Raw genomic sequence first — 57,111 nt, forward strand, 5'->3', positions numbered from 1 at the left:
ACTGTCGAGAATCTCGCCGCTGCCGCATTCGACAAGCTGAGCCATGTGTTCGATGCGCATTACGGTCGCGACCTGCGTCTGGTGCGTCTGCGTCTGTACGAGACGCCGAACTGCTGGTCGGAAGTGACCGCCTGAGCTACGGCTTGCGCGAATCGGCCGTTATCCTCTGGGATGAGGCCCGAGATGTCACAGAACCGATACTTCACCCGCAATCGCGACGGCTGCGGGTGAAAGCATGACCGAAAGTCGAAACCCGCCAGATACTGGATCTGGCGGGTTTTTTATTTTTCGGAGAAGCGATGGTGAGAGCAAACACTATGGTAAGTATTCCCGGCGCCTGCAATTTCGTTGCCGGAGACTCGGAGACGGATGTCCGTCTGTGTTCGGTTCGCCGCCTCGATTCGGGATTCGATACGTCGTCGTTCTCTCGGGCGGCGAACCGGTTGAGCGTGACGGCTCCGCCTGCCTCGGCATTGAACGCGGTATGTCCCGGATATGACGGGTTTCGCAACGACCTCACTGGCGTGCGTCCGTACGGCGATCCGCCGCCACCGTATGCGCTACCGGGCCAAGTGCCCGAGGTGCTGCCACCCGGCCCGCCGCCCGCCTACTCGGCAGAGGATGCCTGGCAAAGCCACTTTGTCAGGCCGTCTGCGCCACCGCTGGACGACGATCGGTCCACCATCTCCCGCTATCTCGACGCAGGTCATCCCCGCTCCGATGTGTGACATCGCGCTATGATGCGGCTGGTTACACGTAACTCGCATCTATAACGTCAATCGCCAACACCCGATATCGCGAAGGGGGACTCTCATGATCAAGACATTGCTGCGCGGCCTGCTGACCGCATTCCTGTTCACTGTTTTTGCTGTACCGGCTACGTCGGCCTTTGCGGAAGACAAGGTCGTGTATCACATCAACGACGCCGAGCATCAGGCGCTCGCAGGCTTGCGCAACATCCGCAACCAGCTGGACACGGTGCCGGACACCAAGATCGTGGTCGTCGCGCATTCGCAGGGTGTCGATTTTCTGATGGAGAGTTACAAGGATGCGGCGACCGTCGGGCCGCTGATCTCGGCGCTGCATGCACGCGGCGTCAAGTTCGAGGTGTGCGAAATCACGCTCAAGCAGCGCAATCTGAAGAAGGATCAGTTCGTGCTGGACGCGGACTTCACGCCGTCCGGCGTGGTCGAACTAACGCGCTTGCAGCAAAAGGGCTATTCCTACATCAAGCCGTAAGCACGATAGCGCGACAGCGGTCTCACCCCGAAGCCCCGGTTTAAGCCGGGGCTTTTTGTTTGGCGCACAATAGGCGTACGTCCGTTCCCGGAGGTGTGCCATGACCCGTGCCGTCCCGACGTCTTTCGCCCTGCGCCGCGTGTTTGCCGGTGCCGTCATCGTGCTTGCAGGCGTTGCGTGCGCCCCGGTCCCCTACGCGGTCGCCGCCGCACAGGCGCCGGCGCAGGCCCTCACCGACCAGGCCGTGCATCAGTACGAGGCGGGCCAGCAAACGCAGGCGCTCGACGCGTTTCGCCGTGCCGCCGAGCAGGGCAATCGCCTCGCGCAGTTCGACTACGCGATGATGCTGCTCAACGGCGAAGGGGTGACGGCCGATCCCAACGGCGCTGTGCAATGGCTGGAACGTGCCGCCAACGCGGGCATGACGCAGGCGCAATACGTCTACGGCAAGATGTTCGACGACGGCTACGTTGTGAATAAATCGATTCCTCAGGCCAACCTCTGGTACGAGAAAGCAGCGAAGCAGGGCCATGTGCAGGCGCAGGCGGCCATTGCCAACGAGTACTTCATCGGGCGGGGCGTGCCCAAGGACTACAAGACCGCCTTCACCTGGTACGAGAAGGCGGCGCGCGGCGGCGACCTGCCGTCGCAATACATCGTGGCGAGCTATTACGAGCGCGGCTACGGCGTTGTGACGCCCGATCCCGAGCGCGCACGCCTGTGGTACGAGAAGGCCGCTGCACAGGGCGACGTCGCCGCGCAGGGCAAGCTCGAGGCCATGAACCGTGAACGCGCGCAACGCCCATCATCCGTTCTGCCCACTCAGCCTGCGCCAGCCGTGCGATAGCGCAGCGGACTCTTGAAATCCTGATCACGCATCTCCCGGATGCGAAGAATCCCATCATGAATCGCTGATCCCGGGTCGGTATTCTCAGCCTCAACGAATTCATTGTTGAGGAGCGCGAACGACGAACACCGCCGACGTCGACTGACAGTCCGGTATCGCTTGCCCGCGAAGAGATGATGGAATCAGACCTCCGAACCGACGAGATCGACGACATCCCCCAAGGGGCGGTGCTGCGTCTGCTGACTGGCCCGATGCGCGGCTGCGAATTCGCGCTGCCGCCCGGGGTGACGCTCTTCGTCATTGGCCCCAGCGATCCCGCTTTCGATCGCGGCTGGCAGACGGAAATGCCGCCCAACGCCATCTATGTGCCGATGGATGGCGAAGGTGGCGACAACTTCGAAGTGCTGGTCGACGACGCCGGGCGCGATGGACTGTTCGTGCGCGTACTCAGTGAAGGTGCCGGTGCGGAAGTCGCTATCGACGCCTCGCAGATCGCCCGCATCGGCGATGTTCGCGTGGGCGTGAAGCGCATCGATGCGGCGTGGTCCGACGAGGTGCAGCGCAGCTTGTGCGCCCACACGCGGCCCGACGACGAGGTAAGCCCGTCGCGTACGCGCCGCCGCTGGCAGCGAGCGTTCTGGTCGTGCGTTGTCGTCGTGCTGCTCGTCGCAAGCGCGTTCTTCTACTGGCGCTCGGAGCCGCAACGTCAGGCGCAGAGCATATCGGAATATCTCGAATCGCTCGGCGGTCGCGCCATCGTGCTGCCCGGCAACGATGGCCATCTCTACGTGCTTACGGAAGACGGCGCCGCGCGTAACGCATTGGCGCGCGCGCTCGGCGCAGAGGTCATGAAGCGGGAAAAGCTGGTGCTCGTCGCACTCGACGAAGAGAACGCGCGCATCACGCAGTGGATCGATACATCGCGCACCGAGGTGCTGTATTTCAAGCTCTCGCTCGACGACCCGGCCGTGCCGGAGCTATGGATCAATCGCAAGCAGAAGGGGTTGTCCGACGTGGAGATGGCGCAGTTCCGCCAGGCCCTGCTGGAGCGGATTCCCTATGCCCATCGCGTGAACATCACGCTGCATGACGAAACCGAAGCCAACGGCGAAGCCGAGGACGCGCTCAAACGTCAGATGGTCCCGTTCCTGCGCACCGATACGCCGGAAGGCGTGACGTTCCACATCAGCACGGAACTCGATGATGTCCAGCTGCGCCGTCTCTACGGCTTTATGCAGACCTTCGAGAAGCGATGGGGCAAGCGTCTGGTGCACTTCAACGTCGACCTTCGCGACGACTGGACGGCAAAGCAATCGTATGCGTACGGTCCGGCCGCTTATGTGAAGGACGGACCACATCAGTGGCGATTTATTAACCGGCAGTAATGCCGCACAGGAGCTTGGAAAAACCATGACTGGAAGCATTCCGGGAATCAGGAGCGAAGATCTGACTTACCTTGAGCAGACGTCGAAGGAATTCAACGGACCGACGTCGGCCTTGAAGAAGCGCATGGACGAGGCGATCGACAAGATCAAGAGCAAGCCGACCGAATCGGAGGGTATGGCCGAGTTTCAGGCGGCGATGGCCGCCTACACGACGATGCGCGCCGCACAGTCAGGCACCGTCAAGACACTGAAGGACACGGTGCAAGGGGTCATCTCCAAGTACTGAGGCACGCGTCATCGCGTGTCATCGAACGCTCATGCGTTCACCGCTATATCGAACGAGGCTGCCATGCTACTTGATCCTTCGCTCTTATCGGTCCGCTCGCTGGACTCCCACGCATCGGTGTCTGCGACCGATCCCGCTGCAGGCCAGACACTGGAGTCGCGTTTCATGAACGCGGTGGCCAATCTGTCCGCCGATTTCGAAGCGGACCGCGCAGGCATCACGGCAGCTGTGTCGCGCTTCGATCCCAGCAATTCGGAGAGCGCGATGGACTTGCAAAATCGGCTGGCCGTCTACGGCATCGATGTCGGCATGGCGAGTTCGCTCGCGCGTAAATCGGTAGCGGCCGTTGAGGCGCTGCTTCGGTAATGCGTCGCTACGTCTTTCTCCTCGTCGCCGTGCTGGCACTCACGGGATGCCGCAAAGCCGAGACGCTGCTCAGCGCGCTCGACCAGCAGCAGGCCAATGAAGTGGCTGCCGTCCTTCTGCGTCACGACATCGCGACGCAGAAGACCGACGGGGGAAAGGCGGGTTATTCGATTTCTGTCGACGCTGCCGATTTTCCACAAGCGGTGGACTGGCTCAAGACGTACGACTTGCCGTCGCGTCCCCGTATGGAAATCGCCCAGATGTTCCCGCCCGATTCGCTCGTGGCGTCGCCCCGCGCCGAGCGGGCGCGTCTGTACTCCGCGATCGAGCAGCGGCTGGAGCAGTCCGTCCGATTGATGAGCGGCGTACTCGCGGCGCGCGTGCACGTGAGTTATGACGTGGACGCGCAAGCGGGTAACGCACCGATGTCCAGTCCACATATTTCTGCTGTCGTCGTATATCGGAACGACTTCGATGCGACGGCGCTGATCAACGACATCCGACGATTTCTCAAGAACAGCTTCGACGATGTGCGCTACGAGAACATCTCCGTCGTGCTCTCGCGGCAGCCGGTCTCGCTCAGTGCGGGTCCGTCGTTGCCCGTCGAGAAGCGAACGAACGAAGGCCGCCCGCTCTGGCCGCTTCTGGTGGTCGGCGTGCTGGCTTGCGCGGGGCTCGCTGCGGCGCTGAGAGCGCGCACAAGGTGGCCGCGACGCCGTGACGTCGCGCAAGTGCCGGAGGGCCGATGATGGCCTTGTACCCGACACCCGACCTGCACGAGTCGCCGAGTCCGATTGCCGTGAGCTGGCGCACGATGATGTTCGACCCGGTGTCGTACATCCATCCGGCGCGCTTTACTTATCCGGTGCAGTTCTCGTTGCCGCGTCAGCGAGCCGTGATCAACGAAATGCTCATGGCCGGATTTCGGCTCGACAGGCACTGGCCGTTCGATCAGATCGGCATCGTCGAGCGGCCTTGGGTACTCAACTGGCGACTGTTGCCGCAGGTGGCCTATCTGATGGGATGTCAGGTGCACAAGGCGAGTCTGTGTCGTCGCGCTGCGCTGCTCGGATTGCCCCGGTGGGCCTATGCATACGCCCGGTTGCCGGTGCTCGATGCGATGCCGTCCGCCGTGGCGGCGCCGCCGTCGCACAGCGAATTGCTCGGGGAAGGGTTTGTGCGGCTCATGGCGTTGAGTGCATCGCTTCGTGAACCGCTTCGTCAGCGTTTGCCATTGCTGTTTCCCCCCCTCGACTCTTGCGCCGCCGACATGCCCGACGCGCGTGACGTGCGACTTTTCGTGACGGCTCTGCAATATGCCAAGAAGCATCCCTATTCCCCCCCAGACACGCGTCATTGACGGTGTCGTCGTGAGCCGCGAGGAGTTGGTCCGCGGGACGCTGACCGAACGCGTCGACGACGACATTCGTCGGTGGGCGAAGCGGCGTGTCGCAGAGACGCAGCACACGATGGCGGGGCAACGAGCGCGTGCGACGCACGCCGGGTATCGCGACGGTATGGCCATGGCGCTCGAAGACGTGGTGGCACATCTGATGCGCACCGAGCAGATGTGCCTGCGCTGGCGCGGCGAAATGATCGAACAGGTGCGCGGCTTGCTGACGTGCGCGTCGCGCCATCCGGAGGCACTGCTCGCCGCGCTCGACGACGCGCTTCGCACTTTCGCCGACGTGCCGTCCGACGTACCCGTGACGATTGCGTTGCCGGTGCGGCTCAAGCCTCGTCGCGACGACATTCGTGCGCGGGTGGAAGCCGTGTGCCCTGCACCGCTCAATCTCGAATTCAGGGCGACGGACGAGCGCATCTCCGTGCACCGGGGAAGCACTGTGATCGAGTACGACCCGCACGACTACGTCGCACGGGCTGAGGCGGCGCTGGACATCGATCCGAACGCATCGAAAGCGGACTTGCACGCGATGCTGGCACCCGCGCTCAGGTCGCTCGGTGAGCACGTCGCCGCGCTGGCGACGGACTTGACTCAGACAGGAGGCGACGATGAACACTGTTGAAGGCGTCTCGACGATCTCACCGATGTCCGCAGACGTTGGCAACGAGCCGATACCGATGTCGCTCGCCGAGCGCGTACGCGGCATGCAAATGGCGTCGCAGGGGCAGCCGCCCGTGTCGGACATCGATGCGCCGTCGTCCGACGTCGGTACGCACGAGGACGACAAGGATGCGGACCCGCCCAACGAATGGCGAGCGTTGTTCATACGTCAGCTATGGCTGGCGTCGTTCGAAAGAAGCCAGGAGCAAGCCGAGGAAATTGGCGACATGTGACGCGCCGGCGGCACATGCCACGGAATAGTGAAACGGAAGAACCGTCGAGCTTCGACGGGAAGTGAGGTGGTCGATGAGAAGCATGAAGATCATGGAAGAAGCGCAAGCGCTGTGCGAAAACCAATCGTGCGCGCTGGCATGCGGCGGCGTGTGGTTCGTGTGTTCGCCGCCGTCCACCCGAAGCCTGTTGCTGGAGCTGCAACCGACCGGCAACGTGGGGCCGACGCGACTGGAGCTGAGCCCCGGGTATTGCGGATTGCTGATGCACGGCAAAGGCACGCTGCTGGTCAGAGGCGGCACGCTGCACTACCAACGGCTGCACTGCAACGTGCTGGTCAAGCTGCTGGCGTTCATGGACGAGGCGCACGCGATGGGCAACGACTCGGACGACCACTACCGGCGCTGCGCCGTGCCTGCGCTGCATCGGGTGCCGGTTGAGACACCGTGGGCCGACCGTCGGCAGTGCGAGTTGTGGTTCCTGAGTCAGATGGCTGCGCCGGGCGAGGGCTTTCGCACGATGCTCGACGTGCTGCGCCGTTGCGAATCGTACGACCTGATCCGCTTTCTGCTGACGCGCGCACCCGCCGGCGGCACGTTGCGTCACATGTGCACCAAGTACGGCGTGTCGTACTCGCACTTTCGGCGACTGTGCCGTGGCGCACTGGGGGAATCCGCGAAGATCGCGTTGCGCGATTGGCGCATGGCGCGCTCGATGCTTGAAGTCGCCCAGGGGAACGACAGCTTCACGGAGATCGCGCTGCGCAACGGCTATGCGTCGTCGTCGCATTTCTCCACGGAGATCAAGGAACTGATCGGGATGTCGCCGACCAGTGCCGCAGGCGCGTTGCGAACGTTGGCCCGATGAAGAAGACGCACTACGTCGTCTGCGCGATGCTCGCCGCAGGCGCTTCGAACGTTGCCGTCGCCTCGTGGGCGACGGCGTTGTCCTCGGCAGGCGCGCTCGACGGTGCTTCGCCAGCGTCGGCACCCCCGGCCGTGATCGAGCCGCAAGCACAGACGCAACCGCAGACGCCGGAACCCGTGCGTGAGCGTGCGCCCAATCCGGAGCAGGCGGCGCAGGAGTTGCAAGCCGTCGCTGCCGTACCGACGCCGGTGGCACAGGTAGCGCAAGGGGCTGGCGCATCGGGTGGCTACGTGGCACGCAATGACAATCTGCGTGTGTTCTTCGCGGCGCTATCGCCGTATCTCGGCCGTCCGGTCATTGTCAGCAATCTGGCCGCGAAGAAGCAGGTTTCCGGCGATTTCGACTTGAACAACGCCCGTGCGCTGCTGGAATCGATGGCGAACCGGCTGGGCCTCATCTGGTATCACGACGGGCAATCGATCTTCATCTACGACGCGTCCGAGATCCGCAATGCAACCGTCTCCATGACGCACACGACGCTGTCCGATCTCGTGTCGTATCTGCGCAGTGCGGGGCTTTACGACCGACGTTACCCGATACGCGGCGAGGCGAGTCGCAAGGTGTTCTACGTTTCCGGTCCGCCGGTCTTTGTCGATCTCGTGCTCGCAGCGTCGCGCTCGATCGATCGCACGACGGTCAACGACGTTCCGGCCGCCGGACCCGACCGGATCGGGGTGGTGCGCATGGAAAACGGCTTCGTGTCCGATCGCACCTATCAAATGCGCGACGAGAAGATCGTCATCCCCGGGATGGAGTCCGTGATCAAGGAGCTGGTGGAGACCGCCCGGGGAGGCGCGGGTAGCCTGGGCGGCCTGCTACCGCCGTCGACGCAGTTACCCCTCTCACCTCAGGACACACGGGGTGTTCCCGCACCGCTATTGCCGCCGGGCCCTAAAGCCGACACAACTTCCCCGCCCGCAGCGCTCAGTGCCGCATCGCCGCTCTTGCCCCCCGCGCGCCCCGGTGGCGTTGGCGAGGGCGGGCGCGGCCAGCTTATCGTGCAGGCGTATCCGGCGGGAAATAGCCTGTTGGTGCGCGGCACGGCCGAACAGGTCGAGCGCATCGAGCGCCTTGTCTCGCGCCTTGATGCGCCACGTCGTCATATCGAGTTGTCGCTATGGATCATCGATGTGCGCAAGGAAGCGCTCGATTCGCTGGGCGTGGACTGGTCGGGCGGTGTCGCCATCGGGTCTCACGTGGGCGTGTTGCTCAACGCGACGGCGCCGGTCAGTACGCTCGACGGCGTGCGCTTTCTGGCGAAGATTCAGGCGATCGCCACGCGTGGACAGGCGACCGTGGTGTCGCGTCCCGTGATCCTGACGCAGGAGAACATCCCTGCGATGTTCGACGGTAGCCAGACGTTCTACGTGCCGCTCGAAGGCGAGCGCACTACGGATCTGCGCAGTGTGACCTACGGAACGATGATCAGCGTCTGGCCGCGCTTTGCCGGGCGCGACGAAATCGAAATGACGCTCAACATCGAAGACGGCACGAGTGCGCCCGGCAAGGAGAGCGATGCCGATAGCAAATACACCGTGCTGCCGACGGTATCCCGCACACGCATCAGCACCATTGCGCGTGTGCCCCAGGGCAAGAGTCTGCTCATCGGCGGCTATACGCGAGACGGCGGCGACACCGTCGAGAAGAAAATCCCGCTGCTCGGCGATATTCCGTGGATCGGCCGTGCGTTTCGCTATACGAGCAAGGCCCAGAACAACGAGGTGCGCGTTTTCCTGATTCAACCCCGTGAGATCGACGGCCCGCTTCAGCACGACGCCAGCGATATCGCGGGCGACACCGTGGCGACGTTGCCTTATCCCATCGACGGGGTGTCGAAGGACATTCGCGCAACGACCGGGCTCGATCCGGCGCGTGCAGACCAAGCTGCCGACGCACGCGAAGCGCCGGGCGCATCCCCTTCCCAACCCCCGACCGACACGAGCGCGGAACAGAACACGCGCACCGAGTCCGTCATTCCTAACACGGGAGCCGACCGTGGCCAGTCTTAATGCTATTCAGCCGTCATCGTCGTCAATCTCGCAGACTTCCGCCACGTCGCAGGGACGGCAACGGGCAGCGCGCTCGCACGACGATGACGACGGCCCCCAGCGGATTCTCTCGGGGGGGCCGGTCGCCGACATCCGAAGGACACTGGAGTCCGCCGACGAAATGTCGTCCGTCATGGCGCAGTTCCGGCTGCGCACGATGCGCAAGGAAGAGAATCGCGGCATGGCGCAGAGTTACGACTACATTCTCGAAGAGGACGCGCCGAACAAGATCCTGGCGATTCTCGGCGCGTCGTGGGTCACGGCCGAAGGGTTGAACCGACTGCTGAAAGACGCCTTCGACGACGTCACCGACCGATGGCTCGCCCTTCAGGCGCTCGACACGCAGCGTGAATCGCTCGACAGCGCCCAACAGCAAGCCCTGACCGAAGCGATCCAGCTTGCGCAGGACGCGCCCCGCAAGGAGATCCGCGAGCGCAAGGCAGGCATTCATTGCGCGATCAAAGCACGCCTGAGCGCGAAGCAGATGCCGCTTGAGTTCGGCCCGCGTATGTTGCGCGCGGCATATCGTGAGTTTCTGATCAACGACGCCGAGACGCCCGACATCGATATCTACCAGTCGTGGATCTCCCGATTCGGCTATACGCGACGCGAGCAGGTGCTCAATTTCATCGAAGAGGCGTTTGTCGACGACATGCGCTCGCTCGACCCGAGTAGCACAGAGGCGGAGGCGCTTTCACCGACGCAACGCCTGAGCGTCCTGAAGCGCCTGCGCACGTGCGAGCGCACGTTCGTGCAACGGGTCAGCACCAGTCCGTTTGCCAAACCCTTCAATTCCAACGAAGAAGACTGGCTGCATTTCGTGCTCGCGATTCTGACCGACCCTCGCGCGCTCGACGAGTGCATGAGCGCAGTCGCAGGACCCGCCGCATTGCTGCAGGACAACGGCGCGCACGGTCGACTGATCGGACTGCTGTACCGGGCTTGCAGCGAGTTGCCGGGCGAGCCGTTGCAGACGCAGCAGGCGCGCGACGTGCTGCTCGACGGCTTGCGCGATCTCGCCGACGCGGCATACCGCCGCGAGCGCAGCGATCGTGCGTCCGACCCCGTGTCGCGACATCGCCGGAGCGCGTAATGCCCGCAGCGTTACTGAGCGAACTGCGGGGTCGTCCCGAGGTCGTCATTCTGATTCTGATGTCGTGCGTGATCGCCATGCTGGTGATCCCGTTGCCGACCTATCTGGTCGACTTTCTCATCGGCGTGAACATTGCGATTTCCGTGCTGCTTTTCCTCGGCGCGTTTCACATCGAGCGGATTCTGAACTTCTCGTCGTTCCCTTCGATGCTGCTCATCACGACGCTGTTTCGGCTGGCGTTGTCGATCAGCACCACGCGCCTGATTCTCATCGATGCCGACGCGGGAAAAATCATCGATTCGTTCGGCCAGTTCGTCATCGGCGACAGCCTGGCGGTCGGGTTCGTGGTGTTTGCCATCGTCACCATCGTGCAGTTCATCGTGATCGCCAAGGGTTCCGAGCGCGTGGCCGAAGTCGCTGCCCGCTTTTCGCTCGACGGCATGCCGGGCAAACAGATGAGTATCGATGCCGACGTGAAGGCGGGCACCCTCGATAACGACGGCGCCCGCGAGCGTCGCAGTGTGCTGGAGCGCGAGAGTCAGTTGTACGGATCGTTCGATGGCGCGATGAAATTCGTCAAGGGCGATGCGATTGCGGGCATCGTCATCATCTTCGTCAATCTCATCGGCGGCATCATTGTTGGCATGACGCAGCGCGGCATGGAGTTGGGTGGCGCACTGGAGACCTACACCACGCTGACCATCGGCGACGGTCTCGTCGCGCAGATTCCGGCGCTGCTCATCTCGGTGTCGGCGGGCTTTGTCGTCACGCGTGTGAACGGCGAAGCCGACAATATGGGGCGTACGATCGTCAGCCAGTTGATGGGCAACCGCTTCGTGCTGGGTGCGACGGCGCTCCTCACGCTGATCATCGGCACGCTGCCGGGCTTTCCGTTTCCGACCTTTTCTCTGCTGGCTTGTCTGCTTGCGCTGGCTTGCTACTTCGCAAAGCCGGACACCGCTGCGGCGGGGCATTCGGGCAACGCGACGAAGGCGGGCAAGGGTGACAAGAGCGACAAGAGCGCCAAGCCGGGCGATGGTGCCGCAGGCAAGGCGGGCAAGCCCGGAAAGGCACATCCCAATGCGAAAGCGGACAGCTCGCTCATGTCGATCGACAACCTCGACAGCGTCGCGCCGTCGACAGCGCCGCTGGCCATCGTGATTCCGTCTGCGGAACTGCCGTCGTTCGAAGCGGCAGGCTTCACGGAGCGGGTCCGCAGTCAGTTCTTCACCGACTTCGGCGTGCACCTTCCGGAGATCCTCTTGCAGGGCTCGTCGTCGCTCGGCGAAGCGCGCGCCGCTGTCTATATCAACGAAGTGCGTGCCGACGAGTTTGTCATTTTCTACGATCGCGTGCGCGTGGACGCCTACACAGGCGAAATCGCGGCCCTGCAATACGACCCGGTCTTCTCCGGTCCCGAGCGCGGCCGTTGCGCGTGGGTGACGCCTGCGCAGGGCGAGGCGCTCGCTGCGATGCGACACCTCACGCATCCGCCAGCTGACGAGTTGTATCAAGGGATGGCGGTTCTGCTCACGCGACACGTGAACGAGTTCTTCGGCATTCAGGAGACGAAGAAGATGCTCGATCTGGTCGAGCAGCATTACCCGGATCTGGTCAAGGAGGTGCTGCGGCACGTGGCATTACAGCGGGTCTCCGAGATTCTGCAACGTCTTGTCATGGAGCGGATCTCCGTGCGCAACATGAAGCTCGTGATGGAAGTCCTCGCCATGTGGGCCCCACGTGAGAAGGATGTGCTGAATCTTGTCGAGCACGTGCGCGGCGCGCTGGGCCGCTACATCTGCAACAAGTTTCTGCGCAGCGGTGAGTTGCGCGTCGTGATGCTTTCCGCGGAGATCGAGGAGAGTGTGCGCCGTTCGATCCGGCAGACAGCCGGTGGCGCGTTCGTCAATATGGACCCGAAGGACGCCGAGGCGCTGCTCGACCGCGTAGCACTCGCGCTCGACGCGTCCGGGCGGCCCCACAAGGACCTGGTGCTGCTGGCGTCGGTCGACGTACGACGCTTCGTGAAGAAGCTGGCGGAAACGCGCTTTCGCGATCTGGAAGTGTTGTCTTTCGGCGAGCTGGTCGACGGTGTGTCCGTCAACGTGATCAGCACGATCTGAGAGTGTCGATGCCCACCATGAAGCAAACGCCGATTCAAACAAAGACCCGGGGCAACCCGTCGTTCATCCGACCTCTCTCGCTGATCTCACGCATCGCCGGACACACGGCCGAGGCGCACATCCCGGGGGTGACCATCGGCGAGATTTGCGATATCCGCCGCACGTGGCGAGACGCGCACGTCGTGGGGCAGGCGCAGGTGATCGCGGTGCACGACGAACGCGCCATTCTCAGCCTGTTCGCCGCCACACAAGGGTTGTCTTGCGATTCGGCATTGCTACCCACGGGACGTCAGGCATCGTGCCGCCCGCATGAGGCATGGCGCGGGGCCGTGCTCGACGCTGGCGGCGGTATCGTGGACCGCATCGACGGGCAGCCGCTGGCGCCGGTGCGTGGGGGGGCGACGGAGCGCGCGCTGCTGGCACCGGCGTTGCCCTATCTCGAACGCGTGGGCGTCGATAGCGCCCTGCATACGGGCCTGCGCGCCATCGATGCGCTGATGCCCTGTGGCGTAGGGCAGCGTGTCGGCATCTTTGCGCCCGCAGGGTGCGGCAAGACGTCGTTCATGAACGCGCTGCTGGCCGGCGTGGAGGTCGACACGACGGTGATTGCGCTGATCGGCGAGCGGGGGCGCGAGGTGGTGGAGATCGTAGAAGCGCTGAGAGCGTCGCCGGGCGCGCAGCGCTGCGTTGTGATCTTCGCAACGTCGGATGCCCCTGCCGTCACGCGCCGCAACGCTGCGCTGCTGGCGACCACGGCCGCTGAACACTTTCGCGATCAGGGGCAGCGCGTGGCGCTGTTCGTCGACTCGCTGACCCGCTACGTGCGCGCGTGCCGCGATCTGGCGCTGGCGACCGGCGAGCTGCCCATGCGCGCGGGCGTGCCCGCATCCGTCTACACGAGCCTGCCTCAGCTGCTGGAGCGCGCTGGGGCCTCCACACGCGGCAGCATCAGCGCCTTCTACACAGTGTTGCTGGAAGACGACGAGATGCCGGACCCCATGGCCGAAGAGATTCGCTCGATCCTCGACGGACACATCCATCTGAGCGCCCAACTGGCGCACCGGAACCACTATCCGGCCATCGACGTGCTACGGAGCGTGAGCCGAGTCGCGACGCGCGTCGCGCCGCCTGACCAGATGCGCACGGCGGGCGAGGTACGCGCATGGCTCGCGCGTCTCGAATCGTTGCAGACGCTGGTGGACCTCGGCGAATACCGGCCCGGCGTGAATGCGCAGGACGACCGCGCGATGGAGGCGAAGCCGTACATCGAAGCTTTCCTGAAGCAAGGGGCGCACGAATGGTCGTCCGCCGAGGAGACGCTGAGGAGGTTGCATGAAATCGTGGGGTGACGCACGACGACTCTATCGCGGTGCGTCGCAGATCAAGGAGATTCAGGAGCGTGCGCTGCGCAGCATCTCGTTCAGGGACGCCGATCTTGTCAGACAGTCCGACGAGATCGTGGCGCAACGCGACGCGATTCTCGCGTTGATCGCTTCGTCGAAGCCGTCGCAGCTGGAATCGGATATCAATGGACTGCGCGGCGGCATGCGCGTCACGGGGCTGTTGCGTCAGCAGGTGCGCGATCTCGATGTGAAGCTCGCGACACTGGCCGAATCGCGCGAGCAGTTGGAGACCGACCGCGAACTGACCGAGAACGAGCGGCGTCGATGGTGGCGCAAGGAGACGAAGTACACACGTCTGGCGAAGACATTGCGTAGCGACGCTCGCAAACGTCAGGCGTATGTGGAATGTAGCGAACTTGAGGAACATCAGTCATGGCGCAGGTAAGCGTGGCAGGCACGGCCGAGGTATCGGCAAGTCCGGACGAGACCGGGCGACAGCAGGCGAGCGACAAAACGATGGCGCAGCGTGTGGACGAAGCGCTGCGCAGGCGCGCGTCCGAGCATCGGAGTGCGGATGACATGCCGGGCGCTGCGCCGCTTTGGGTCTTGGCGATGCCGATGGATCGCCCGCCACCGTTGCGGCTCGACGCGGTGTCAGGGGGCTCGACATCATCGGGCGACGGCGCGTTGTCAGTTCGGCAAACGGGCGCAACATCTGTCGACAGCAGGGATGCAAACGACACGTCGACAAGTCACGACGGTGCGCGTAAGGCGCTTGTCGAGTTGCTCAGGACGAACCGACTGGTGAGTGACGGCCCGACACGATCAGTCACCGCCAAGCGCACGGACGCATCGCTTGTCACCGGTATCCCCCAAGTCGAAGCCGACAGTGCTTCGGTGCAACGTCGCAACGCACGGTCGCCGATGACCGACGGCGTTGGCGGTACTGGTGGTACTGGTGGTACTGGCGGTACTGGCGATGTCGGCGAATCGATCACTGCGGCCGTGGACGGTCGCGCCGTGACGGCGTTGGGTGCAGCATCAGAGGTCGGGCAGGATGCCGGGGCGGAAGCTGGACCACGTCACGACGCACGTGAGCGGTCGCATCGCGGGGAGGGCGGCGTCGGCGCGCCCGGCACTTCGACGCCACAAGTCACGCAGGGACATGCGCTCGCGCTACATCCGGGCGTGCGTCGATTCGCTGCGCAGGTGCCGCACAAACCCATGGCACCGCGTGCACCTGTACACCCGTCACCCAGCGATGTTGCACACAGGTCGATCACCGGTGGCGACGGCATGCGCTACGCATTCGGGAGTTGGGGCAAAGGGCACTTCGTCAACGTGCGGGTCGTGCAAGTGGACGGCAGACGAGGCTTTGTGCTTGGCGCATCGGACGCGATGGTGCAGCGGCGGTTGTCGGCCGCGCTGCCGGGGGCGGCGTCTTCGTCGGACGAAGGTGCGTCGCGCCGCGTCGGTGTGCGCGCCATCGAGGCCGTCGAAAAACTGGACAGCACAAACGATGAGGACGCCGGATGCTGAAACTGCGGCGCATCGACGAGGGACTGTTGCGGCTCACGCTGGCAGCGGATGCCTGGCAAGCGCGGGGCTGGTCGGCATCGCTTGAATATCTGCCACGCATGGGGTCCTGGATTCGCGTGCAGGACACAGCGCACACGTGGCAAGGGTGGGTGGAGCCCGGCATGTGGCTCGAAGGTGCCGCGCATGAGTTGGCCTCGCTCGCGTGTTGCGCCGATTCCGAGCAACTGGCGGCGAGGTTGTTCACGGTGACGGCAACCCCGTTGCATCTGCCGATGCCCGAATTACGTTACGACGTGCTCGATGTCGGCACGCCGATCGACGGTGCGGCGCTACCCGAAGCGATGCTGCTTAAGGTGCGGGCGGCGGAGTGCCCCGTATGGCTCACGCGAGTGCCCGAGGTACGGGCCACGATGCCGCTCGACGTGAGTGGTGTGCGCTTCTCGCTCGATGTGGAGATTGGCCGTAGCCCGGCCCGGCTGGCGACGCTGCGTAGCATCCGTCGCGGCGATGTTCTGATCGTTCGCGACGTGAAGCGTCGGTTGAGTTGTGCGGGAAGTGTGATCGGCGGTTATCAACAAGAGGAGGGGAGCGGGATGCTGGAAACCTATTTGCACGACGAGATCGAGGACATGATGCCTGAGCGTGCGCGAGAGGGCGACGACTTTGGCGACATGGCAGCGACCTCCGGCGGGGCGACGTCGCTGGCCCAATTGCCTGTCGAACTGGTGTTCGTGCTGCAACGCGAGCGCATGACGCTTGCCGAACTGGAGCAACTCGGCCGCACGCGTGTGCTTGCGTTGCAGCCGGGCGCGGAGCAGCACGTGGAGGTGCGCGCCAACGGCACGTTGCTCGCGCGTGGCGAACTCGTGCAACTCGATGGACGGCTGGGCGTCGAGATCTTCGAGTGGCTGATGGAGACGGATGACGCGCAACGGGAAGCAAAGGGACTGAGTCATGTGGAGTGATGTACCGGCGATTGCGGTACTGAGCTTCTTCACGCTGCTGCCGTTTCTGGTGGCGTCGGGTACCTGCTTCGTCAAGTTTTCCATCGTGTTCGTGATGGTGCGCAACGCGCTCGGGCTGCAACAGGTGCCGAGCAATATGACGTTAAACGGCGCGGCGTTGCTGATCTCGGTATTCGTCATGCTGCCGGTGACGACGGCGGTGCTCGACGCGTATCAGGCAAACCCCGTCAACTTCGCCGATCCGAATTCGGTGCGTCGCTTTCTCGACGACGGCCTCGCGCCCTATCGCGATTACCTGCTCAAGTACGCCGACCCGCAGTTGACGCAGTTCTTCGCGCGTCAGGAAGTGACCCGCGACGGCGCCAGTGTGCCCCTCGACGCGACTGCACCGTCCATCTTCGCGCTGCTCCCGGCGTATGCGCTCACCGAGATCAAGAGCGCGTTCACGATCGGCTTTTATCTGTATCTGCCGTTCGTGGTCGTCGATTTGGTGGTCTCCAGCGTGCTGCTCTCGCTGGGCATGATGATGATGAGTCCGGTGACGATCTCCGTGCCGATCAAGCTCATTCTCTTTGTGGCGATGGACGGATGGTCGCTGTTGTCGCAAGGGCTGGTCAGCCAGTATCTGCATTAGGTCGCGCGCTATGGATAACCTGATCTATGCGGGCAACCGCGCGCTGTACCTGGTGCTCATTCTGTCGGCCGGTCCTGTCGCGGTGGCCACGCTCGTCGGTGTGATCGTCGGCTTGCTCCAGACGGTTACACAAGTGCAGGAGCAGACGTTGCCGTTCGGCCTGAAGTTGCTCGCTGTCTCGCTGAGTCTGTTTCTGCTCGCCGACTGGTTCGGCGAGACGCTGGTCGGCTACGGCGCGGCGATGCTGAAACTGGCCATGACGGGCAAAGCCTGACATGGATGTGTCGCTCGTCTTCGCGCACCACGACGGCATTCTGGCGGTCGCGATAGCGTACGCGCGTGTCGCGCCGTCGGTGTTCTTGCTGCCGATCCTCAACGGGAATGTGTTATCGGGCGTCGTGCGTACGACCGTTTCCATGTGGATGGCCGTAGGTGTCTGGCCTTACGCCTATGGGGCGCCGCTCCCGCTGGACGGCTACGTGTGGGCGCTACTGCTGCGCGAGGTAGCGCTGGGGCTGGTGATCGCCGTGGCCGTGGCGATGCCGTTCTGGGTATTCCATGCGCTGGGGGCGTACATCGACAACCAGCGCGGCGCCACGCTCAGCAGCGTGATCGATCCGGCGAACGGCATCGATACGTCGGAACTCGCCGGGTTCTTTCAGTGGTTCGGGGCGGTGATCTATCTGCAACTGGGCGGCATGACGTTACTGCTCGAAGTGCTGGCACGCAGTTACCGCGTGTGCGAGCCATTCGGGCAGTGCACGATCTCGGTTTCGCGCGTTCACGAATTCCTCGATGTGCTGGTCAGTCACGCGATTGCGCTGACGGCGCCGGTGGTCGCCGCGCTGTTCCTGTCCGAACTGGTGCTGGGGCTGTTGTCGCGCTTCGCACCGCAGGTCAATGCTTTTGCGCTGTCGCTGACGATCAAGAGTCTCATCGCGTTTGCCATCTTGCTGATCTACTTCTCCGCGACGTTGCCGGACGCGCTCGTGTCGATGTTCATGCGTCCCGACGACGTTGTGCGCTGGCTCACGCCGGTCGCGGGACCGTAGACGCGAGCGCGGTATGGGCGAGAAAACCGAGAAGCCGACACGCAAGCGACTGAAGGACGCCGCGAAGAAGGGGCAAGCGTTCAAAAGCAAAGAACTGACGATGGTCACGCTGGTGTTCGTCGGCCTGATTTTCGTGCTGTCGAGCGATCCGCTGGTGTGGCTGATGCAGGAATACCGGCAGGTGCTGGCGAATGGCGAATTCACCGATCCGCAAGCCTTCGCCGTCAGACTGTTCAAGCATGGCTTGCAGATGTTGATGCCGGTGCTGCTCGTATGCGTTGTGGCGGCGGTGCTGCCAGCCTTGCTGCAGACCGGCTTTGCGTGGGCGAGTGAAGCGATCAAGCTGAATCTCGGGGCACTCAATCCGATGGCGGGCACCAAGCGCATCTTCAGCTTGCGCACACTCAAGGATTCGCTCAAGTCGGTGCTATACCTGCTTAGCTTCGGTGCCATCGTCGTGGTGCTGTGGTCCAGCGCCAAGGGATTACTGTTCGCGCAGATTTACATGAGTCCGGCGGGTGTGGGCGCGGCGTGGGCCGAACTTGTACGTAAGCTGATCTGGATCTCGCTCGCGTGCGTGGTGCCCATCGCCGTGCTCGATGCGATGGTCGAGTTCTGGTTGTTCATGCGCGAGCAGCGCATGGAGCGCCATGAAGTCAAGCGCGAGCAAAAGGATACCGACGGCAATCCCGAAATCAAGCGACAGCGCAGGACGCTGCACCACGAGTTGCTGTCCGAGGCCGTGAAGTCCGACGTGCGCGACTCGCGTCTGATCATCTCGAATCCCACACACATCGCGGTGGGGATCTATTTCCGTCCCGATGTCATCGCACTGCCGTTCATTTCCGTCATGGAGACGAATGCACGCGCACTCGCGGTGCGCAAATACGCCGAGTCGCAGGGCATTCCCGTGATCGGCGATATCGCGCTCGCACGGCGTCTGTATCGGACGCACCGTCGTCATACGTTCGTGGCGCTCGAAGAACTCGACGCCATCATGCGGCTGCTCATCTGGCTGGAAGACGTCGAGCGCGCAGGCACGCAGGATGACGAGATCGGTGATGAGAGCGACAACCTCGGCGAAAGCGACGACGACGCGCCAAGTCAAAACGTTAGTCCCCATATTCAATAGAACGCTTTTTGGAAGTCTCCCAAGGAACGCGTTGCTTAAATGGTAGCTATCGGGATGCAGTTATGAGACGACGAGCGACACATTGCGGCCCCCCGAATATTTGAGACCACGGGAGGAAAGATGGTGCGCGAGGACATGTGCCATCTCGCGATGCTGCGCAACGCGGGCACGTTTGCGAGTTTTGCCGAACCGGAGGGAACATCCCCGCAACGGGAGTGCCTGCGCGCACTGGCGTGCGATGCGCTCGCCGGATTGCGACGGTCCTTGTGCACCGGTGCGCGTGAAGCGACTTGTGCACCGACGATCGACCTTCCGTCCGAACGCGTGCTGTTCCCCGGTGTGTTGCCAACGCGAGCGAAAGCGGAGGTGAGCCACCGGTTGGCCCGCGTGAGACTGAGCGACGCCGCTCGCCGTATTGTTGCCGCCTATGGCCGCGCTCAGACGGCCTTCGAGCGAAGTCAGGCGCAGGCGATGAGCGCAGATGTGGCGGTGGCCGAAGCACAGATCGTGCTCGATGTTTTATCGCCGCGCGATCCGCAGTACGCCCGTGCAAGCCAAAAGCGTCAGACCGCGCTTGCACAGGCGACGGCAGCGGCTGCACAGGCAGACCGCTGTTATCGATGGGTGCGCGAGAGCGGTATCGAATCATGGGTTCGGTACCTCGCGCGATTGCCGGATTTTTCGCAGATAAGCGAGATGCGGCAGGACAGCGAACCTGTCGGGAGGCGTAGCCGCAGCGATTTCCGTTCGTTTCGGACACGCCCCGCATCGGGAGGTCGGCGCACCGCGGGCCCCCGACTCGCATTTATTCCAGCCGCCCGGCTGGCAGACAGAAGATCGACCCGTTTTCGGGGATCGGAAGGAGGTAATTCGATGACACAAGCGGCAATGCAAGCAGAGATGGACGAAGGGCGCGTCACGAGCGCGATCTGGGACGCTGTCGTCGCCGGCGCAAGCCTCAAGGACATCCACGGCATTCCAAGCGAGACCATGGACGGCCTGTATGCGCACGCCTACGACTTCTACAGCAACGGTCAGTTGGCGCAGGCCGAAGCCTTCTTCCGCTTCCTCTGCATCTACGACTTCTACAACCCCGAGTACATCGTCGGACTAGCGGCGGTGTGTCAGCTCAAGGAGGAATACCAGAAGGCGGTCGATCTGTACGCGATGGCGTTCGCCGTCGGCAAGAACGATTACCGTCCCGTGTTCTACGCAGGTCAGTGTCAGATGATGATGCGCAACACGCCGCTTGCACGCGAATGCTTCGGGCTGGTGTGCGAGAGCAGTAGCGATGCCGATCTGCGCACGAAGGCCAAAGCGTATCTCGACGCCATCGGCGCGGACGACATCAAAGACAAGGCGCCCGGCGCCAAGGAGGCGGCATGAGCACGATCACCGCCGCTTTACCCACATTCGTGTCCCCTACGGACGGTTCGAGCGATATCGACGGGACTGTGGGAGGCAAAGGCCTCGACGGTACACAAACGTCGATACCGGACATCCGGGAGGGCATGCAAACCGTCATCCGGCAGATCATTGAGAACATGACATCGACGCAGACGTCGACGGGTGGAATGCCGAAGACGCAAGCCGATGCTCCCGCGCTCAAACCGCCGTTGGGCGATGCACGCGCGAGCCTGACGTATCTGCTGGGTCGCCTGACCGAGTTGTTCAGCGATTCGTCACTGTCCGATATTCAGAATCGTCTCAAGCAGTCGCAACTGGAAGCGGCATCGCGTCAAGCCCTGGCCGAGCAGAGTCAGGCCGAGTTCGATCAGGCGGTGGCCGCCGCGACGCACGCGCTGGACGCGCTCGACCAGGCCGCCCAGCACCTTGCCGACGCCGAGCAAGCGCTGGCAAATGCGCAGGACACGCTCGCCAGCGCGAAGGCCGCACTCGACGGCGCAACCCCGGGCACGCCCGAATACGACGCGGCCACGCAGGCATACGAGGCGGCGAAGTCGAGCTACGACGCCGCGAAAAGCAAGCACGACGATGCGAAGCGCGAAGTAACGCAAGCCTTCGATGCCGCCAAGGAGGCGACGAGGAAGGCGGACGACATTCTCGGCAAGTTCCTCGGAAATCAATTGCCGGGGACGCTGGACAAGGCGTCCATCGAAAAGAACGGCGAGAACATGGACGAGCTGATCCTTCTGATGGCGAAACTCGCAAAGTTGCTCGGCGACAGCGCGAACGATGCCATTCAGGAAGACATGAAGTTCTTCGAGGCGATTCGCAAGGCGCGGCAGGCCGACCTCGTCAGGCAGAACGAGGAGTACGAAGCCAAAGTCAAGCAGGCCCAGAAGCTGAGCAACATATTCGGCATTTTCGGCAAGATTCTGGGGGCCGTGCTCGCAGTGGTCGGTGTTGTCGGTGCGGTATTCACCGGCGGCCTGAGCACCACGATGACGGTGGTCGGTGTCGCGCTGCTGGCCGATTCGGTCATGGGCGCCGCGACTGGGTTCTCACTTGTCGGTGAGGCAATCAAGCCGTTGATGACCCACGTCATTCAGCCGCTGGCCTCGGAGATCGGCAAGTTCGTCGGGTCGATGCTCCAGGAGCTGGGCGTGGGGAAGGACACCGCTGAGATGATCGGCAACGTGGTGGGCGTGGTGGCCGCCGCAGCGGTCGCAATCGCTTTCATCGCCGTCTCGGTTGTGGCGGGCGGTGCGGCGGCGGCGACGAATTTCGGCAAGATGCTCGGCACCCTCGTGAGCGACTTCGTGAAGAAAATGGTGCCTGACATGCTGCGCGAGGCAGGCAAGGCTGGCGCAAAGATGGTCGCTCAGGGCATGTCTTCGGCGGCTTCGCGACTGGGTGTCAAGGAAGGCAACGAACAAATGCTCGCCAACACGCTCAGGAGCGTGGTGACGTTCGGGGAACTTGCCCTGGGCGGCACGCAGGCCGCTGGCAATGCAGCCACTGGAACGTATCAGAAGCAAGCCACCGATGTCATGGCCGACATGATGGTCGCGCAGGACACGCTGGACAAGATTACGGACTCGGTGAAGCAGTCGGCGGACCGCTTCGGCGCCGCACAGACTGTTGTGTCCGCGATCATCTCTCAGATGTCCGACGCGGCCAAAGTCCAACAGGAAGCACGGAAGTTTGTGCTCAACAACGTACGTGCTTGAGTGAAAGGAGAAGTTCATGAGCCTCCCGATTCAGGATGTAACGTATCAACCGTTTGTGCCGATGCTGGACGCATTGGACCAGCCCCGGTCGCCGTCGTCGGTGCTGAGTCCCTCGCTCTTGTTCACGCCGAATTTGAATGACGAGGACGCACGGCGGCCATCGCTCGCGAATCCGCCACCGGACGCCAATCGCCTCGACGCCGTCGACTGGTTGCGTCAACAGGACGACAAAAAGCGTATCGGCGTCGACACCCCGGCGAAAGACGGCAACAAGGACATCGGCAGCAAGGGGCTCGTCTCCGACGCTGCACTGATCCTGTCGCTTGTCTATGCGTTCTACGTGCGCGCTTATGAAAACTCGGTCAAGCTGCGCAACAAGATGGCGGAGGTGAATGTCAACTCGGTGATCGCCGCATCCGACGCTACCCGACGTCAGGGCGATGCGGCGTTGTGGGGCGGTATTTCCTCCGGCGCTGTGCAACTGGCGTTCACGGGCATGGGCGCGTTCCAGAGCTTGAAAGGCCTCTCCGGAGAGCGCACGGCGATGAAGACACCGACGTCGACCCCGGATGTGACGCCGCCACCACCGCCTCCGGCCTCGCCCGACGTGCCGCCCGCTGCCAATGCGTCGACGGCTGCCGCAGGGCAGTCTCCGGCCAGCCGTCGTAGCAGCGTGGACGCCAACGTGTTGGACGATGCGCCCGCGCCCCCGCGCCCGGATGCGGGAGACGGGGTTGACGTCCCGAATACCCCACCGCCCGTGACGAACACCGACGCCGACGTTGCGTCCGGATCCGATCCGCTCAATCAGGAGGCGTTGGTCGATAACGGGCGACGGGCACAGACCTCAGGGCAGGCGCTGATGATGTTGGGGGGACCGCTTGCAGGCGTGACGAACGGCGCCAGCCGCTACAGCGAATTGATTGCCGCGCAGGAGCAGAAGGTCAATGACAGTGGCGCGCAACTGTCCAAGGACGGTGTGAACACCATGCAAGAACAGTCGAACCGGGACAACTCGACGCTGACGGAAATGCTCCGCGCATTCGACAGCGTTTCGCAAGCGTCCATCGGTTCGGTCTCGACCATCGCGAACAATCTGCGCGCATAACGGCGACGCTTCAAAGGACGACCGAATGACCAGTATCACCACCGACCGTTTTTATCCTGTCGCGACGCTCCGACCTGAAGACGTCGTGCCGCCGGAAAAACCGGAAAACCCATTGAACGTGGTTCCCGGCACAATGCTGTTCGATGCACCGTCTCCCGACAATGCGCTGATCGACAGCGTGGTCAAAGGCACTCACCGCTTCTGGGAGGCGTTTCAATTCGCAGGGCAAGACATGGGCGACGACGCCTGGGACGACGCACGCATGGCAGGGCACGATCTTGTCGCACGGGCACAGGGCCTCGCGGACAGCGACATACCTATGCCGCAGGACCTGCGCGACCGGCTTCGCGGGATCGCACCGCAAAGCGCGGTCGATAGCAAACCGGATGCCCCTGGCATTCGCTCCCTTGGCAACGAACCGCCTCCCTCGGCGAACTCGTTGGGGAACGAAGGCATCGGCGCGGACAACGATGACGATCCGGCGAACTGGAGCGACGCCGAGTTTTGGGACAAGCTTGCTAAGCTGATCGGCGAGTTGAAGAGCAACTTTCTCGACACCTTCCAGGACGCCGCGAAGAAGTATCTCGAATTCAGTCAGGCACTGACGGACATCATGTCCAAATTGTCGTCGTGGATCACGTCCAAGAACGACGGCAAGGAGGTGGAGCTCGACGTCGGGAAACTGAAGGAGGCGCTAGACAAGTTACTCGAGAAATACAAACTGCCGAGCAAGGATGCGGTGCTGTGGCCGCCTCAGAAAAAAGACGGTGACGGCAAAAATGACGAGATCGAAGGCGGCAGCAAGGAAGATGCTGAGAAGTGGGCAAAGGATCTCGGTCTGCCGGACAGCAGTGTGGTCGAGCAGCCACCGGGCAGCGGCAAGTACGTGGTAGTGATCGATACCGGTCCGATCCAGACCATGATCGATACGTTGCCCAAGGCGGATGACAACGGCAAAGCGACGATCACCACGCAGCAACTCGAAATCTGGCGCAACGGCTTCACCGGGCAGGAGAATCAGGTGAAGACGACGTTGCAGTCGCTGTCGCAGCGCTACACCACGGCGAACGCCAATAACGAGAATCTGGTGAAGGTGCTGAGCGGCGCGATCGCAGCCATGAGCGAATCGGCGAAGGGCTTCTACCGGTAATGACGACAGCGGGTGGGCGTTGTCGCCCGCGTCCCCGTTTCATCTCCAACCCCGCCCGTTCCGGCGGGGTTTTTCATGGACGCCCGAGTCGGCTGTCGTCAGGCAGAGAACAACGTCTCCAGACGTGGGTCATGACGATACAGGCGTTGCCACGGATACCAGTCGGTGCGCATGCGTCGCCATGCGTCGCGCGCCGCACCGATGCCCTCTGTGTGAAGGATCAACGGCAGCAGTCCCGCGCGGACCTGGCGCGAGTCGATTTCCGAGAGTAGTTGTCGAGCGGCCCGCTTCGCAGGCTCCGCGCCACGTGCGAGTTCCACGTAATGACGGTTCACCCGCAACAGGCCCGCGTCGTCGCCGGTCTCGCGCACAGACCGCACCAGCGCTTCGGCCTCGGCGTGGCGGGATTGGTAAGAGAGCATGATGGCCATGGCGCTGGTGAGCACCGGGTGATGCTGGCCAAGGCGTTGCAGACTTTCGCGCGCCACGACGATGGCCTCGTCCGTACGGCGGTCGAAGAACATCGACCAGATCTTGAGAATCGTCGCCGCGATCATGCTCGGGTCGTGCTCCAGCGCAATATCGAGCGCCATCTCCGCTGCCTTGGCTTCTCCTTTCAGGATGCAGTGCCACGCGTGGTGATAGCGCACGTAGGGGTTCGACGGCGCAGACCACAGCGCCCGGTCGAAAAGAATGTTCGCCACGCTCGATTCGAACTTCATGCTGTGCAGCAACGCAAGCAGACTCACGGCGTGGGGGTCGCGAGGTGCGAGCGCGAGTGCGGCTTCGACGGCTGCGCGTGCGCCTTGCAAGGCCGCTTTCTGATCGAACAGTCCGAGATGCGCGAGCGCGAGGTAGCACTCGGCCTGCCCGCAGTACGGGGCCGTTCGCGACGCACCTTCGCCCACGCACTGATGAAACAGCTGCAACGACTTCCGCAGGCTCGAAGGCGTGTGTCGTTGAAGATTGAAGCGTGCGTGCAGGAACGTGGTGGCGCAGTCGAGCGAATCGAACGATTGCGACAGATTTACCGACGCGCAAAGCCCCGGTACATGCTTGGTCACGATATCGGTGATGCGGGTCTCGAGCGGCAGCGTGTCGTCCGTGTCGCTCAGTTCGAAGTCTTCGCTGCACAGCAATTGATGACATTCGGAGCTCACCAGCTCAATGCGTAATCTGTCGCTTTCGATGGCGTGACCGATAACGTAGTAATCGGGAGAGAAGCGTTCGACGAAGCGCGCAATGTCGTGGCATTCGAGCACCGAGCGCGTAATGGAGGCGGGCAGGACACTCAGACCATACGCTGTGAATTCAAAGAATCGCGTGACGAGCCGGTCGTGCAGCATCAGCGTCTGCGCTACGTTCGGCAGACGGAACGGCATGATCGCAAGCGTGCATAACGCGGCCGCGCGTGTGGCCGCCGACACAATGGCGACAGAGCGGCGAATCCGGTATCCGGTGCCGTACACCGTCTCCACGATGCGGTCGGACTTCTTTTCGCGAAGCACGCGTCGAATGGCGTAGATGCAGCGCGTGAGCGATTCCTCGCTCACATCCTGATGAGGCCAGACGAGCGATAGCAGCCGGTCTTTGCTGACGTTTTCGCCGGCGGCGTCGAGCAACGTGCGTAGTACCGCCACCTCCTTGGGGGGCAGGCCGATCTGGCGGTCCCCCTGCTTGAGCACGCCATTCGCGTCCAACGAGAAATCGTCGAACAAATAGACTTTTCCATTCTGCGGCGAACTGATCTGGTTCACTTGCCGATTCTCCTGCCAGCGAACCCCACTCGACGCGAGCGAAGACGACTGCAGATCCGATCGGCCGCAAACCGGAAGTGTGCGAGACCTCTGCGCTCGGAATCATCGCCGCGGGGGGCACCGGCGAAATCATGTTCCTCAAAGCGTGGAGACTATGCGAGGAACCACCGATTCTGGGGGACTCGGCGCAGCAATTTGGGCAGATTCCCGACGAATTTGGGCCGGAAGCGCATTCCGATCTCGTCGGCATGGGCGAAAGATGAAATGCACTCACGGGAGAAGACCGGGATCATGCCCAGAAGCAAGACATGTTCCCGAAAGTCCCCAACCTATAAGAATTCATGGAAGCAGACCGTGAGTCCGGCACGTCGATTTCGGCATCAGCGCTGCGCCGGCTGGCAGCTACCCGTCAGCCGGATCGGTCTCTACCCGTGGTGCAGGGCGAAGTGGCCTTAGCACGAATCTGCGCAGCGATGCACGAGCGTTGGCGGGTCGATGTGACGATGCGTCACGAAACGATCTTCTTCGAGGCACGCGATCTGGACACGTGTTCGATTCGGCAGTCCGCCGGCATGCTCATCGAGCGATGCATGCGCGCCGTCGACGACGAAGGCGCAGTCCGCGCTTTGACGATGAATCTCATGCTTTGCCGACGAGGCTTTCTCTTTGGCACGCGTGGACCGCTGCTGGTACTGCATCGATATGTCGCGCCGTGGGAGACCTTCGAGACGTGCATGGACGCGATACACGATTTTCTGTACGTCTCGGACCGCGTCAAACGTGTGGTGATGCCGTTATGACACATGCCATTTCCACGCTGCTGCGCAGCGCGCTGCCGCAGACGTTCGGCACGTTCCTGCAAGCGCGCTCGGCGGTGGGTGTCGAGCCGTTCTGGCTGCTCGAATACGCGCATGGTCATCTGACGTTCATGGTGTCGTTCGCAGGAGGGCGTCTGCCGGACGTGCGATTCGGCGGACGTACGGCGCAGTGCGAATCCTGGCTGTATGGTCCTTCACTGTTCGAGTCGCGTCGCATGCTGCTGATGTATGGCAGCGCGGTGCGGGGCACCCGTGCAGATATCGTGGCTTGCATCGACATGATCTTGTCAGAGGTGCTTATGCGGTGACGCCGGCGCAAACGCCTGCTTGCAGCAGTGCAAGAAGGCACCGGTATTTGAGAGGGGACACAACTTTATGGCATATATGGTGCAGTCGACGCCGGGCGTACACAATGCGGTCGCAACGCCAGCGTCAGATCAGGTCGACATTTCGCAAAACGAATTCGACACGTGTATCGGGAACGACGATCGCCTCTTCCAGGCGAGCAACGACAGCGACGACGTGCCCGCCACGCGGGTGCAACGCGAGGCCTGGATATCGCCGCTATCGCGTGCCGACACCCGCGTGGCGATCTCCGCGCTCTGGAACGTCTATCAGGACTGCCGGACCACCTTGGGGCAGCCCGATAAGGGGCGCGCCCACGACAGGCTCAAAGCGCAAGTGCGAGACTTCTTGCGCGGGCCGTCAGACGCACAGTTGTCGGCGAAAGAGATGCGGGCGTGCTCGGAACTCTTTCGGTCGTTGAACCGTGCCCTCGAGTGCCACATCACCAAGAAGACCTGGGGGCAAAAACTTGTTCCCGCAGCATTGCGCGCCAGTCGCTCCCTGAAATGGCACTTCGATGTCGCCGTCGGTGGGTACGCCAAACGGCGTCTGAACGACGGGCTGAAAGACCGGCTGGGTACGATGAAGCCGGGTGCGTCGCAGTCTTTTAGGATGCGCGTCGGCGTCGGCGCCAACGTGGTGCCGGGCGTAGGCGCGGGTGTCACTTACGCAAGCGATTCGACCTTGTCGGTCACGCCTACAGAGTGGGTGGTCGATTCACGTACTGACACGGTCACGCTCTCGGCCGACGCGGACGTGCTGTCGTTTGTCGAGGCAGAGCTGGGGCTGTCGGTCGCGGCGTCGCGCTCGGAAATTTACGCATCGTTGGTCGACTACATCACCAGCACGAGCCACAAATTCACGACGTGGATCAAGCATAGTCCGATCACGCTGATCGCCAAGATTCGCGACTTATTCACGATCTCTTCGTCCTACGAGTCCGATCGCGCACGTGCGGATTTCAGTAGCGATTGTCTGGAGGAAGATCTGATCGCGCTGTGCGGCAGGAGCCTCGACATTGCTCGCTACGGTTTGGCCGCACAGCCCCTCGAGCGTCAAGATACTTACATGGGGGAGGTGCACGCCGGTGTGTCCGCCAATATCGGCATTTCGGCGAATCTCTCGGCGGCCGGTCGGAAGTTTGTGACGATCAAGCATGCGCGTCAGGACATTCTCGCGCTGGCCGACTCGAAGCCGGATGTCGCGCGCCGACTGTTGTCCGGGTCGACCCTTGTCTGTACGCCCGAGAAGTTGCTGGAGGTGATGCGGGCACACCTGAAACAGTCGAGCAGAGAGATCACGTCCGAGTTCATGACGGGGCGAACAGGGAGCGGCATTAAGGACATGGAGGCGCGCGCGCAATATGTGCTCGAACAGTTTGCATTGCTCAAACTCAGCGGCGATCTGGCACCGGAGGTGGAAGCGATCTTCATGGAGCTGTTCAAAGAGTGCGAGCGCATCTTGCGTCCCCACTCGCTGGCCGTCTACGAACTGAGCAGTCGACAAAGCAAGTGGCAAGCCGAGCTGAATGTGGGCGTCGGTCTGGGCGCGCTATTGCCGGACGGCATTCACGGAAATATCACGTACGAGAAAGTGACGGAGGACGAAGACCCTTATTACTGCGGCAGCTTTCTCACGATCGACCTCGCTGGCACTGTCGACGTCGCAAATTCCGTTGCACAGGCGCTCGACGCGGTAGGCGTGCGCTCGGGTAGCGTATGGGGCGTGGCTGAAATCGGCAATGCACTGAGCAACGTGGGCATCGATGCAGACGCAGGCGTGACGACGACGATGCGTTTCAAGCTCAAAGAGGACGGCGTCGCGCTGATGTATTCCGTTCGCGGCGTCAAATCGTCGTGCGGCGTAGGCGGGAAGACACCGACGCCGGTGTCCGTGACGGCGGGCGTGGCGTGGGCCAGTCATTCGGCGGACGTGCTGACCATCGGTAGCCATTGTCTCGACATGCTCGCGCCGATGATGCGCCAGCGCCTGACAAGTGCGATGGATGGCGGTGGCGCCTGGTGGCAGGACTTCTCGACGCGTCATAAGGACGAGCTCGACGAGATGTATTTCCAGATGGCGACCCCTGTGCCGGGAACGACACTCGAAGCCGATCTTCAGCGCATCGTGCAGGAGGTGCCCGCCACACGGCAATTGCTGGATGCACTGCGCGAGGCCGCCGGAGATCTCGCGCAAGCGCCGACCCCAAACCACAGGGCAAAGACAAGTGCCGCGATGGCCGAGTTCATGCTCGCCTACGTGAAAGGTGGCTACGGCGAGAAGGTATCGCGAAAGTGGCACCTTTCGGTGGGCGGCAAGCGGTTGCCGGACCTCGAAAGCGAGGCCGACAGGGCCGTGAGCGGGAACCGTGGAAATGGCGGCAATGGCGGCAATGGCGACACCTCGGCGCTCGCTGCGTGAAAGCGATAGGTGAGACCCCGCAGTAAGGAAGGAGCAGGGCGTGGTGGACACCGCGCCCTGCGACGACGTCAACGGTTCGTGTTGTGCGCTACTACCGGCGACGGGTTGGATGGTTTGGGCGGAACCAGATTGGGGGGCGGAACCCCGATGGAGGGCCGTGCTGGCGGTCGTGACGAAGGCGACGATGGAGTCGATGGCGTCACCGCATCGTGAGTGTTGCGTCGCACGGAACCTTGGGTGAACGTATTCGTTTTCGCTACCGCATTCGCTGCCGCATTCGCGCCAAGCGGTGAAGGTGCCACTGCGATGGGCAAGGTCGGCGCACCGGCCTGATTCTGCGCATTGCGCGCGCGAAACGCAGCAAGTTTGGCTTGTGCGGCATCGATCAGGCGGTCATCGTTGGCGGGGCCTTCGAATCTGAAGGGACGGGTGGATCGTAACGAATGCAGTGTTCCCAGCGCAGATCCGCTAAAGCCGCTTCGAACCGAGAGACGCTCGACAGACTGCACTGCCCGGCCGTTCAACGCCCTAAGCAACCGGGATGCCTTCACGCCCGAGAATACAGCACGTATCTGCGTGGCGAATCGGTTCCACGCCGAGGGCATGCGTTTGGGGGAGAGCTCCCGATTCAGAATGAAATTGCATGCCCGCACGCTCTGCTGCGGATGAAGGTGATAGTCGAACCCTCCGAATTGGACGACAACACCGCATTTGTCTATGCCGATCTTCGCGTCCGTTGGCATGGCGCTCAGTTGCATACGTAAATCATTGGTGTCTCTCGACAGTGGAACGGCCATGATTAGCTCCTGTGAATGATGGGATCAGTGGGCCGCAGGCAGCGCTTGTGCGACATCCAGCAGTTCGCCGAATGCGTCGGCCAGCGTGGCGCGGTCCTGTCCGTTGAGCGGCATCTTCATCCAGCAATTGAGCGTGCCGTTGTCATTGAGCGAAAACACCGGCTGTCGGAAGTCCGCGCGCAGATGATTGGCCTGCAGGGCGGCTGCCAGGGCGTCGGTCGTCGGCGTTTCGTTGATCTCGGCAAGCATGAACCAGGACACCTGATCGATCGCGCCGAAGTGCAGCGACATGCGGTCTTCGACATCGAGACTCACGACTTCCTGATCCGGGGCCGGGTCGAATGCGAAAAAGCCGATGTGCTGCAGCAACTCACCGACAACGTTGTGAAAGGAATGCAGGTCTTGCATCGGGGAACGTCCTTGAGAGAGGGGATGAAAGGGAGTCGCTGCCGGGCGCGGTGTCGGCGTCGCCGACATCGCTGACATTGCTGCGGTCGGTTGTCGACGTGACTTGCGCAGGTCTCGTCGCGCCGCGCCGATGGCGAGTGCGCGCGAGGCGCGTCAGCTCCTGATGCTGGCGGAAGGTCGGATCGAACTTCGTCGACCCGATGCGGATGTCGCGCAACACGGTGTCCAGCGAGGGATTGCCCTGGTCTAGCAGCACGGTCGCGGCGAGCCAAACGCCGAGGCGCGCCGTGCGGTGCGTCGATTGCACGATGGGCAGGTGTTTTGGCGCGACCAGCGTCTGCGTCCGATAGAAATCCTGACGTCGCAGGTGTTGTGCGGGCGTCGTCGCCTTGAGCCGTTCGGCGGCCTGATACAGATGTGACAGGGCTTCGGCGCCCACGATGGCGTCACCGTCGTCGGTCCATGCCTGCAGTGCTGGAAACGTGACGACGTCGCGGCCTTGCGTGATTGAGACGACGCAGGTGCGCAAATGTGTGCCCTGCTGTCCGCAGTCGCTTTGCGTCAACAAATAGCTGCTGTAGCCGATCTCGCCGAAACGGCGGCTCATTGGCGCGAGCAGCGGATAGGCGGCGTTGCGGGCGAGCAGTTCGTCGTCTGAGGCGAGCGTGATCAGGAGGGCGGGCGGCGCAGTCAGCCAGCGCCGCAGATAGCGCTCGATGTCGGGCGCACGGGGCGGCTCGCGCCGTACGGCCAGCGTACGCTTCGCGTGCTTGAGCATCTGCGAATCGCGGGGCGATTTCTCGTCCGTCGGCTGACGCGTCAGCGTTAGCGCCTCGGCCGACGGCACGCGAGCCGAACGCCGGGATGCCACGGTCGCGGTGCGTCCGGGGGAGGGGGGCACGGTGGCCTGGGGCGACATGGCAGGTCTCCTGTTGCGATCGCGTCGCGTGAAGGGGGCAGGAAGGAACGGCGCTTCGTATCGTTCCTCGGGGTGTTGCGAAGACATTGCGTGACGTGACGACGCCGACGCAGCAGATCGACGAATCGACGAATCGGCAAATCAGCGATGTCTGAGCAACGGTCTTCGCAGGTCGTCGGCAAACGCGCCAATGACGTCGAGCTGGTGGTGGGTGCCGATCAGGTGCGGAGAAGCCGTGAGCCGGATATCGGTGACGATTTCCTCTACGCTGAGATGCTCGTGAACGTCGCGCGACATGGCGAGCGCCGCGACCAGTACCCCGGCGATGCCCTCGGGTTCGTCGAAAACGATCACGGGGTATCCGTTGGGGATGCCGCCGATGGACTTGCCGCTCGCGTCGTCCGGCGGCGACACATGTCGCATGGCGTTTTCGACGAACTGCAACGTTTGCGTCACGTACAACCGGTCGGACGGCACATCCGGCGCATGTCGGTAGGGCGCGTGCAGTACCGAGAACGTGACCTCGCTCGCGCTGGTGCGAAGCGTCGTGGAGTACACGCTGAAGTCGGTGACGAAGGTCGCGGCCGTGCTGGTGGTGATGTGGCGTCGGCTCACGCGAATGGCACCTTCGTGGCGCTCGGCGCCGTGCGGCTCGCATTGCGGAGTGACGTGCACGACGACCGATGGGCGCAACTTCATCATCAACCACAAGAAGGCTTCGAGCGCGCCCGGCTGCGGCGTCTGGCAGACGACCGCCAGGGGGAGATGGTTCACGCGAATGACATTGGCCGGGAGCAACGCGCCGTCGAAACTCCGCAACGCCGTTTGACGCGCAACCCAAAGCGTGCGGTGGTGACGGGTCGACAATTCGCGATGATAGTGATCGCGATAGGACGCGTTACTCTGCGTGACCAGCTTGTAGTGGCCAACCACATGCTGGGCTGATCCCATGCGGTGTTTGAGCTCGGACAGCGCGTCCTGCGGCCGGTCGTTGCCGAGGAGATCGACGCCACAGGTATCCGGGTTGCCGCGCCAGTCGAGCTGCCGCTTGATACCTTGCAGCAGCCGAGCTCTCACGGCGGCTGTGGCGTTGCGCAGCAGCCAGACGATGACGAACGGCTGATCGAGCCGCATGGCGCGCACGCCGGGGCGCACGGCGTCCGGTCCGCCTGTGCGTGCGTCCGATGACGCATGCGTGCGCCACTGGGCGGACGCGTCGGCATCTGCCAGCGCGGCGAGCGCCATGTCGCGCGCGCGACGCCACAGATGCGGATGTCGGTAAGCGCTCCATCCCACGAGCAGAACCAGCTGACCGTCGCGATTCACGCCGACGGTCGTACGGGCGGGATCGACAGCGTGTCGACAGATCAGACGATGAAGCTGCTCGGCTTCGTCACTGGTCATGGTGGCGGCGTTGATCTGGGTATGGATCGATGCCATGCGTTGAAATGCCTCCCGATTCCAGAACGTTCGAAAGACAATGGTCGTGCCCGCTGCGCTAAGCCGCTTGCAGGTTTGGCTCATCGTATACGCCGATGTATGGCAGCTCGGGCCGCTCGGCAACGGCGTGCGCATCGCGGCGAGGACGCATGGCGAAGGGCCGTGCAGACTACGAACCGCTGTTCACGAGCATCGTTCGGATCAATGCGTCCTTGGCTACGCCACCCAGATGCAAGTCGTCGAGGAATGCCGGGAAGTCGCCGGTACTGCGGGCGCTTGTCTGCGCGTCGTCGGATGACGCCGATGTGCGCGTTTGCGGTGGTGTGCCGGGTAAGAACTCGAACGAGTGCGACGACACCGTAGACGGTGAGGGGCTGGACGGCAGCGGATGATGCACGAAGGGCGGGTCGATCTTGCGCGGTGGCCGCGTCGGTGCGTTCGCGGGCACTGTAGGGCGAGGCTTCGGAACGGGGCTGCGGTCGAACGTCGCTTCCGTTGTCTGCTCAGGACCGGTCCGATGGTTCGCGACGTTGTTATCGACGGTCGGTGGCAACCATTTCAGTTCCTGCAACCCCATCGGCGGTTGCGTTGTAATCCGCACGCACGCCTGCGATTGCGGCGAACGTCTCGACAAGATCTTGCCCATCATGCCCGTGAGAAGCGATTCGTAGCAGACGGGTTTGTCGGACGCACCGACGAACTTTCGCAAGGCATTGGTCAGGTTCATCCGCCTGATCAGCGTATCGGTGGACTGCTTGCCCAGTCGGAGGTCTTTGAACTTGAGCTCAGAGCGCAACGACGCGCTTGCGTGCGTCGACAGGTCGTTCGCTTTGATCAACTTGTCCGCCCGGTAACACTGCTGGAGGTGTAGCAGGTACGTCCTGCCCTTGAAGACAACGAGCTGACCTTTGTCGTTGATGCCGATGCGCCCATTCTCGATGGTCGCGCCGTTGCCCGGCTCCCCCAACCTGTCGAGCGTGGGGCGCGAATTGTATGCGACCGATTGCAGCGAGATACTGGTCATAGCCTGATTTATCCTCTCGATAGGGCTTTAGTCGGGGTGACGCTGTGAGACGGGCATCGGGGCGCCGTATGCCATCCGTGCACGACTGACGTTCCTCTGCAGGGCTGACTGGTTGCTCTTGGGCGGGAGCGCTGGCTTTGCATCGCATTCGGTCGACGCTTCCGGGCGGGCGTCGCTCAGCGGATTGGCCGCTACGGCGGAGGTATCGTTGCCAGCAGGTTCGCGGTACTTAGCCCAGATCTTCTCCGCCTCCGCCATGACCGTGGGAAAGAGCTCTTCGTGCTTGGCCGGAACCGTCCACGTCGCGGGCTCAATCGATGAAACGGCTGCCGAGCGCGTCGTCAGCAAGACCTGCGTCGCAGATCCGGTACTGGTCTGGCGGTCCATGACATTGGACCGGTTCAGCCTGACGATCAGTTGGCTCACCGGCCGCTTATCCAGCCGGACGCTGTTGAGCTTGAGCGAGGACACCAGCGAAGAGACGGGGGACTTCTTTTCGGTGATCAGTTCCTGCGCTTTCAGAAGCTGTTTCGCGCGGTGACATTGCCGGAGATGCAGGACAAACTCCATGCCTCTGAAGACAGTGATCTGCCCGTCCTTGCGAATGCCGATTCGTCCTTTCGCCACACCTTCGTTTGCCTGGGCGTTCAGCATGTCGAGGATGGCGCGCGAATTCTGCGCAACGGTTTGTAGCGAGATGTCCATGCCCATCGCGAAGTGCTCCTTCGGTTGTGTGCATGACGCCTGTCGGGCGACGTCTCTCGATGAAGACGGCGAACTTGGCGAATGCACGTGTGTTTCGTTTAAGCCTCTTTTTTATCGAATTTGGACTAAGCGGAATCCCATGATTCGCTCATTGAGATCGACGAACACTTCGACCGAAAACAAAAACGGCAGAGCGTAGGCTCTGCCGTTTTGCGGGTGACGCATCGATGCGTCGAAGGCGGTGCGGAGGTGCTAGCTCTGCATGAGCCGCTTCTCGCGCGCCACGCTCATGAGAATGCCGACCCCGAGGCCGAGCGTCACCAGCGCCGTGCCCCCGTAGCTCATGAACGGCAATGGCACCCCGACCACCGGCAGAATGCCGCTCACCATGCCCATGTTCACGAAGGCGTAGGTGAAGAAGATCATCGTGACCGCACCGGCGAGCAATCGTCCGAATAGCGTCGCGCCGCTCGCCGCGATCATCAGGCCGCGTGCGACCAGCAGCAGATACAGCAGGATCAGCACGCCCTCGCCGATCAGACCGAACTCTTCCGCGAACACGGCGAAGATAAAGTCGGTGTGCTTCTCGGGAATGAATTCGAGGTGGGCCTGTGTGCCCTTGAGCCAGCCCTTGCCGGTCGTGCCGCCGGAGCCGATGGCAATGACCGACTGAATCGTGTGGAAGCCCTTGCCGAGCGGATCGGACGTTGGGTCCAGCAGCGTGCACACGCGGTGCTTCTGGTAGTCGTGCAGGATGTGCCATTCGACATCCGGCTGACAGATCTTGTCTTCCAGCGCGAGGATCGTGCCGATGCCGATGACACCGGCAATGAGCACCGGCAAAATCAGCTTCCACGACAATCCGGCCAGATAGATGACGTACAGACCGGCGGCCGCCACGAGCAGACCCGTGCCGAGGTCGGGCTGCTTCGCGATCAGCCCGACAGGCACGCCGAGCAGCGCGATAGCCGCCAGGTAGTCGAACCAGCGAATATTGCCTTCGCGCTTCTGGAAGTACCAGGCCAGCATGAGCGGCATGGCGATCTTCATGATTTCGGACGGTTGAATCACCATACCGACGTTCAGCCAGCGCTTCGCGCCCTTCTTCGTCAGACCGAACATCGCCACTGCAATGAGCAGCGCCACCCCCGCTGTATAGAGCGGCACGGCGAACTTCATGAGGGTCTGGGTGGGCATCATCGCCAGCACCCACATCAGGATGAAGGTCAGCACGATGTTGCGGATCTGGTCTTCTACGCGGCCGGGGACGTCGATGCTGGCGCTGTAGAGCGTGACCAGTCCGACGCAGAGCAGCAGGAAGACGATCAGCGCGAGCGGCTTGTCGAAGGCGGCGAACAGGCGCTTGACCTGTTCTTTCCACGTGTGTTTGTCGAGCGCCATCATGGCGTTCCTCCTTGCCCGCGCTGTGCGCGGATCGCGGCACGGTGACGTGCTTCGTCGGCGACGGTCGGGCTTACGGCGGGCTTTTGCTGAGGGGGGGGCGGCGTCTGAGGTGTCGCAGGTGCCGCCGCCGGGGCCGACGCCTTGCCGCCTGCGGCGCGCGGTGCGGCGTTGGCGGCAGTGGCCGCCGATGCGCCCGGTGCCACCCGCGACACGGTCGTCGTGGTAGCGCCTGCGGTGCGGTCGAGTTCGGCGGCGCTGGCCGGCGGTGCGTCCGGTGCGGCAGAGACCGCTGATGCGGCACCTGCACCCGACGCGGCAGCTTGCAGTGCGGCGGCTTCGGCTGCGCGCTCCTTAGGTTCGTCGATCAGGTAGTAGTCGAGCAGACGTCGCGCGACCGGACCGGCCTGTGCGCCACCCCAACCGGCGTTCTCGACGATCAGCGCAATGGCGATCTTCGGATCTTCTGCCGGGGCGAAGGCGATGAACAGGGCGTGGTCGCGCTTGAACTCGGGAATCGCGTTGTGGTTGTACTTCTCGTTCTTGCCGAGCGAATACACCTGCGCCGTGCCCGTCTTGCCGCCTGCATCGTACGGTGCGCCGGCGAACGCCTGACGTCCCGTACCTTCCTTGATCACGCCGACCATCGCCCGTTTGACGAAGTCGATGTCCGCCTGCTTGTACGGCAGACGCGCACTTTCATGCGGCACGGTCAGCTGGCGCGCATGCGACACGGGATCTTCGACCGCCTTCACGAGGTGAGGCTTCATCACCACGCCGTTGTTCGCCAGCGTGGCCGTGGCGTGCGCGAGTTGCAGGATCGTGAACGAGTTGTAGCCCTGTCCGATGCCCAGACTGATCGTCTCGCCGTCATACCACTTCTGTTGCGCTGGCTTCTTGTACGCCTTGCGCTTCCATTCGGTCGACGGCAGGATGCCACGTGCTTCGCCTTCGATGTCGATGCCCGTCAACTGACCAAAGCCGAGCGGTGCCATGAAGTCGTGAATGGCGTTCACGCCCAGATCGTGCGCGAGCATGTAGTAATACGTGTCGTTCGAGACCACGATCGAGCGGTACATGTCGATCCAGCCCTGACCGTTGCGCACGTCGTTGCGGAACGTGTGGTTGCCCAGCGTGAACGAGCCCGTGTCCTGGAAACCCCAGTTCGTCGTGCGCTTGCCGAGTTCGAGCGCGGCGAGCGCCATGAACGGCTTGTACGTCGAACCGATCGGATAGGTGCCGCGCAACGGACGGTTGAGCAGCGGCCGGTCGGCCGAGGTGTTCAGAGCGTCCCAGTTCTGCTGGTCGATGCCTTCGACGAACAGGTTCGGGTCGAAGCTCGGTGCGGACACGAAGGCGAGCACGTCGCCGGTCTTAGGTTCGATGGCGACCACCGCACCGCGACGTCCGGCGAAGGCCTGTTCGGCGACCTGCTGGAGTTTGATGTCGATGGACAGCACGAGGTTGTCGCCCGGCGTGGCCGGGGTGCGCGAGATGGTGCGCACCGGACGGCCCCCGGCGGTCACTTCGATTTCCTCGAAACCGGTGATGCCGTGGAGCTGCGTCTCGTAGCTTTGCTCGACGCCGATCTTGCCGATGTAATCGGTGCCCTTGTAGTTGTTGACGTCGCGGCGGATATCGTACTTGGCGCTGTCGCTGTCGTTCTCTTCGCTCATCGCGTCGATACGCTGACGATCGCGCTGCGAAATCCGGCCGATGTAGCCGATCACGTGCGCGGCCGTCTCGCCGAGCGGGTATTGACGGAACAGGCGCGCGTGCACGTCAACGCCGGGGAAGCGGAAACGCTGGGCAGTGAAGCGGGCGACTTCCTCGTCGGTCAGCCGCGTGCGGATCGGCAGGCTCTCGAAGCTCTTGCTGTCATCCATCAGCTTCTTGAAGCGGGCGCGGTCGCGCGGCGTGATCTCGATCACGTCCGACAGATCGGTGACGAGGTCTTCGAGCGGACGGCCGATCTTCGACGGCGTGATTTCGAGCGTGTAGGCGGAATAGTTGCGCGCCAGTACTACGCCGTTACGATCCATGATCACGCCACGGTTGGGCACGATGGGCGCGAGCGAGACGCGGTTTTCGTCGGCTTGCAGGGCGTACTGGTTGTGACGGAAGACCTGCAGATAGACGAAACGCACCGCGAGCAGGCTGAAGCAAATCAGCACGAAAAACGCGGCCGCCGTTACCCGCAGGTGAAACGTCTGCAGTTGTTGCTGGGGATTCTTGAACTCGGTCATGCTGGCTGGGCGGGGCTCGTAGGTGCGATCTGAGGGCGGGAAGCCCGTCAGATCGGACGCGTATCGTCGCGGTCGACGGCGCGTTTCTGCGGCGCCAGCAGCAAGATACTGATCACCGGCCAGAGCACAGCTTCCACGAAGCTGGCCGCGAGCGGCCACCAGCCCGGAAATGCTGCGCCGGTCGCCAGACGAATGATGAACGGCACCACGTGCGCGAGCAGCAGCAACGGCAGCACCGTGAGCGCCTGACCGAGCAGCGTGAAGAACAGAACGCGGCGGTGAATCATGATCGCACCGTACGACAGCAGCGTGTAAGCGAGCGCATGCTCACCCAGCAGCCCGGCGTTGTGCACGTCCATGAGCAACCCGACGAGAAACGCCACGCCCATGCCGACCTTGCGCGGCTGGTGGATGTTCCAGAACATCAGCACCAGCGCGACGAAGTCGGGCATGGCGGGGGCGTGCCCCCACGGCATCAGGTTGACCAGAAACGCCACCACGAGACTGAGCGCGATGAAGTACGGATTGACCGGCAGCAGGATGTATTGCGGTCGTGGCATGTGAATTCCTCAATGACCCTTGCGGGCGCCCGGCGCGAGCTTCGGATCGGCACGCGTGCCGCCCTTCGGCGCGGGTTTCGCGCCACTGGCCGACGGATCGGAGGCGCGTGCGAGATCGGCCGCGGCGTCCGGATGCAGCGCCAGCGGCGTGGTGTATTGCAGGACCAGCACCTGACGCTGGCTGCGCAGATTGGCCACCGGCTGACACAGAATGCGCGCGAACGCGGTGTCCGACACCCGGTCGACCTTCGTGATGCGTGCGACCGGCAGACCGGCGGGGTACACGCCGTCCAGACCGCTGGTGGCGATTTCGTCGCCGACCTTCACGTCGGCCGACAGCGGAATGAAGCGCAGATCGAGCACGTCGCCGCGCAGGCCACCGTAAATCACGCTGTGCACGCCGCTGCGCGTGACCTGCACCGGCACGGCCTGTTCCTTGTCGGTCAGCAGCGTGACTTCGCTTTGCATCAGGAACACGCGCGAGACCTGACCGAGCAGGCCTTGCTCGGTGACGACCGGTGCGCCGAGCTTGACGCCGTGTTTCGTGCCGCGATCGATGACCACGCGTTGCGTGAACGGATCGCGCGTGTCGTATTCGATTTCTGCCGGGATACTGGGGACGGGCAGACGCTCGCGTAGGGCCAGCATCTGGCGCAGATGTTCATTCTCGGCCACCAGCTGGTTATTGCGCTGTGCCTGGACGGAGAGTTCGAGATTGCGCGCGCGCAGCGTGCCGTTTTCGGTGGTGAGCTGCGATTCGGTCGAGAAGAATCCCGCTACGCCGAGAATGGCGTCGCGCGGCAACAGCATCATGCGTTGCACGGGATAGAGGGCGGTGCCGACGACGCTTCGCACCCGCTCCAGCGTGTTGTAGTGCGAGTCGACCACGAGCAGGCCGATGGCGAGCGCGACGAAACAGATTAGCCGGGCCAACGCCGACGGTCCCTGTTTGAACAGTGGCGGCGGACTGTACTGCATGGTGGGCCCTTCAGGGAAGCACGCGCAGCGAGACGCTGCGGTGCGCGAGTGGTGTCAGTCGGGCGCGACGAAGCGGCGTGACAAGCGGCATGACGCCTGACTCCGTGCGCGAGATCTTGCTGCGCGGTCTGTCGTACCGGGCGAGGTGTGTTGGGAAATGTCCCACCGCGCCGGACGACGAACCACGCACGTTGGCTTACTCGTAGGAGAAGATGCTGCCGAGCTTGTCCATGCGCTCAAGCGCCATGCCCGAGCCACGCACCACGCAGGTGAGCGGGTCTTCGGCGACGAGCACGGGCAGGCCGGTTTCTTCGGCGAGCAGACGGTCCAGATCGCGCAGCAGCGCACCGCCGCCCGTGAGCATCATGCCGCGCTCGGCGATGTCGGCGCCCAGTTCCGGCGGCGTCTGCTCCAGTGCGATCTTCACCGACGACACGATCTGGTTGAGCGGATCGGTCAGGGCTTCGAGGATTTCGTTGCTGGAGATGGTGAAGGCGCGCGGAATCCCTTCCGAGAGGTTGCGGCCCTTGACTTCCATTTCCTTGACTTCCGAACCCGGGAAGGCCGAGCCGATTTCCTTCTTGATCGCTTCGGCGGTCTGTTCGCCGATCAGCATGCCGTAGTTGCGGCGGATGTAGTTGACGATGGCTTCGTCGAACTTGTCGCCACCGACACGCACCGAACCCTTATAGACGATGCCGCCCAGCGAGATCACGCCCACTTCGGTCGTGCCACCGCCGATGTCGACAACCATCGAGCCCGTGGCTTCCGAGACCGGCAGACCGGCACCGATGGCAGCGGCCATCGGCTCTTCGATCAGGTACACCTGCGAGGCGCCGGCGCCGTGCGCGGCTTCCTTGATGGCGCGACGCTCGACCTGGGTCGAACCGCACGGCACGCAAATGATGATGCGCGGTGACGGCGAGAACAGACGCGACTCGTGAGCCATCTTGATGAACTGCTTGATCATCTGCTCGGTCACGGTGAAGTCGGCGATCACGCCGTCCTTCATCGGACGAATGGCTTCGATGTTGCCCGGGACCTTGCCGAGCATCTGTTTGGCTTCTTTACCGACGGCCTGAATCGTCTTCTTACCGCTCGGGCCGCCTTCCTGACGAATGGCGACAACCGAAGGTTCGTCGAGAACGACGCCCTTGCCGCGCATATAGATCAGGGTGTTGGCCGTGCCCAGGTCAATGGCCAGGTCGTTGGAGAAATAGCTGCGAAGAAAACCGAACATGCAAAATCCTGTGTTTGCTTGAGGCCGCCCAATGCGTTTGACTGGGACGGCTGCCTGTCGTCTGGGTTCCGGCCTGTTCGCAAAAAAATCGCCAGGCGCCACGCGGCGGCTCGCGAAACGTGCGGACAAACCGAGGAATGCGGTACCGGGCAGGAGGCGGGGCTGCCGTTAAAAAATCCGTCGCGTCAGGGTCTTCCACTGGACTGCGCGATCGTCTGTCGCGCCCCCCGGACTGGCCGTGGCCCACCTGCGCGACAGCGGCGGAGGGTGCAAAAACACGCTCCGACGCAAATTTAATGCGCAATGATACCTTATAATTTCGCAGGTTTTGCAGGAAAAACGAGCACGTTGACGCCACATTCGACCCCCGGGGCAAACTCGCGGGGAGCCTCGCGGTGCGGCGTGTCCGACGTCCTGCGCAGTGCAGTGCACGGAGTAAAACGGCAGACGGGCACGACCTCGTTCGCAGATTCTCCGCATTCTGTCCCTAATTTTGGCGGCAGGCGTGCATTCGGCTGCTCTCCAATGCGCATTTTTTTGGGATTTCTTCATGGCTTTGAATCTCTCAGACGTCAAACGCATCGCTCACCTCGCGCGTCTCGAGCTGGCCGATGACGAGGCGGCTCACATGGAAAAGGAGCTCAACGGCTTCTTCGCGCTCGTCGAACAGATGCAGTCGGTCGATACGACGGGCGTCGCACCGCTCGCGCATCCCATCGAACAAATTCAGGAAGTCGCTCAGCGCCTGCGCACCGATGCAGTGACGGAGCTGGTCGATCGCGAGGCGAATCAGCGTCCGGCACCCGCCGTGCAGGACGGCCTCTATCTGGTGCCGAAGGTCATCGAGTGAGTCCCGCGCGAGACGCGAACGCTGTCCGATGGGACATGCGCGTCTCATGCACCAGGGGCCTCATGCCTTCCGCCTTCATGCGCTACCCAGTCAAGCCGCCATCATGGAACAAGATCTGATTCATTTGCAGGATTTGCGCGCCGCGCTCGACGCCAAGCGCGTCTCGAGCGTTGAGCTGACGCAGCATTATCTGGACCGCATCGCCGGTGCCGCCGATCTGAACGCCTTCGTGCATGTCAATGCCGAAACCAGTCTCGCGCAGGCGCGCGCGGCCGACGCCCGCATCGCTGCCGGTGACGGCGCGAACCAGCCGCTGCTGGGCATTCCCGTCGCGCACAAGGACGTGTTCGTCACGCGCGGCTGGCACAGCACCGCCGGCTCGCGCATGCTCAAGGGCTACGACAGCCCGTACGACGCCGCTGTCGTCGAGCGTCTCTCGAACGCGGGCATGGTCACGCTCGGCAAGACCAATATGGATGAGTTCGCCATGGGCTCGTCGAACGAAAATTCCTACTACGGACCGGTCAGGAACCCGTGGGACAAGCTCGCCGTGCCGGGCGGTTCGTCGGGTGGCTCGGCAGCGGCCGTCGCTGCGCGCCTCGCACCGGCGGCGACCGGCACCGACACCGGTGGCTCGATCCGTCAACCGGCCGCGTTCTGCGGCGTGACCGGCATCAAGCCGACGTATGGTCGCGTATCGCGCTACGGCATGATCGCGTTCGCGTCGTCGCTCGATCAGGGCGGCCCGTTCGGTCACAGCGCGGCGGATTGCGCATGGCTGCTCAACGGCATGGCTGGCTTCGACGCCCGCGATTCGACCAGTCTCGAACGTGCGGACGAAGACTTCGCGCGCGGTCTGGGCAAGCCCCTGGACGGCGCAACGGCCGACAAGCCGTTGGCCGGTCTGCGCATAGGTCTGCCCGCCGAATACTTCGGTGACGGTCTGGACGCCGACGTGCGCGAGTCCATCGACAACGCGCTTGCCGAGTTCGAGAAGCTGGGCGCCGTGCGCGTGCCGGTGACGCTGCCGAAGACGGAACTCTCGATCCCGGTGTACTACGTGCTCGCCCCGGCAGAAGCGTCGTCCAACCTGTCGCGTTTCGACGGCGTGCGCTTCGGCCACCGCGCGGCCGAGTACCGCGATCTGCTCGACATGTACAAGAAGTCGCGTGCCGAGGGTTTCGGCACCGAGGTCAAGCGCCGCATTCTGGTGGGCACGTACGTGCTCTCGCACGGCTACTACGATGCCTACTATCTGCAAGCGCAGAAGATCCGCCGTCTGATCGCGCAGGACTTCCAGAACGCGTTCGCGCAGTGCGACGTGATCATGGGGCCGGTCGCGCCGTCCGTGGCGTGGAACCTCGGCGAGAAGAGCGCCGATCCGGTGCAGATGTATCTGGCCGACATCTACACGCTGTCGGTGAGTCTGGCGGGTCTGCCGGGCATGAGCCTGCCGGTCGGCCCGGGACGCAACGCGCGCCCGGTCGGTCTGCAAATGATCGGCAATTATTTCGACGAAGCCCGCCTGCTGCAAGTGGCCGACGCGTTCCAGCGCGCGACCGACTGGCACAAGCGCGCTCCGGCGGGCGTCTGATCATGAGCCGCCAGCGCATGCAACGCGACATGACGGCTCCCGCCTCGACCGGCGCACGCACGGCGTCGCGGGTGTCTCGCGGACTGATGCTTGTCGGCATGGTGCTCACACTCGCGTCATGCTCACTGCCGTTCTCGCGCCCGACGCCCATCGCCTATCGAGAAGTCAACCTCTCGGGTTACTGCTCGCAGACCGACGAAGACGGTTTTCGCGAACAGGCGACGCTCAAGGTGCAGGGCAACGCGGTGCAGGCGCTGGACTGGCGTCTGTGGGTCGGCAGCCGTGGCAGTTGCCACTTCAATCTGGCGAACTTTCACCAGACGCAGTGGAAGCCGAGCATCGAGCTGCGCGCGAACAGCGGCAGTTGCAAACTGCTCATCTGGCAGGACCCGGGCAACGTGACGATCGGCCACGCGAACTGCGAGGCGTATTGCACGGGCGACGTCTACGACAACGCATGGCCGGTGAGCTTCGATCCGCAGTCGGGCGCGTGCGCACGCGACACGCGTAGATAAGTCCGGGCCAGCGCTGGCAGGTATCGACAACGTCGACGAACAGGAACAGGCCGCACCGTCACCTCAGGGGAATCTGAGAGACGGGTGGCAGCAAAGGCAGGGCGACATGCGCCGTGCCGACAAGTTGAGACAAGGGTGAACCTTATGCAATGGGAAGTCGTTATTGGTCTGGAGACGCACACGCAGCTCTCCACCGCTTCCAAGATTTTCTCGGGCGCATCGACGCAGTTCGGCGCGGCCCCCAATACGCAGGCATGCCCTGTGGATCTGGCGCTGCCGGGCGTGCTGCCGGTGCTCAATCGCGGCGCTGTCGAGCGTGCGATCGAGTTCGGTCTGGCCATCGGGGCGACGATTGCGCCGCGCAGCATCTTCGCGCGCAAGAATTACTTCTATCCCGATCTGCCCAAAGGCTATCAGATCAGCCAGTACGAAATTCCGGTGGTGCAGGGCGGATCGATGAAGATTCAGGTCGAAGCCGACCCGCGCACCGGTCGCGAAGCCTATGAGAAGGTCGTCACGCTCACGCGTGCTCACCTTGAGGAAGACGCGGGCAAGTCGCTGCACGAAGACTTCGCAGGTATGACCGGTATCGACCTGAACCGTGCTGGCACGCCGCTGCTCGAAATCGTGACGGAGCCGGAAATGCGCAGTGCGGCCGAAGCCGTGGCGTATGCCAAGGCGCTGCACGGTCTGGTGGTGTGGCTCGGGATCTGCGACGGCAACATGCAGGAAGGCTCGTTCCGTTGCGACGCCAACGTGTCCGTGCGCCCGGTCGGTCAGAAGGAATTCGGCACGCGCGCCGAAATCAAGAACCTGAACTCGTTCCGTTTCCTCGAAGAAGCGATTCAGTACGAAGTGCGTCGTCAGATCGAACTGATCGAAGACGGCGGTACGGTGGTGCAGGAAACGCGTCTGTACGATCCGGACAAGAAGGAAACGCGTTCGATGCGCAGCAAGGAAGACGCGCACGACTATCGTTACTTCCCGGACCCGGACCTGATGCCGCTCGTGATCGACAGCGAATGGGTCGAGCGCGTGCGTGCGTCGTTGCCGGAACTGCCTGCCGGTATGCAGGCGCGCTTCGTACAAGCGTACGGTCTGTCGGACTACGACGCTGCTGTGCTCACGCAATCGAAGGCGCAGGCTGCGTACTTCGAGGCGGTGGTCGCCAAGGCTGGCAAGGCAAGCGCCAAACCCGCCGCCAACTGGATCATGGGCGAACTGTCGTCGCTGCTGAACCGCGAAGACATCGGCATCGACGTCAGCCCGGTGTCGAGCGCACAACTCGCCGGTCTGCTCGCCCGTATCGCCGACAACACGATCTCCAACAAGATCGCCAAGGAAGTCTTCCAACTGATGTGGGAAGAGCGCGCGACCGACGAAGGGGCCGCCGACCGCATCATCGAAGCCAAGGGCCTCAAGCAGATCACCGACACTGGCGCGATCGAGAAGATCATCGACGAAGTGCTGGCGGCGAATGCCAAGTCCGTCGAGGAGTTCCGTGCGGGCAAGGAGAAGGCGTTCAACGCGCTGGTCGGCCAGGCGATGAAGGCCACGAAGGGCAAGGCGAACCCGGCGCAAGTCAACGAGCTGCTCAAGAAGAAGCTCGGCGCTTAAGATGCAGGGACTGACAGGCCGAAAGGCCTGAAGGGAAGAAGGGCGCGGTAGCCGGATCGGCACCGCGCCCTTTTTTTATGGCCCCCGCAATTTGCGCCATACTGCCAACTAACTTTTCACGCAGGAGTTGGCGATGTTCGAGAAATACCGCGTACCGTTCGGCAAGAAGCTTGACCTCTCAAGCTTCGACCCTGCCGACAAGCCGTTCTCCGGCGACAACAAGGACGACGACAAGACGCGCCTGGCCGAGCTGGCGATAAAACTCGACGAATTGCAGACGATCCTGCACGCCAACAGCAAACATCGTGTCCTGCTGGTGCTTCAGGGGATGGACACCAGCGGCAAGGACGGCACCATTCGCGCGGTGTTCCAGAACGTCGATCCGCTGGGCATCCGCGTGGCCAACTTCAAATCGCCCACGCCCATCGAACTGGCGCGCGACTTCCTCTGGCGCGTGCACATGGTGGTGCCGGCGGCGGGTGAGCTGGCGATCTTCAACCGTAGCCATTACGAAGACGTGCTCATCACGCGGGTGCACGACTGGATCGATGCGGACGAGTGCAAGCGCCGCTACACGCATATCAATAACTTCGAGCAGCTACTCGTCGACAACAACACGCACATCATCAAGTGCTTCCTGCACATCTCGTCGGAGGAGCAACGCAAGCGGCTTCAGGAACGCATCGACGATCCGAACAAGCATTGGAAATTCGAGCTGGGCGACCTCAAGGAACGCAGCTTCTGGCCGCAATACACAAAGGCCTATGAGGCGGCTTTATCGGCGACCTCGACGGAACACGCACCGTGGTATATCGTCCCTTCCGACTCAAAACGCCACCGTAATCTGATGGTGGCAGAGTTGCTGGTGCACGCGCTGAGCGAGCTGAAGCTGACGTATCCGCCGGGCAGGCCCGAGTTGACGGGCATGAAGGTGGAGTAGTGAGGAAATGCGGCAGTGCAGCGCCGCAGCGAACATAACAACGGACAAGCAGTGAACGGCCGCGGTAAGTCACGGCTGTTTTATCAGTAGAAACAGGCGCGACCGGGAGGGCGGGGGCTCGACCGGCGTCGCATGGGGAAACGGGGAAGAAGATGAGTGACGAGAACGCCCGCCGGCCGTTGCCGGGGGACGCGGCTGCCCACGGGCACGGCGGCCAGCCGGGCAGCGGCGCGAAGGGTACGAAGGGAACAAAGGGTTCCCGTCGCTGGGTCGTAGGTCTGGTCGCCGTGTCGATCATCGCTGGCGGCGCTACGTGGCTGCGCTCGCGCGGTGCCGAGAAGACCGTGAAGACGGCAGCTGCACCGTCCGTTACAGCCGCGAGCGTCGAAACGCGCGACGTCCCTGTCCGGCTCATCGCCAACGGCACGGTCACGGCGCGTCAGACCATCGACGTTCGCCCGCAAATCTCCAGCACCATCCGTCAGGTGCATATCAAGGAAGGCGATTTCGTCAAAGCCGGGCAGCTGCTGTTCTCGCTCGATGCCCGCATGGACGAAGCGAACCTCAAGAAGGTGCAGGCGCAACTGGCGAAGGACGAAGCCGATCTCGCCAACGCACGCCGCACGCTCGCGCGCACCAAACAACTGATCGCCGAACACTTCGTCTCGCAAAGTGCGCTCGACACGGCGCAAAGCGGTGTGGACAGCCTTACCGCGCAGGTGGCCGCCGACCGGGCGGCGATTGCCGCGAGCCAGGTGGCGGTCGACTACAACCAGATCCGTGCGGGCATCGATGGCCGCACCGGCGCGATCAACGTGCATCCGGGCAGTCTGGTGACGCCGGGGGGCGCGGCGCTCGTGAGCATCACCCAGCTCGATCCGATCGACATCAGCTTCACGCTGCCCGAAGGGGCGCTGGCCGAATTGCAGGCAGCGCGTGCGGGCGGCCCGGTCGCCGTGACAGCCACGCTCGGGACCACGGGCGTGAACGTCACCGGTCAGCTCAGCTTCATCGACAACGCGGTGGATTCGCAGACGGGCACGATTCGCCTGAAGGCCGCCTACGACAACCGGGACGCGAAGCTGTGGCCCGGCATGTATCTGAACGTCGCGGTCATTGGCCGTGTGCTCAAGCAGGCGAGCGTCGTGCCGCCGCAGGCGGTGCAGACCGGGCCGGACGGCAAGTTCGTCTACGTGATCGGCGACGACGGTAAGGTCAGCGCCAAGCCGGTCAAGGTCGGCTACGTGGAAGCGAAGCTCGCGGTCGTCGACGGCGTGCCCGCCGGGGCGAAGGTCGTGCAGGAGGGCGCAGAAAACCTGCGTCCGGGTAATAAGGTGACGATTGTGGCGTCGCGCGAAGACGGTGCCGGTGTTGGTGCTGGCGGCGGCTCAGGGAAAGCGCCATGAACCTCTCAGAACTCTGTATCCGCCGGCCGGTCATGACGATCCTGCTGTGCGTGGCGGCCGTCGTCGCGGGTCTGATCGCATACGGACAGATTCCGATTTCCGCCCTGCCCAGCTACAACTCGCCGGTGATTCAGGTCACGGCCACGCTGCCGGGCGCGAGTCCGGAGACGATGGCCGCGTCGGTCGCCGCCCCGATGGAAAAGCAGTTCTCGACGATTGCGGGTGTGGCGGTCATCAGTTCGACCAACACGCAGGGCACCACGTCGATCATCATCGAATTCGACAGCGACCGCGATATCGACGCGGCGGCCGTCGACGTGCAGGCGGCGCTGTTCCGCGCGCAGCGCAAGCTGCCGGTGGAGATGACGACGCCGCCGTCGTATCGCAAGGTCAATCCGGCCGATGCGCCGATTCTGTTCCTCGCGATGAACTCGCCGTCGATGTCGCTCGCCGAGCTCGACGACTACGCGGAAAACCTCGTCTCCCCCACGCTCTCTACGCTGCCCGGCGTGGCGCAGGTGCTGATCTTCGGCCAGAAGCGCTTCGCTGTACGCGTGAAGGCCCGCCCGGACGCGCTCGCCGCACGCAAGCTCACGCTCGACGACGTGGCACGCGCACTCGCCTCGGCCAACGCGAACAGCCCGGTGGGTACGCTCGACGGCAGCCGTCAGACGCTGACCATCGAGGCCAACCGTCAGATGACGAAGGCCGACCAGTTCGCGAACCTCATCATCGCCAGCGTCAACGGCAGCCCCGTGTATCTGCGCGACGTGGCCGATGTGCAGGACAGCGTCGAATCGGTGAAGACAGGCAGTTGGGTCAACGGCGAGCGCTCTATCGTGCTCGCGGTGCTGCGTCAGCCCAATGCGAACACCGTGGCGACGGTCGATCAGGTGAAGGCGGCGCTGCCGCGTCTGGCCGAACAGATGCCGCAGTCGATTCAGGTCAAGCTGCTCAACGACCGCTCGGTGTCGATTCGCGAGTCCATCGACGACGTGCAGTTCACGCTCGCGCTCACGGTGATTCTCGTGACGCTCGTGATCTTCCTGTTCCTGCGCCGTCTGGCCGCCACGCTCATTCCGGTGATGTCGCTGCCGGTGTCGCTGATCGGCACCGTCGCGCTGATGAAGGGCATGGGCTACTCGATCGACAACATCTCGCTGCTGGGCATCACGCTTGCCGTGGGTCTGGTGGTCGACGACGCCATCGTCATGCTCGAGAACATCGTGCGGCATATCGAGAACGGCGTGCCGCCGTTGCGCGCCGCGCTCGTCGGTTCGCGCGAAATGGGCTTCACGATTCTCTCGATCTCGATTTCGCTGGTGGCGGTGTTCATCCCCATCTTCTTCATGCCGGGCGTGATCGGGCTGATGTTCCATGAGTTCGCGGTGGTCGTGTCGCTGGCGATTCTGGTGTCCGCGGCGGTGTCGCTCACGCTGATTCCGATGTTGTGCAGCCGCTATCTCAAGCACGAGCAGGACGAAGGCCTCGGCCTGCGCGCCACGCAGTGGTTCGAGGACGGCTTCGTCTCGGTGCAGGATGCCTACGTGCGCAGCGTCGATTGGTGCCTCGCGCATCGCAAGTGGGTGATCGGCGCGGCGGGGGCCACGTTCATTGCAACAGGTGTGCTGTTCGCCACGATCCCAAAGGGCTTCTTCCCGAGTGAAGACATCGGGCAGGTGCAGGTGACGGCCGAAGGCGCGCAGGACATTTCGTTCACGGCGATGTCGGCGCTGCTGCGTCAGGCGGGCGACATCATCCGTGCAAATCCGGCGGTGGGGACCGTGATCGTGTCGGCCAACGACAGCAATCAGGGCCGCATGTTCATCAACCTGAAACCGCACGGCGAGCGACCGCACATGAGCGAAGTGCTCGAAGAATTGCGGCGCGACGTCAAACAGGTGCCGGGCCTGAACGTCTACTTCAATCCGGTGCAGAACCTGCAACTGGGCGGCAAGCAGAGCAAGAGCCGCTATCAGTATGTGATGCAGAGCGTGAAGCCGGGCGAGATGCAGTTGTGGTCCGACCGGCTGATGAACCTCATGCGTGCCGATGCGATCTTCCGCGACGTGACGACGGACGCACAGATGAAGGGCTTGCAGGCGCAACTGACCATCGACCGCGACAAGGCGAACACGCTGGGTGTCGCCATCGGCGATATTCGCAGCGCGCTTTACAGCGCGTTCGGCGAGCGTCAGGTGTCGACGATCTACACGCCGAGCGACAGCTATCAGGTGATTCTTCAGGCGGACGACAACGACCGCCGCGACGAAGGCGCGTTCGACAAGATCTACGTGCGCGGGAAGGGCGGTGCGCTGGTGCCGCTCTCGGCCGTGGCGACCGTCGAGCGCAAGATGGGGCCGGTGTCGGTCAACCATCAGGGCCAGTTGCAGGCCGTTACGCTGTCGTTCAACCTTGCGCCGGGCGCAGCGCTGGGCGACGCGTCGAAGAAGATCGTGGGCTTCCAGCAGCAGTTGGGCTTCCCGCCAAGCATCATCACAAGCTGGGGCGGCGATGCGGCCGCGTTCCAGAAGTCGCAATCGAGTCAGGTGGTGCTGCTGGTTGGCGCGTTGCTGGTGATCTACGTGCTGCTCGGCGTGCTGTACGAGAGCTACATCCATCCGATCACGATTCTGGCCGGTCTGCCGTCGGCGGCGGTCGGCGCGTTGATCACGCTGCGTCTGTTCGGCATGGACCTGTCGCTCATCGCGGTGATCGGCATTCTGATGCTGATCGGTATCGTGAAGAAGAACGCCATCATGATGATCGACTTCGCGCTCGACGCGCAGCGCAATGGCGGCATGACGCCGCTTGAGGCGATTCGTCAGGCCTGTGCGCTGCGTTTTCGTCCGATCATGATGACGACGCTGGCGGCGCTCATGGGCGCGTTGCCGATTGCGCTGGGGCTGGGGGCGGGGGCGGAGCTGCGCCAGCCGCTCGGTCTGGCTGTGGTCGGCGGGTTGCTGTTCTCGCAGGTGATCACGCTCTACATCACGCCGGTCATCTATCTTTATCTCGACCGCTTCGCCGGTAAGGGGCCGCTCGTGCTGCCCGGCGACAAGGCGGCGAACGACGGTGGTGGCAAGCACGATGGCAGCGACGACGGCAGCCACGACGCCACCGACATCCATGTGCACAAGACCAGTCACGCCCACTAAGCGTTGACGAAACCGACGGCGCGCAGCGGCATCTTCTGCCCATTGCGCGCCATCGACCCTCCTCTACGGCGCCACGCCCCCTCCCGTTTGCCACGCAAGCCATGCAAATTGGCTTGTGAATCCGCTGATTCCTGACGTTTGCGCACACTTTTGTAGGCCCTTTGTTTGCGTTTGGTCACATTCCTATTTTTCATTTGATGTAGCCGACGGCGTCCTGCTGTCCGGTATCCACAGCCCGCCTTGTTTTCACGGCCATTTCGCGATGATTTTCGTGACTGTCGAGGCGTGTCCGGAGGTATCGGAAATGGCGCACGAATGGGCGATTTCATGCTTGCGTCGAATGTCAATTTGCGAAAGCTGCGCGACGCACGCGACAACGCGACGACGCACATTCGGGCATAAATCGCCCCAGCCGTTGCGAGCAAGTCTCTCGAATCGTGACGTCGTTTCCTTAAATCTTTCCAATCCCTCAAACCTCGGACTCGAAAAATGAACGTATTCACAGACGCGAACGCCATCGCGCACATCAAACACAAGCTCGCCACGCGCCTGAACAAGCGCGGCCAGCGTGGGGTCACGCTGGTGGAACTCTCGGTAGCCGTCGCCGTGATGGGCCTGATCATGGCCGGCGCAATGGTCGGTGTGCCACGCCTGATGAACAGCGTGAAGCTGTCGCAAGAGATGAAGGACTGGCAGATGTCGGTGCTTGCGGTGCAGAACGCGGTGGCGTCCGGCACGCTTATCGCGGGGAAGACCAAGCAGGTCGATATTCGTCCGACGGCGATTGCCGAGCCGTTCAACCGGCCCGCTGGCACCACCACGATCCTGAATCGTTTCGGTGGAGAAATCACGATCGACGCGGTTCAAACGGGTGGCTATCCGTCGAGCGGCGTCACGGTGACATCGCTCGGGTATCCAAGCTCCCAATGCGAAGACTTCGCCGCCAAGATGAACGGTCTGTTCGCCACGCTGACCATCAACGGCAACGTCATCAAATCCAAGACCGAAAACAAGATCGATCAGATCAGCAAGTCGTGCACGGAAGACAGCAATAGCGCTGCCATGACGCAAGCCGATCTCGAATTCACCATCGCTGGCTGAGAAGTCATCTCGGGGATCTGACCAACGACCAAAGGCGGACAGAACATGACTCTTCCAGGAATGCGTGTTGCGGTGCTCGCTTCGATGTTGGGCGCAGCGGTGCCATCGGCGCTGGCGGCGGAAGCGGCGTCCGGCACTGGCGGGACGTGGGTGCTCGCGAGCCACAAGCCGCTGATGCAATCGCTGGGCGGCGGTGCCGATGCGGCGCCCGTGCCCGAGTCGGCCGGTGCGCAGCAGCTCGTGCAAGACGGCAACCAGCCCATCGACGACTCGGAGCGCGACGTGCAGACGGTGGGCGTTGCAGCGCCGTTGGCGATTTCACCGCCCGTCCCCGTTGCGATGGAGCTTGCCCTGCAACCGTCTGACGGCCGCGTCTCTCAGGCCGTCCGACGGTATGCGGAGCGCAATGGCTGGCAACTTGCGTGGGAGATCGAGCGTGATTTCCCCATCGAGTATCCCGCGACGTTCCGCGGGGATTTCCTCGGCATCGTCGAGCAGATCGTGCGCTCGTTGCAGAACACCGACGCGCCGATTCGCGTGAAGGTCTACGAGGCCAACCGCGTGTTGCGCGTCGTGCACGCCACACAATAACTTCCGCCTTGCCTCGCGCACGGCGACCCACATCGGAAGCGGTCATCCATGAGAAAGCATCTCGGCGTGTTGTGCGCCATCACGTTACTGACAGCGTGCGGCACGCCGGGCCTGCTGTCGAAAACCGACGAGAACGTTACAGAGGTGCGCGAGACGATGCGCACCGCCAACGACACCCACGCAGCAACGGCCATAGGCGCCATCGAACATGTCGATGGCGCCTGGCTGTCAAAAAAATCAGTCGCGGTCAACGCGACGATCGCACTTCCCGAATTCTTCACGCGTCAGGTGCGCTTCTCCACCGGCGCGCCCCTGCCCATGTCGGTGCTGCTCGCGCAGGTGGCGCGTGGCCATGGCCTGACGATTCGCATGGCGTCCGATGTCGCTTGCGATGGCGGCGCGTCGTCTCGCGATGGCCGGGGCGGTCGCGGCGAGGCCGCAGGCGTGGCACAACGCTTCCAGATCAATTGCACCGAGAGCGGCGAGCCTGCTGTGCCGTTGCAATATCACGGTTCGCTGTCCGGGCTACTCGACACCATCGCGCATCGCTCGGGCACGCACTGGTCTTATCGCGACGGCGTCGTGCAATTCGCGCGCTACGTCACCCGGACGTTCCAGATCAAGATGATGCCGGGTAGCTCAACGTACACGGCGTCAGTCGGCAAGGCGTCCAGAATGAAAGCGGATCGCGGCGCGTCCGGCGGTGGGGGGACGTCGTCGGGCGGCGTCGATCTGAGTTTCAATGCCGACGCGAACGTCACGGTCGAGTCCGAACTGGACTACTGGACGGATCTGGTCAAAACCGTCGCCGACATGCTCTCGCCGAGCGGCCGCGTTACGCCGTCGGTCGTCACCAGTTCGCTCGTCGTCACCGATACGGCCGATGTCGTCGAGCGTGTAGCGCGATACGTCGAATCGGAGAATGCGGTGCTTGGCCGTCAGGTGAAGCTGCGCGTACAGGTCTATTCCGTCACGCTCGAGGAAAACTCGGCGGCGGGCATCGACTGGGATCTCGTCTATCGATCCGCCAGCGGCTTCGTGGCGGGCCTGAGCGGTCCGGCACTGGGCGGCGCGCTCATGACGCGCAAGGGCGGGTTGGGGATCCGCACGATCCCGAACGGCCGTCTGGCCGGGTCCTCTGCGTTCATCAAGGCGCTGAGCAAGCAAGGGCGCGTGAGTACGGTGATCGACACGACCGTCGTCACGCTGAACAACCAGCCTGCGCCTGTCGCCGTCACACAGAACCGGGGGTTCGTCGCGCAGACCAAGATGACGCCCGGCAACTACGGGGGACAGGCCGTCGTGACGGCCGAGCAATCGGTGCTCACCACGGGCTTCGTCATGAACCTGTTGCCGACGTTGATGGATAACCGCAGCGTGATGCTGCAAGTGCAGATCGATATGTCGGACCTGAAGAAGCTCGACAAGATCAATCTGCGCACCGGTAAGGAAGCGCCGAGCGGCAGCGATGCCGGCGCGTCCGGTGGCGGCAGCGGCCCGAACGTGCGCGCGGACATCGACGGCAAGGGGGCCAGCATCGATATCGGCGGCAAGGATGATGACCGTCGCCGTGACGATGACGGCCTCGGCGCGGGCACGTTCATGCAACTGCCCATTACGGCGTCCGTGCAGACCATGCAGCGTGCGTCGCTCAAGTCGGGCGACACGCTGGTGCTGAGCGGCTTCCGTCGCAAGGACGACAACACCGAGCGCGATGGCATCTTCAACTACGAAGGGGGGACAAAAGAGGCGAATCAGCACGTGAACGAGGTCGTCATCATGATCTCGCCGGAACTGACCGAGGGCGTGTGAGATGGGGCGCGCACTGTCCAACCACCTCGTGATCGGCGCGCAATGGGAGACGCTGATCGGTCTCGAAAAAGAGATGGCCGAGATCCGCAGTCTCGCGCGCAGCCGCGACGCCTCGCACTTCACCGTCACCGATGACGGGGCGGGCACGCGCACCGTCGGGCTGGTCTCACTGCCCGACGCGATCGATACGAACGCCACTACGACCCGGTACGCGCTTGCGGCGGTGCTGCGCACGCTGGTCGACGGACCGAACGTCGCGTTCATGCACCCGGATCCCGACGATCCCGCCAAGGCGATATTCGTGACGTTGCGCGACCATCGTCCCGAACTGGATCTGGAGGTCCCGGCGTCGCAGTTGAAGCAGCGTCTCGATCAGTGGGCGGCCGAAGTCGAGGGCCCGGTGAAAGTTGCCGGGGTGATGCGCACGGATCTGCCGCATGCCGACGTCAACCTCACGCTCGACGACATCGCTGCCGCTGCGGTTCGCGATGCAACGCCGGAGATGCGTATCAAGCCGGTGCGTCAGTCGCTCCCGACGCGACAACTGAAAATCGCCGCTGCGGCGGTGACGTTGCTCGCGGTCATCGCTGGCGCAGCCTACGGGGGGTGGCAATGGTACGAGGGCGTTCAGCGCGAAAAGCTCGCCGCCGCCAATCGCATCGATCCTGTCGAAGCATACAAGCAGGCGCTGACGCGGGCACTCGCCAACGAGTCGTTCTCGACCGGCGCATCCTATGCAAAGCATTTGCAGCGCGCGGTGCAGCAACTGCCCGCGAATGCCGGTGGATGGCGACCGGCGTCCATCGACTGCAAGGCGCGAACTTGCGAGATCGAATGGCGGCGTCTCGAAGGTGGCACCTTCGACCTGCTGCTGTCTCACCGTCCTCGTGCGCAGATTGTCGATCTCGACCATGCGAAAGAGCGCTTCGTGCTGCCCGAGGACGATGCCACCTCGGCAAGCACGGTCGCCGCATCGCTCGGCGCGGCGAAAAGCGAAGCGCACTCACCGGCAAGTACATCTTCCATCGAAGCGCTCGAAGACGATGGCGATGCCCGCGTCGCCCCCATCCCGCGCAATCAGTTTCTGCGCACGGCAGGGGCGCGGCTGCAAGCGCTCGGCGACTACGGCATGGATATCGCGCTGACGATGCCCGAGCCGCTGGTGCCGGTCCCACCGGGTGCGGCCTCACGCGACGACATGCCGCCGCCCATCTCGAAAGGTGAATGGAAGATGGCGGGGCATCTGGCGTTCTTCGACTCTGTCGCGGGCCTGATGATGCGCGCGGGCAACATGTCCCTCGGCGAATTGAAGATCGTGATCGATGACGGCAAGCCCGTCTTCTCCGCACAAGGAACCTACTATGTTCACTAAGTTGCTCCGTGACGCCGTAAGGGCGACGGCGACGGCGACGCTGCTGTCGGCGAGTGCCCATGCCGAAGAGACGATCGACGCCTTCGCGCGGGCGCATCTGAAGGCCTCGCAAGAGGCGCAGGATGCCAAACAGGCACAAGCCGACGCGCAGGCACCGGGGAACGCGCAGACGCCGACATCCGCCAAGCCCACACTGGCCGATGCGCCGCCCGAACTGCTGTTTATCTACGGTGTGGAGAATGCTTCCGTCGCGTATCTGCGTGTGGACGGAAAGTTCGGACGCAACGTGACGAAAGGCGACAAGGTCGGGCACTGGCAGGTCGTGCAAATCGGTGACGATTTCGTCGACATGCGACGCGGTGCGCGGCAACAGCGCTTGCTCTTGCCCAATGCCTTCGGCGCCGCGCCGTCATCTTCAGCGCAGACGAG

54 protein-coding genes (2 of these 54 cut by a window edge) are annotated in these 57,111 nt (G+C 63.2%); 42 read left to right on the forward strand and 12 right to left on the reverse strand.

Annotated elements, in window-relative coordinates; genetic code table 11:
* The 27 genes from queD to PCO31010_RS08610 all read left to right on the forward strand — a co-directional run.
* Positions 1-135, forward strand: partial view of a 6-carboxytetrahydropterin synthase QueD gene (queD, locus tag PCO31010_RS08480; protein WP_411829204.1) — the end only. It extends 306 nt beyond the left edge of the window; 135 of the gene's 441 nt are visible here — the last part of the coding sequence; its start codon lies off the left edge, out of view; it ends in the stop codon at positions 133-135.
* A 182-nt stretch (positions 136-317) separates the two neighbouring features.
* Positions 318-728, forward strand: coding sequence for a hypothetical protein (locus PCO31010_RS08485; RefSeq protein WP_150663863.1), 411 nt, complete (start codon positions 318-320; stop codon positions 726-728).
* Between the two features lie 88 nt (positions 729-816).
* Positions 817-1,239 carry a DsrE family protein gene (locus PCO31010_RS08490; protein WP_150664193.1) on the forward strand — a complete coding sequence of 141 codons (423 nt, stop codon included), beginning with the start codon at positions 817-819 and terminating at the stop codon, positions 1,237-1,239.
* A gap of 100 nt (positions 1,240-1,339) precedes the next feature.
* The gene (locus tag PCO31010_RS08495) at positions 1,340-2,086 is read left to right on the forward strand and encodes a tetratricopeptide repeat protein (protein WP_150663864.1); all 747 of its coding nucleotides are present in this window, start codon (positions 1,340-1,342) and stop codon (positions 2,084-2,086) included.
* A gap of 176 nt (positions 2,087-2,262) precedes the next feature.
* Complete coding sequence (locus PCO31010_RS08500) at positions 2,263-3,471, forward strand: PrgH/EprH family type III secretion apparatus protein (RefSeq protein WP_174984519.1); 1,209 nt, start codon at positions 2,263-2,265, stop codon at positions 3,469-3,471.
* 25 nt (positions 3,472-3,496) lie between these two features.
* Entirely contained in the window at positions 3,497-3,757 is a 261-nt protein-coding gene (gene sctF, locus PCO31010_RS08505; RefSeq protein WP_150663866.1) for a type III secretion system needle filament subunit SctF, read from the forward strand.
* A 63-nt stretch (positions 3,758-3,820) separates the two neighbouring features.
* On the forward strand, positions 3,821-4,123 hold the full coding sequence (gene sctI / locus PCO31010_RS08510) for a type III secretion system inner rod subunit SctI (RefSeq protein ID WP_150663867.1): 303 nt from the start codon (positions 3,821-3,823) through the stop codon (positions 4,121-4,123).
* Positions 4,123-4,872 carry an EscJ/YscJ/HrcJ family type III secretion inner membrane ring protein gene (locus PCO31010_RS08515; protein WP_150663868.1) on the forward strand — a complete coding sequence of 250 codons (750 nt, stop codon included), beginning with the start codon at positions 4,123-4,125 and terminating at the stop codon, positions 4,870-4,872. The genes sctI and PCO31010_RS08515 overlap by 1 nt, the downstream gene beginning before the upstream one ends.
* Positions 4,869-5,483: a type III secretion apparatus protein OrgA/MxiK gene (locus tag PCO31010_RS08520; protein ID WP_150663869.1), complete on the forward strand. Its 615-nt coding sequence runs from the start codon at positions 4,869-4,871 to the stop codon at positions 5,481-5,483. Before PCO31010_RS08515 ends, PCO31010_RS08520 begins: the two co-directional genes overlap by 4 nt.
* A gap of 10 nt (positions 5,484-5,493) precedes the next feature.
* Positions 5,494-6,150 (forward strand): hypothetical protein, encoded by a 657-nt coding sequence (locus tag PCO31010_RS08525; protein WP_150663870.1) that lies wholly within the window; start codon positions 5,494-5,496, stop codon positions 6,148-6,150.
* Positions 6,137-6,421, forward strand: a complete 285-nt coding sequence (locus PCO31010_RS08530; protein WP_150663871.1) for a hypothetical protein — start codon at positions 6,137-6,139, stop codon at positions 6,419-6,421. Before PCO31010_RS08525 ends, PCO31010_RS08530 begins: the two co-directional genes overlap by 14 nt.
* Before the next feature lie 82 nt (positions 6,422-6,503).
* Positions 6,504-7,286: a helix-turn-helix domain-containing protein gene (locus tag PCO31010_RS08535; RefSeq protein WP_217426148.1), complete on the forward strand. Its 783-nt coding sequence runs from the start codon at positions 6,504-6,506 to the stop codon at positions 7,284-7,286.
* Positions 7,283-9,355, forward strand: coding sequence for a type III secretion system outer membrane ring subunit SctC (sctC, locus tag PCO31010_RS08540; RefSeq protein ID WP_150663872.1), 2,073 nt, complete (start codon positions 7,283-7,285; stop codon positions 9,353-9,355). Before PCO31010_RS08535 ends, sctC begins: the two co-directional genes overlap by 4 nt.
* Positions 9,342-10,487 carry an HrpJ domain-containing protein gene (locus PCO31010_RS08545; RefSeq protein WP_150663873.1) on the forward strand — a complete coding sequence of 382 codons (1,146 nt, stop codon included), beginning with the start codon at positions 9,342-9,344 and terminating at the stop codon, positions 10,485-10,487. Before sctC ends, PCO31010_RS08545 begins: the two co-directional genes overlap by 14 nt.
* Entirely contained in the window at positions 10,487-12,610 is a 2,124-nt protein-coding gene (locus PCO31010_RS08550) for an EscV/YscV/HrcV family type III secretion system export apparatus protein (protein ID WP_150663874.1), read from the forward strand. Before PCO31010_RS08545 ends, PCO31010_RS08550 begins: the two co-directional genes overlap by 1 nt.
* Positions 12,611-12,618: 8 nt before the next feature.
* Positions 12,619-13,959 (forward strand): FliI/YscN family ATPase, encoded by a 1,341-nt coding sequence (locus PCO31010_RS08555; protein WP_217426149.1) that lies wholly within the window; start codon positions 12,619-12,621, stop codon positions 13,957-13,959.
* Positions 13,943-14,398, forward strand: a complete 456-nt coding sequence (locus tag PCO31010_RS08560; protein ID WP_150663875.1) for a hypothetical protein — start codon at positions 13,943-13,945, stop codon at positions 14,396-14,398. Before PCO31010_RS08555 ends, PCO31010_RS08560 begins: the two co-directional genes overlap by 17 nt.
* Positions 14,386-15,492 (forward strand): SpaN/EivJ family type III secretion system needle length determinant, encoded by a 1,107-nt coding sequence (locus PCO31010_RS08565; protein ID WP_150663876.1) that lies wholly within the window; start codon positions 14,386-14,388, stop codon positions 15,490-15,492. Before PCO31010_RS08560 ends, PCO31010_RS08565 begins: the two co-directional genes overlap by 13 nt.
* A complete protein-coding gene (locus PCO31010_RS08570) occupies positions 15,486-16,457 on the forward strand; it encodes a YscQ/HrcQ family type III secretion apparatus protein (RefSeq protein WP_150663877.1) in 972 nt (323 codons plus the stop codon). The genes PCO31010_RS08565 and PCO31010_RS08570 overlap by 7 nt, the downstream gene beginning before the upstream one ends.
* Complete coding sequence (locus PCO31010_RS08575) at positions 16,447-17,091, forward strand: EscR/YscR/HrcR family type III secretion system export apparatus protein (RefSeq protein ID WP_150663878.1); 645 nt, start codon at positions 16,447-16,449, stop codon at positions 17,089-17,091. The genes PCO31010_RS08570 and PCO31010_RS08575 overlap by 11 nt, the downstream gene beginning before the upstream one ends.
* A gap of 10 nt (positions 17,092-17,101) precedes the next feature.
* Complete coding sequence (locus PCO31010_RS08580) at positions 17,102-17,365, forward strand: EscS/YscS/HrcS family type III secretion system export apparatus protein (protein WP_150663879.1); 264 nt, start codon at positions 17,102-17,104, stop codon at positions 17,363-17,365.
* A gap of 1 nt (position 17,366) precedes the next feature.
* A complete protein-coding gene (sctT, locus tag PCO31010_RS08585) occupies positions 17,367-18,143 on the forward strand; it encodes a type III secretion system export apparatus subunit SctT (protein ID WP_150663880.1) in 777 nt (258 codons plus the stop codon).
* 13 nt (positions 18,144-18,156) lie between these two features.
* Positions 18,157-19,275, forward strand: coding sequence for an EscU/YscU/HrcU family type III secretion system export apparatus switch protein (locus PCO31010_RS08590; RefSeq protein ID WP_150663881.1), 1,119 nt, complete (start codon positions 18,157-18,159; stop codon positions 19,273-19,275).
* 873 nt (positions 19,276-20,148) lie between these two features.
* Positions 20,149-20,661, forward strand: coding sequence for a type III secretion system translocator chaperone SicA (gene sicA / locus PCO31010_RS08595; protein WP_150663882.1), 513 nt, complete (start codon positions 20,149-20,151; stop codon positions 20,659-20,661).
* Positions 20,658-22,409: a type III secretion system translocon subunit SseC family protein gene (sctE, locus tag PCO31010_RS08600; protein WP_150663883.1), complete on the forward strand. Its 1,752-nt coding sequence runs from the start codon at positions 20,658-20,660 to the stop codon at positions 22,407-22,409. Before sicA ends, sctE begins: the two co-directional genes overlap by 4 nt.
* A gap of 16 nt (positions 22,410-22,425) precedes the next feature.
* The gene (locus tag PCO31010_RS08605; RefSeq protein WP_150663884.1) at positions 22,426-23,517 is read left to right on the forward strand and encodes an IpaC/SipC family type III secretion system effector; all 1,092 of its coding nucleotides are present in this window, start codon (positions 22,426-22,428) and stop codon (positions 23,515-23,517) included.
* Positions 23,518-23,542: 25 nt separating this feature from the next.
* The gene (locus PCO31010_RS08610) at positions 23,543-24,667 is read left to right on the forward strand and encodes an IpaD/SipD/SspD family type III secretion system needle tip protein (protein ID WP_150663885.1); all 1,125 of its coding nucleotides are present in this window, start codon (positions 23,543-23,545) and stop codon (positions 24,665-24,667) included.
* Between the two features lie 98 nt (positions 24,668-24,765).
* Here PCO31010_RS08610 and PCO31010_RS08615 read toward each other — a convergent pair whose 3' ends face one another.
* Positions 24,766-26,424 carry a winged helix-turn-helix domain-containing protein gene (locus PCO31010_RS08615; RefSeq protein WP_174984522.1) on the reverse strand — a complete coding sequence of 553 codons (1,659 nt, stop codon included), beginning with the start codon at positions 26,422-26,424 and terminating at the stop codon, positions 24,766-24,768.
* A 341-nt stretch (positions 26,425-26,765) separates the two neighbouring features.
* Here PCO31010_RS08615 and PCO31010_RS08620 point away from each other — a divergent pair, with 341 nt between their 5' ends.
* The 3 genes from PCO31010_RS08620 to PCO31010_RS08630 all read left to right on the forward strand — a co-directional run bounded on the left by PCO31010_RS08620 (position 26,766) and on the right by PCO31010_RS08630 (position 30,008).
* Positions 26,766-27,224, forward strand: coding sequence for a hypothetical protein (locus PCO31010_RS08620; RefSeq protein ID WP_150663887.1), 459 nt, complete (start codon positions 26,766-26,768; stop codon positions 27,222-27,224).
* On the forward strand, positions 27,221-27,550 hold the full coding sequence (locus PCO31010_RS08625) for a hypothetical protein (protein WP_150663888.1): 330 nt from the start codon (positions 27,221-27,223) through the stop codon (positions 27,548-27,550). Before PCO31010_RS08620 ends, PCO31010_RS08625 begins: the two co-directional genes overlap by 4 nt.
* A gap of 67 nt (positions 27,551-27,617) precedes the next feature.
* The gene (locus tag PCO31010_RS08630) at positions 27,618-30,008 is read left to right on the forward strand and encodes a hypothetical protein (protein WP_150663889.1); all 2,391 of its coding nucleotides are present in this window, start codon (positions 27,618-27,620) and stop codon (positions 30,006-30,008) included.
* A gap of 68 nt (positions 30,009-30,076) precedes the next feature.
* On the opposite strand, the gene PCO31010_RS08635 is transcribed toward PCO31010_RS08630, so the two are convergent.
* From PCO31010_RS08635 to PCO31010_RS08685, 11 genes are all read right to left on the reverse strand, one after another.
* Positions 30,077-30,805: a hypothetical protein gene (locus PCO31010_RS08635; protein WP_150663890.1), complete on the reverse strand. Its 729-nt coding sequence runs from the start codon at positions 30,803-30,805 to the stop codon at positions 30,077-30,079.
* Positions 30,806-30,829: 24 nt separating this feature from the next.
* Positions 30,830-31,213, reverse strand: a complete 384-nt coding sequence (locus tag PCO31010_RS08640; protein ID WP_174984525.1) for a CesT family type III secretion system chaperone — start codon at positions 31,211-31,213, stop codon at positions 30,830-30,832.
* Positions 31,176-32,132 carry a hypothetical protein gene (locus PCO31010_RS08645; RefSeq protein WP_150663892.1) on the reverse strand — a complete coding sequence of 319 codons (957 nt, stop codon included), beginning with the start codon at positions 32,130-32,132 and terminating at the stop codon, positions 31,176-31,178. The genes PCO31010_RS08640 and PCO31010_RS08645 overlap by 38 nt, the downstream gene beginning before the upstream one ends.
* Before the next feature lie 141 nt (positions 32,133-32,273).
* Complete coding sequence (locus PCO31010_RS08650) at positions 32,274-33,572, reverse strand: protein-tyrosine phosphatase family protein (RefSeq protein ID WP_150663893.1); 1,299 nt, start codon at positions 33,570-33,572, stop codon at positions 32,274-32,276.
* Positions 33,573-33,741: 169 nt separating this feature from the next.
* On the reverse strand, positions 33,742-34,596 hold the full coding sequence (locus PCO31010_RS08655; protein WP_150663894.1) for a hypothetical protein: 855 nt from the start codon (positions 34,594-34,596) through the stop codon (positions 33,742-33,744).
* Between the two features lie 27 nt (positions 34,597-34,623).
* Positions 34,624-35,307 (reverse strand): hypothetical protein, encoded by a 684-nt coding sequence (locus tag PCO31010_RS08660; protein WP_150663895.1) that lies wholly within the window; start codon positions 35,305-35,307, stop codon positions 34,624-34,626.
* A gap of 246 nt (positions 35,308-35,553) precedes the next feature.
* On the reverse strand, positions 35,554-36,702 hold the full coding sequence (rodA, locus tag PCO31010_RS08665; protein ID WP_150664196.1) for a rod shape-determining protein RodA: 1,149 nt from the start codon (positions 36,700-36,702) through the stop codon (positions 35,554-35,556).
* Entirely contained in the window at positions 36,702-38,948 is a 2,247-nt protein-coding gene (gene mrdA / locus PCO31010_RS08670; protein WP_150663896.1) for a penicillin-binding protein 2, read from the reverse strand. The genes rodA and mrdA overlap by 1 nt, the downstream gene beginning before the upstream one ends.
* A gap of 47 nt (positions 38,949-38,995) precedes the next feature.
* A complete protein-coding gene (mreD, locus tag PCO31010_RS08675; RefSeq protein ID WP_039394706.1) occupies positions 38,996-39,508 on the reverse strand; it encodes a rod shape-determining protein MreD in 513 nt (170 codons plus the stop codon).
* Positions 39,509-39,517: 9 nt separating this feature from the next.
* A complete protein-coding gene (gene mreC, locus PCO31010_RS08680; protein WP_150663897.1) occupies positions 39,518-40,486 on the reverse strand; it encodes a rod shape-determining protein MreC in 969 nt (322 codons plus the stop codon).
* Between the two features lie 196 nt (positions 40,487-40,682).
* Entirely contained in the window at positions 40,683-41,726 is a 1,044-nt protein-coding gene (locus tag PCO31010_RS08685) for a rod shape-determining protein (RefSeq protein WP_010805637.1), read from the reverse strand.
* A gap of 550 nt (positions 41,727-42,276) precedes the next feature.
* Here PCO31010_RS08685 and gatC point away from each other — a divergent pair.
* The 12 genes from gatC to PCO31010_RS08745 all read left to right on the forward strand — a co-directional run.
* The gene (gene gatC, locus PCO31010_RS08690; RefSeq protein ID WP_039394713.1) at positions 42,277-42,576 is read left to right on the forward strand and encodes an Asp-tRNA(Asn)/Glu-tRNA(Gln) amidotransferase subunit GatC; all 300 of its coding nucleotides are present in this window, start codon (positions 42,277-42,279) and stop codon (positions 42,574-42,576) included.
* Between the two features lie 103 nt (positions 42,577-42,679).
* Positions 42,680-44,170, forward strand: coding sequence for an Asp-tRNA(Asn)/Glu-tRNA(Gln) amidotransferase subunit GatA (gene gatA / locus PCO31010_RS08695; RefSeq protein WP_150663898.1), 1,491 nt, complete (start codon positions 42,680-42,682; stop codon positions 44,168-44,170).
* Between the two features lie 86 nt (positions 44,171-44,256).
* Positions 44,257-44,685, forward strand: a complete 429-nt coding sequence (locus tag PCO31010_RS08700; protein WP_246184539.1) for a hypothetical protein — start codon at positions 44,257-44,259, stop codon at positions 44,683-44,685.
* Positions 44,686-44,829: 144 nt separating this feature from the next.
* A complete protein-coding gene (gene gatB / locus PCO31010_RS08705) occupies positions 44,830-46,302 on the forward strand; it encodes an Asp-tRNA(Asn)/Glu-tRNA(Gln) amidotransferase subunit GatB (protein ID WP_150664198.1) in 1,473 nt (490 codons plus the stop codon).
* Between the two features lie 133 nt (positions 46,303-46,435).
* Entirely contained in the window at positions 46,436-47,242 is an 807-nt protein-coding gene (locus PCO31010_RS08710) for a polyphosphate kinase 2 family protein (RefSeq protein WP_150663899.1), read from the forward strand.
* A 152-nt stretch (positions 47,243-47,394) separates the two neighbouring features.
* The gene (locus tag PCO31010_RS08715) at positions 47,395-48,648 is read left to right on the forward strand and encodes an efflux RND transporter periplasmic adaptor subunit (protein ID WP_150663900.1); all 1,254 of its coding nucleotides are present in this window, start codon (positions 47,395-47,397) and stop codon (positions 48,646-48,648) included.
* Positions 48,645-51,806, forward strand: coding sequence for an efflux RND transporter permease subunit (locus PCO31010_RS08720; protein ID WP_150663901.1), 3,162 nt, complete (start codon positions 48,645-48,647; stop codon positions 51,804-51,806). The genes PCO31010_RS08715 and PCO31010_RS08720 overlap by 4 nt, the downstream gene beginning before the upstream one ends.
* Positions 51,807-52,295: 489 nt before the next feature.
* Positions 52,296-52,907 (forward strand): pilus assembly FimT family protein, encoded by a 612-nt coding sequence (locus tag PCO31010_RS08725; protein ID WP_150663902.1) that lies wholly within the window; start codon positions 52,296-52,298, stop codon positions 52,905-52,907.
* Positions 52,908-52,952: 45 nt separating this feature from the next.
* The gene (locus tag PCO31010_RS08730; RefSeq protein ID WP_150663903.1) at positions 52,953-53,498 is read left to right on the forward strand and encodes a toxin co-regulated pilus biosynthesis Q family protein; all 546 of its coding nucleotides are present in this window, start codon (positions 52,953-52,955) and stop codon (positions 53,496-53,498) included.
* 48 nt (positions 53,499-53,546) lie between these two features.
* Positions 53,547-55,310: a secretin N-terminal domain-containing protein gene (locus tag PCO31010_RS08735; protein ID WP_150663904.1), complete on the forward strand. Its 1,764-nt coding sequence runs from the start codon at positions 53,547-53,549 to the stop codon at positions 55,308-55,310.
* 1 nt (position 55,311) lies between these two features.
* Positions 55,312-56,682, forward strand: coding sequence for a type IV pilus inner membrane component PilO (locus PCO31010_RS08740; protein WP_150663905.1), 1,371 nt, complete (start codon positions 55,312-55,314; stop codon positions 56,680-56,682).
* Positions 56,672-57,111: the 5' portion of a hypothetical protein gene (locus PCO31010_RS08745; protein ID WP_150663906.1), read on the forward strand. 40 nt of this gene lie beyond the right edge of the window; only the first 440 of its 480 coding nucleotides appear in the window; the start codon lies at positions 56,672-56,674; its stop codon lies off the right edge, out of view. The genes PCO31010_RS08740 and PCO31010_RS08745 overlap by 11 nt, the downstream gene beginning before the upstream one ends.

The sequence above is a fragment of the Pandoraea commovens genome (genome assembly GCF_902459615.1).
Lineage (GTDB): Bacteria > Pseudomonadota > Gammaproteobacteria > Burkholderiales > Burkholderiaceae > Pandoraea > Pandoraea commovens.

Coding starts and splice junctions, on each gene's coding strand:
- PCO31010_RS08590 (WP_150663881.1), top strand. CDS start 18,157: ATGGGCGAGAAAACCGAGAAGCCGACACGCAAGCGACTGAAGGACGCC.
- PCO31010_RS08605 (WP_150663884.1), top strand. CDS start 22,426: ATGAGCCTCCCGATTCAGGATGTAACGTATCAACCGTTTGTGCCGATG.
- PCO31010_RS08640 (WP_174984525.1), bottom strand. CDS start 31,213: ATGCAAGACCTGCATTCCTTTCACAACGTTGTCGGTGAGTTGCTGCAG.
- PCO31010_RS08720 (WP_150663901.1), top strand. CDS start 48,645: ATGAACCTCTCAGAACTCTGTATCCGCCGGCCGGTCATGACGATCCTG.
- PCO31010_RS08630 (WP_150663889.1), top strand. CDS start 27,618: ATGGCATATATGGTGCAGTCGACGCCGGGCGTACACAATGCGGTCGCA.
- PCO31010_RS08550 (WP_150663874.1), top strand. CDS start 10,487: ATGCCCGCAGCGTTACTGAGCGAACTGCGGGGTCGTCCCGAGGTCGTC.
- gatC (WP_039394713.1), top strand. CDS start 42,277: ATGGCTTTGAATCTCTCAGACGTCAAACGCATCGCTCACCTCGCGCGT.
- sctT (WP_150663880.1), top strand. CDS start 17,367: ATGGATGTGTCGCTCGTCTTCGCGCACCACGACGGCATTCTGGCGGTC.
- PCO31010_RS08650 (WP_150663893.1), bottom strand. CDS start 33,572: ATGGCATCGATCCATACCCAGATCAACGCCGCCACCATGACCAGTGAC.
- PCO31010_RS08570 (WP_150663877.1), top strand. CDS start 15,486: ATGCTGAAACTGCGGCGCATCGACGAGGGACTGTTGCGGCTCACGCTG.
- rodA (WP_150664196.1), bottom strand. CDS start 36,702: ATGGCGCTCGACAAACACACGTGGAAAGAACAGGTCAAGCGCCTGTTC.
- sctE (WP_150663883.1), top strand. CDS start 20,658: ATGAGCACGATCACCGCCGCTTTACCCACATTCGTGTCCCCTACGGAC.
- PCO31010_RS08660 (WP_150663895.1), bottom strand. CDS start 35,307: ATGGGCATGGACATCTCGCTACAAACCGTTGCGCAGAATTCGCGCGCC.
- PCO31010_RS08710 (WP_150663899.1), top strand. CDS start 46,436: ATGTTCGAGAAATACCGCGTACCGTTCGGCAAGAAGCTTGACCTCTCA.
- mrdA (WP_150663896.1), bottom strand. CDS start 38,948: ATGACCGAGTTCAAGAATCCCCAGCAACAACTGCAGACGTTTCACCTG.
- PCO31010_RS08495 (WP_150663864.1), top strand. CDS start 1,340: ATGACCCGTGCCGTCCCGACGTCTTTCGCCCTGCGCCGCGTGTTTGCC.
- PCO31010_RS08530 (WP_150663871.1), top strand. CDS start 6,137: ATGAACACTGTTGAAGGCGTCTCGACGATCTCACCGATGTCCGCAGAC.
- mreD (WP_039394706.1), bottom strand. CDS start 39,508: ATGCCACGACCGCAATACATCCTGCTGCCGGTCAATCCGTACTTCATC.
- PCO31010_RS08580 (WP_150663879.1), top strand. CDS start 17,102: ATGGATAACCTGATCTATGCGGGCAACCGCGCGCTGTACCTGGTGCTC.
- mreC (WP_150663897.1), bottom strand. CDS start 40,486: ATGCAGTACAGTCCGCCGCCACTGTTCAAACAGGGACCGTCGGCGTTG.
- gatA (WP_150663898.1), top strand. CDS start 42,680: ATGGAACAAGATCTGATTCATTTGCAGGATTTGCGCGCCGCGCTCGAC.
- PCO31010_RS08735 (WP_150663904.1), top strand. CDS start 53,547: ATGAGAAAGCATCTCGGCGTGTTGTGCGCCATCACGTTACTGACAGCG.
- PCO31010_RS08500 (WP_174984519.1), top strand. CDS start 2,263: ATGGAATCAGACCTCCGAACCGACGAGATCGACGACATCCCCCAAGGG.
- PCO31010_RS08700 (WP_246184539.1), top strand. CDS start 44,257: ATGCTTGTCGGCATGGTGCTCACACTCGCGTCATGCTCACTGCCGTTC.
- PCO31010_RS08625 (WP_150663888.1), top strand. CDS start 27,221: ATGACACATGCCATTTCCACGCTGCTGCGCAGCGCGCTGCCGCAGACG.
- sctC (WP_150663872.1), top strand. CDS start 7,283: ATGAAGAAGACGCACTACGTCGTCTGCGCGATGCTCGCCGCAGGCGCT.
- PCO31010_RS08610 (WP_150663885.1), top strand. CDS start 23,543: ATGACCAGTATCACCACCGACCGTTTTTATCCTGTCGCGACGCTCCGA.
- PCO31010_RS08685 (WP_010805637.1), bottom strand. CDS start 41,726: ATGTTCGGTTTTCTTCGCAGCTATTTCTCCAACGACCTGGCCATTGAC.
- PCO31010_RS08520 (WP_150663869.1), top strand. CDS start 4,869: ATGATGGCCTTGTACCCGACACCCGACCTGCACGAGTCGCCGAGTCCG.
- PCO31010_RS08620 (WP_150663887.1), top strand. CDS start 26,766: ATGGAAGCAGACCGTGAGTCCGGCACGTCGATTTCGGCATCAGCGCTG.
- PCO31010_RS08565 (WP_150663876.1), top strand. CDS start 14,386: ATGGCGCAGGTAAGCGTGGCAGGCACGGCCGAGGTATCGGCAAGTCCG.
- PCO31010_RS08740 (WP_150663905.1), top strand. CDS start 55,312: ATGGGGCGCGCACTGTCCAACCACCTCGTGATCGGCGCGCAATGGGAG.
- sicA (WP_150663882.1), top strand. CDS start 20,149: ATGACACAAGCGGCAATGCAAGCAGAGATGGACGAAGGGCGCGTCACG.
- PCO31010_RS08715 (WP_150663900.1), top strand. CDS start 47,395: ATGAGTGACGAGAACGCCCGCCGGCCGTTGCCGGGGGACGCGGCTGCC.
- PCO31010_RS08535 (WP_217426148.1), top strand. CDS start 6,504: ATGAAGATCATGGAAGAAGCGCAAGCGCTGTGCGAAAACCAATCGTGC.
- PCO31010_RS08635 (WP_150663890.1), bottom strand. CDS start 30,805: ATGGCCGTTCCACTGTCGAGAGACACCAATGATTTACGTATGCAACTG.
- PCO31010_RS08730 (WP_150663903.1), top strand. CDS start 52,953: ATGACTCTTCCAGGAATGCGTGTTGCGGTGCTCGCTTCGATGTTGGGC.
- sctI (WP_150663867.1), top strand. CDS start 3,821: ATGCTACTTGATCCTTCGCTCTTATCGGTCCGCTCGCTGGACTCCCAC.
- PCO31010_RS08555 (WP_217426149.1), top strand. CDS start 12,619: ATGCCCACCATGAAGCAAACGCCGATTCAAACAAAGACCCGGGGCAAC.
- PCO31010_RS08485 (WP_150663863.1), top strand. CDS start 318: ATGGTAAGTATTCCCGGCGCCTGCAATTTCGTTGCCGGAGACTCGGAG.
- PCO31010_RS08515 (WP_150663868.1), top strand. CDS start 4,123: ATGCGTCGCTACGTCTTTCTCCTCGTCGCCGTGCTGGCACTCACGGGA.
- PCO31010_RS08560 (WP_150663875.1), top strand. CDS start 13,943: ATGAAATCGTGGGGTGACGCACGACGACTCTATCGCGGTGCGTCGCAG.
- PCO31010_RS08655 (WP_150663894.1), bottom strand. CDS start 34,596: ATGACCAGTATCTCGCTGCAATCGGTCGCATACAATTCGCGCCCCACG.
- gatB (WP_150664198.1), top strand. CDS start 44,830: ATGCAATGGGAAGTCGTTATTGGTCTGGAGACGCACACGCAGCTCTCC.
- PCO31010_RS08575 (WP_150663878.1), top strand. CDS start 16,447: ATGTGGAGTGATGTACCGGCGATTGCGGTACTGAGCTTCTTCACGCTG.
- sctF (WP_150663866.1), top strand. CDS start 3,497: ATGACTGGAAGCATTCCGGGAATCAGGAGCGAAGATCTGACTTACCTT.
- PCO31010_RS08725 (WP_150663902.1), top strand. CDS start 52,296: ATGAACGTATTCACAGACGCGAACGCCATCGCGCACATCAAACACAAG.
- PCO31010_RS08645 (WP_150663892.1), bottom strand. CDS start 32,132: ATGTCGCCCCAGGCCACCGTGCCCCCCTCCCCCGGACGCACCGCGACC.